The organism is Buttiauxella agrestis, assembly GCF_900446255.1.
Taxonomy (GTDB): domain Bacteria; phylum Pseudomonadota; class Gammaproteobacteria; order Enterobacterales; family Enterobacteriaceae; genus Buttiauxella; species Buttiauxella agrestis.
Map to the genome: position 1 here is coordinate 3,503,016 of NZ_UIGI01000001.1, position 57,671 is coordinate 3,560,686.

The 57,671-nt window shown below is 51.7% G+C and carries 51 protein-coding genes and 6 tRNA genes (2 of these 57 cut by a window edge); 36 read left to right on the top strand and 21 right to left on the bottom strand.

The annotated features are described in order from the left end of the window. A protein-coding gene (gene glpB, locus DY231_RS16615) for a glycerol-3-phosphate dehydrogenase subunit GlpB (protein ID WP_115630081.1) crosses the window boundary here: on the top strand, window positions 1-844 show its 3' portion. The gene continues 416 nt to the left of window position 1, outside the view; the window shows 844 of its 1,260 coding nt (coding positions 417-1,260); its start codon lies beyond the left edge, outside the window; the stop codon is at window positions 842-844. Continuing rightward, complete coding sequence (gene glpC, locus DY231_RS16620) at window positions 841-2,040, top strand: anaerobic glycerol-3-phosphate dehydrogenase subunit GlpC (RefSeq protein ID WP_172588702.1); 1,200 nt, start codon at window positions 841-843, stop codon at window positions 2,038-2,040. The genes glpB and glpC overlap by 4 nt, the downstream gene beginning before the upstream one ends. Window positions 2,041-2,043: 3 nt before the next feature. On the opposite strand, the gene DY231_RS16625 is transcribed toward glpC, so the two are convergent. The 4 genes from DY231_RS16625 to tctD form a co-directional block, all read right to left on the bottom strand. Then, window positions 2,044-3,240, bottom strand: coding sequence for a nicotinamide mononucleotide deamidase-related protein YfaY (locus tag DY231_RS16625; protein WP_115630083.1), 1,197 nt, complete (start codon window positions 3,238-3,240; stop codon window positions 2,044-2,046). 101 nt (window positions 3,241-3,341) lie between these two features. Continuing rightward, window positions 3,342-3,884 carry a YfaZ family outer membrane protein gene (locus DY231_RS16630; protein WP_115630085.1) on the bottom strand — a complete coding sequence of 181 codons (543 nt, stop codon included), beginning with the start codon at window positions 3,882-3,884 and terminating at the stop codon, window positions 3,342-3,344. A 164-nt stretch (window positions 3,885-4,048) separates the two neighbouring features. Continuing rightward, window positions 4,049-5,455, bottom strand: a complete 1,407-nt coding sequence (locus tag DY231_RS16635; protein WP_115630087.1) for a sensor histidine kinase — start codon at window positions 5,453-5,455, stop codon at window positions 4,049-4,051. Then, window positions 5,442-6,116 (bottom strand): transcriptional regulator TctD, encoded by a 675-nt coding sequence (gene tctD, locus DY231_RS16640; RefSeq protein WP_115630089.1) that lies wholly within the window; start codon window positions 6,114-6,116, stop codon window positions 5,442-5,444. The genes DY231_RS16635 and tctD overlap by 14 nt, the downstream gene beginning before the upstream one ends. 132 nt (window positions 6,117-6,248) lie before the next feature. On the opposite strand from tctD, the gene DY231_RS16645 reads away from it, so the two are divergent. The 3 genes from DY231_RS16645 (at window position 6,249) to DY231_RS16655 (ending at window position 9,338) form a co-directional block, all read left to right on the top strand. After that, window positions 6,249-7,229 carry a Bug family tripartite tricarboxylate transporter substrate binding protein gene (locus tag DY231_RS16645; RefSeq protein WP_115630091.1) on the top strand — a complete coding sequence of 327 codons (981 nt, stop codon included), beginning with the start codon at window positions 6,249-6,251 and terminating at the stop codon, window positions 7,227-7,229. A 12-nt stretch (window positions 7,230-7,241) separates the two neighbouring features. After that, a complete protein-coding gene (locus tag DY231_RS16650) occupies window positions 7,242-7,673 on the top strand; it encodes a tripartite tricarboxylate transporter TctB family protein (RefSeq protein ID WP_115630093.1) in 432 nt (143 codons plus the stop codon). Between the two features lie 147 nt (window positions 7,674-7,820). Then, window positions 7,821-9,338: a tripartite tricarboxylate transporter permease gene (locus DY231_RS16655; RefSeq protein ID WP_115630095.1), complete on the top strand. Its 1,518-nt coding sequence runs from the start codon at window positions 7,821-7,823 to the stop codon at window positions 9,336-9,338. A gap of 45 nt (window positions 9,339-9,383) precedes the next feature. Here the strand turns inward: DY231_RS16655 and menE are convergent, their stop codons facing one another. From menE to DY231_RS16695, 8 genes are all read right to left on the bottom strand, one after another. Then, window positions 9,384-10,748, bottom strand: coding sequence for an o-succinylbenzoate--CoA ligase (gene menE, locus DY231_RS16660; RefSeq protein WP_115630097.1), 1,365 nt, complete (start codon window positions 10,746-10,748; stop codon window positions 9,384-9,386). After that, window positions 10,745-11,710, bottom strand: coding sequence for an o-succinylbenzoate synthase (gene menC / locus DY231_RS16665; RefSeq protein ID WP_115630099.1), 966 nt, complete (start codon window positions 11,708-11,710; stop codon window positions 10,745-10,747). The genes menE and menC overlap by 4 nt, the downstream gene beginning before the upstream one ends. Beyond that, on the bottom strand, window positions 11,710-12,567 hold the full coding sequence (gene menB, locus DY231_RS16670; RefSeq protein WP_115630101.1) for a 1,4-dihydroxy-2-naphthoyl-CoA synthase: 858 nt from the start codon (window positions 12,565-12,567) through the stop codon (window positions 11,710-11,712). Before menB ends, menC begins: the two co-directional genes overlap by 1 nt. After that, entirely contained in the window at window positions 12,564-13,346 is a 783-nt protein-coding gene (gene menH, locus DY231_RS16675; RefSeq protein ID WP_115630103.1) for a 2-succinyl-6-hydroxy-2,4-cyclohexadiene-1-carboxylate synthase, read from the bottom strand. The genes menB and menH overlap by 4 nt, the downstream gene beginning before the upstream one ends. After that, a complete protein-coding gene (gene menD / locus DY231_RS16680; RefSeq protein WP_115630105.1) occupies window positions 13,343-15,013 on the bottom strand; it encodes a 2-succinyl-5-enolpyruvyl-6-hydroxy-3-cyclohexene-1-carboxylic-acid synthase in 1,671 nt (556 codons plus the stop codon). Before menD ends, menH begins: the two co-directional genes overlap by 4 nt. An 80-nt stretch (window positions 15,014-15,093) precedes the next feature. Beyond that, window positions 15,094-16,395 (bottom strand): isochorismate synthase MenF, encoded by a 1,302-nt coding sequence (menF, locus tag DY231_RS16685; protein ID WP_115630107.1) that lies wholly within the window; start codon window positions 16,393-16,395, stop codon window positions 15,094-15,096. 165 nt (window positions 16,396-16,560) lie between these two features. Continuing rightward, window positions 16,561-16,860, bottom strand: coding sequence for a stress response protein ElaB (gene elaB / locus DY231_RS16690; RefSeq protein ID WP_115630109.1), 300 nt, complete (start codon window positions 16,858-16,860; stop codon window positions 16,561-16,563). 165 nt (window positions 16,861-17,025) lie between these two features. Further along, entirely contained in the window at window positions 17,026-17,232 is a 207-nt protein-coding gene (locus DY231_RS16695; protein WP_034494057.1) for a YbfA family protein, read from the bottom strand. 307 nt (window positions 17,233-17,539) lie between these two features. On the opposite strand from DY231_RS16695, the gene kdpF reads away from it, so the two are divergent. From kdpF to kdpE, 6 genes are all read left to right on the top strand, one after another. Continuing rightward, the gene (kdpF, locus tag DY231_RS16700; RefSeq protein ID WP_081908377.1) at window positions 17,540-17,629 is read left to right on the top strand and encodes a K(+)-transporting ATPase subunit F; all 90 of its coding nucleotides are present in this window, start codon (window positions 17,540-17,542) and stop codon (window positions 17,627-17,629) included. Further along, complete coding sequence (gene kdpA / locus DY231_RS16705; RefSeq protein WP_115630111.1) at window positions 17,629-19,317, top strand: potassium-transporting ATPase subunit KdpA; 1,689 nt, start codon at window positions 17,629-17,631, stop codon at window positions 19,315-19,317. The genes kdpF and kdpA overlap by 1 nt, the downstream gene beginning before the upstream one ends. 13 nt (window positions 19,318-19,330) lie before the next feature. After that, window positions 19,331-21,379 (top strand): potassium-transporting ATPase subunit KdpB, encoded by a 2,049-nt coding sequence (gene kdpB, locus DY231_RS16710; RefSeq protein WP_115630113.1) that lies wholly within the window; start codon window positions 19,331-19,333, stop codon window positions 21,377-21,379. A 12-nt stretch (window positions 21,380-21,391) separates the two neighbouring features. Further along, window positions 21,392-21,967: a potassium-transporting ATPase subunit KdpC gene (gene kdpC, locus DY231_RS16715; RefSeq protein ID WP_115630115.1), complete on the top strand. Its 576-nt coding sequence runs from the start codon at window positions 21,392-21,394 to the stop codon at window positions 21,965-21,967. Between the two features lie 85 nt (window positions 21,968-22,052). Further along, on the top strand, window positions 22,053-24,740 hold the full coding sequence (gene kdpD, locus DY231_RS16720; RefSeq protein WP_115630117.1) for a two-component system sensor histidine kinase KdpD: 2,688 nt from the start codon (window positions 22,053-22,055) through the stop codon (window positions 24,738-24,740). Further along, window positions 24,737-25,414, top strand: a complete 678-nt coding sequence (gene kdpE, locus DY231_RS16725) for a two-component system response regulator KdpE (protein WP_115630119.1) — start codon at window positions 24,737-24,739, stop codon at window positions 25,412-25,414. The genes kdpD and kdpE overlap by 4 nt, the downstream gene beginning before the upstream one ends. Before the next feature lie 49 nt (window positions 25,415-25,463). Here the strand turns inward: kdpE and pgm are convergent, their stop codons facing one another. Together pgm and seqA are read right to left on the bottom strand one after the other, a co-directional pair. Beyond that, complete coding sequence (gene pgm, locus DY231_RS16730) at window positions 25,464-27,107, bottom strand: phosphoglucomutase (alpha-D-glucose-1,6-bisphosphate-dependent) (RefSeq protein WP_115630121.1); 1,644 nt, start codon at window positions 27,105-27,107, stop codon at window positions 25,464-25,466. A gap of 25 nt (window positions 27,108-27,132) precedes the next feature. Further along, window positions 27,133-27,681, bottom strand: a complete 549-nt coding sequence (seqA, locus tag DY231_RS16735; protein WP_115630123.1) for a replication initiation negative regulator SeqA — start codon at window positions 27,679-27,681, stop codon at window positions 27,133-27,135. A 201-nt stretch (window positions 27,682-27,882) separates the two neighbouring features. On the opposite strand from seqA, the gene ybfF reads away from it, so the two are divergent. The 4 genes from ybfF (at window position 27,883) to fur (ending at window position 30,493) form a co-directional block, all read left to right on the top strand. Beyond that, the gene (gene ybfF, locus DY231_RS16740) at window positions 27,883-28,659 is read left to right on the top strand and encodes an esterase (protein WP_115630125.1); all 777 of its coding nucleotides are present in this window, start codon (window positions 27,883-27,885) and stop codon (window positions 28,657-28,659) included. A gap of 135 nt (window positions 28,660-28,794) precedes the next feature. Beyond that, window positions 28,795-29,076, top strand: a complete 282-nt coding sequence (gene ybfE / locus DY231_RS16745) for a LexA regulated protein (protein ID WP_034494044.1) — start codon at window positions 28,795-28,797, stop codon at window positions 29,074-29,076. A gap of 151 nt (window positions 29,077-29,227) precedes the next feature. Next, the gene (gene fldA / locus DY231_RS16750; RefSeq protein WP_034494043.1) at window positions 29,228-29,758 is read left to right on the top strand and encodes a flavodoxin FldA; all 531 of its coding nucleotides are present in this window, start codon (window positions 29,228-29,230) and stop codon (window positions 29,756-29,758) included. 282 nt (window positions 29,759-30,040) lie between these two features. Beyond that, on the top strand, window positions 30,041-30,493 hold the full coding sequence (gene fur, locus DY231_RS16755; protein ID WP_115630127.1) for a ferric iron uptake transcriptional regulator: 453 nt from the start codon (window positions 30,041-30,043) through the stop codon (window positions 30,491-30,493). A gap of 89 nt (window positions 30,494-30,582) precedes the next feature. On the opposite strand, the gene chiQ is transcribed toward fur, so the two are convergent. The 4 genes from chiQ to nagE form a co-directional block, all read right to left on the bottom strand. Then, entirely contained in the window at window positions 30,583-30,915 is a 333-nt protein-coding gene (chiQ, locus tag DY231_RS16760; RefSeq protein ID WP_115630129.1) for a ChiQ/YbfN family lipoprotein, read from the bottom strand. Window positions 30,916-30,963: 48 nt separating this feature from the next. Beyond that, window positions 30,964-32,361: a chitoporin ChiP gene (gene chiP, locus DY231_RS16765; protein WP_115630131.1), complete on the bottom strand. Its 1,398-nt coding sequence runs from the start codon at window positions 32,359-32,361 to the stop codon at window positions 30,964-30,966. Window positions 32,362-32,833: 472 nt separating this feature from the next. Next, window positions 32,834-34,501, bottom strand: a complete 1,668-nt coding sequence (gene glnS / locus DY231_RS16770) for a glutamine--tRNA ligase (RefSeq protein WP_115630133.1) — start codon at window positions 34,499-34,501, stop codon at window positions 32,834-32,836. Window positions 34,502-34,679: 178 nt separating this feature from the next. Beyond that, window positions 34,680-36,704 (bottom strand): N-acetylglucosamine-specific PTS transporter subunit IIBC, encoded by a 2,025-nt coding sequence (gene nagE / locus DY231_RS16775; RefSeq protein ID WP_115630135.1) that lies wholly within the window; start codon window positions 36,702-36,704, stop codon window positions 34,680-34,682. 333 nt (window positions 36,705-37,037) lie between these two features. Here nagE and nagB point away from each other — a divergent pair, with 333 nt between their 5' ends. The 11 genes from nagB to DY231_RS16830 all read left to right on the top strand — a co-directional run bounded on the left by nagB (window position 37,038) and on the right by DY231_RS16830 (window position 43,843). Continuing rightward, window positions 37,038-37,838 (top strand): glucosamine-6-phosphate deaminase, encoded by an 801-nt coding sequence (nagB, locus tag DY231_RS16780; protein ID WP_034494036.1) that lies wholly within the window; start codon window positions 37,038-37,040, stop codon window positions 37,836-37,838. Between the two features lie 25 nt (window positions 37,839-37,863). Next, the gene (gene nagA / locus DY231_RS16785; protein ID WP_115630137.1) at window positions 37,864-39,012 is read left to right on the top strand and encodes an N-acetylglucosamine-6-phosphate deacetylase; all 1,149 of its coding nucleotides are present in this window, start codon (window positions 37,864-37,866) and stop codon (window positions 39,010-39,012) included. A gap of 7 nt (window positions 39,013-39,019) precedes the next feature. Then, entirely contained in the window at window positions 39,020-40,240 is a 1,221-nt protein-coding gene (gene nagC, locus DY231_RS16790) for a DNA-binding transcriptional regulator NagC (RefSeq protein ID WP_115630139.1), read from the top strand. Between the two features lie 75 nt (window positions 40,241-40,315). Then, window positions 40,316-41,068: an HAD-IIA family hydrolase gene (locus tag DY231_RS16795; protein WP_034494033.1), complete on the top strand. Its 753-nt coding sequence runs from the start codon at window positions 40,316-40,318 to the stop codon at window positions 41,066-41,068. Between the two features lie 277 nt (window positions 41,069-41,345). Next, window positions 41,346-43,010, top strand: coding sequence for an asparagine synthase B (asnB, locus tag DY231_RS16800; protein ID WP_115630141.1), 1,665 nt, complete (start codon window positions 41,346-41,348; stop codon window positions 43,008-43,010). A 250-nt stretch (window positions 43,011-43,260) separates the two neighbouring features. Continuing rightward, window positions 43,261-43,337 (top strand) — tRNA-Met (locus DY231_RS16805). Window positions 43,338-43,353: 16 nt separating this feature from the next. Beyond that, window positions 43,354-43,438, top strand: a tRNA-Leu gene (locus DY231_RS16810). 19 nt (window positions 43,439-43,457) lie between these two features. After that, window positions 43,458-43,532 (top strand) — tRNA-Gln (locus DY231_RS16815). Between the two features lie 54 nt (window positions 43,533-43,586). Continuing rightward, window positions 43,587-43,661, top strand: a tRNA-Gln gene (locus DY231_RS16820). Between the two features lie 24 nt (window positions 43,662-43,685). Continuing rightward, window positions 43,686-43,762: transfer RNA gene (locus tag DY231_RS16825), tRNA-Met, on the top strand. A 6-nt stretch (window positions 43,763-43,768) separates the two neighbouring features. Beyond that, window positions 43,769-43,843 (top strand) — tRNA-Gln (locus DY231_RS16830). 102 nt (window positions 43,844-43,945) lie between these two features. Here DY231_RS16830 and ubiF read toward each other — a convergent pair. After that, window positions 43,946-45,121, bottom strand: a complete 1,176-nt coding sequence (gene ubiF, locus DY231_RS16835; RefSeq protein ID WP_115630143.1) for a 3-demethoxyubiquinol 3-hydroxylase — start codon at window positions 45,119-45,121, stop codon at window positions 43,946-43,948. A gap of 135 nt (window positions 45,122-45,256) precedes the next feature. Here ubiF and miaB point away from each other — a divergent pair, with 135 nt between their 5' ends. From miaB to DY231_RS16880, 9 genes are all read left to right on the top strand, one after another. Beyond that, window positions 45,257-46,684, top strand: a complete 1,428-nt coding sequence (gene miaB / locus DY231_RS16840; RefSeq protein WP_115630145.1) for a tRNA (N6-isopentenyl adenosine(37)-C2)-methylthiotransferase MiaB — start codon at window positions 45,257-45,259, stop codon at window positions 46,682-46,684. A 208-nt stretch (window positions 46,685-46,892) separates the two neighbouring features. Next, window positions 46,893-47,954 (top strand): PhoH family protein, encoded by a 1,062-nt coding sequence (locus DY231_RS16845; RefSeq protein WP_115630147.1) that lies wholly within the window; start codon window positions 46,893-46,895, stop codon window positions 47,952-47,954. Next, window positions 47,951-48,418: an rRNA maturation RNase YbeY gene (gene ybeY, locus DY231_RS16850; protein WP_115630149.1), complete on the top strand. Its 468-nt coding sequence runs from the start codon at window positions 47,951-47,953 to the stop codon at window positions 48,416-48,418. Before DY231_RS16845 ends, ybeY begins: the two co-directional genes overlap by 4 nt. 101 nt (window positions 48,419-48,519) lie before the next feature. Continuing rightward, window positions 48,520-49,398, top strand: coding sequence for a CNNM family magnesium/cobalt transport protein CorC (gene corC / locus DY231_RS16855; protein ID WP_115630150.1), 879 nt, complete (start codon window positions 48,520-48,522; stop codon window positions 49,396-49,398). A 7-nt stretch (window positions 49,399-49,405) separates the two neighbouring features. Continuing rightward, complete coding sequence (lnt, locus tag DY231_RS16860; RefSeq protein WP_115630152.1) at window positions 49,406-50,947, top strand: apolipoprotein N-acyltransferase; 1,542 nt, start codon at window positions 49,406-49,408, stop codon at window positions 50,945-50,947. A gap of 358 nt (window positions 50,948-51,305) precedes the next feature. After that, entirely contained in the window at window positions 51,306-52,217 is a 912-nt protein-coding gene (locus tag DY231_RS16865; RefSeq protein ID WP_172588703.1) for an amino acid ABC transporter substrate-binding protein, read from the top strand. A gap of 201 nt (window positions 52,218-52,418) precedes the next feature. After that, window positions 52,419-53,159, top strand: a complete 741-nt coding sequence (locus tag DY231_RS16870) for an amino acid ABC transporter permease (protein ID WP_115630154.1) — start codon at window positions 52,419-52,421, stop codon at window positions 53,157-53,159. 2 nt (window positions 53,160-53,161) lie between these two features. Further along, entirely contained in the window at window positions 53,162-53,836 is a 675-nt protein-coding gene (gltK, locus tag DY231_RS16875; RefSeq protein ID WP_034494015.1) for a glutamate/aspartate ABC transporter permease GltK, read from the top strand. Then, window positions 53,836-54,561: an amino acid ABC transporter ATP-binding protein gene (locus DY231_RS16880; RefSeq protein WP_034494013.1), complete on the top strand. Its 726-nt coding sequence runs from the start codon at window positions 53,836-53,838 to the stop codon at window positions 54,559-54,561. Before gltK ends, DY231_RS16880 begins: the two co-directional genes overlap by 1 nt. A 57-nt stretch (window positions 54,562-54,618) precedes the next feature. Here the strand turns inward: DY231_RS16880 and dctP are convergent, their stop codons facing one another. Both dctP and DY231_RS16890 read right to left on the bottom strand, forming a co-directional pair. Continuing rightward, on the bottom strand, window positions 54,619-55,665 hold the full coding sequence (gene dctP, locus DY231_RS16885) for a TRAP transporter substrate-binding protein DctP (RefSeq protein WP_115630156.1): 1,047 nt from the start codon (window positions 55,663-55,665) through the stop codon (window positions 54,619-54,621). A 27-nt stretch (window positions 55,666-55,692) separates the two neighbouring features. Next, the gene (locus tag DY231_RS16890; RefSeq protein ID WP_034494009.1) at window positions 55,693-56,175 is read right to left on the bottom strand and encodes a zinc ribbon-containing protein; all 483 of its coding nucleotides are present in this window, start codon (window positions 56,173-56,175) and stop codon (window positions 55,693-55,695) included. A 250-nt stretch (window positions 56,176-56,425) separates the two neighbouring features. Here DY231_RS16890 and leuS point away from each other — a divergent pair, with 250 nt between their 5' ends. Beyond that, window positions 56,426-57,671: the 5' end (the start) of a leucine--tRNA ligase gene (leuS, locus tag DY231_RS16895; RefSeq protein ID WP_115630158.1), read on the top strand. The gene runs 1,337 nt beyond the window's last position; 1,246 of the gene's 2,583 nt are visible here — the first part of the coding sequence; the start codon lies at window positions 56,426-56,428; the stop codon falls past the right edge of the window.

Here is a 57,671-nt window from a genome sequence, read left to right on the forward strand (position 1 = left end):
TACAGTGGTCGGGATTGCCGGTTTTCTTGATTTCCAGCCTGAACTGGTCGCCGGTTCGCTTGCGGATAATAATATTGAGGTTCAAGTAGCCGAGCTGACGCTTCCAGCCTTAGACACGCTGCGTAACAACCCCAGCGAATTTCGCGCCGCCAACATCGCCCGCGTATTGGATATGTCGGAGCAGCAGCGCCTGTTTATTGAGGAGCTTAAAATGCTGGCGAACAACACCGACGCCCTCTTCCTTCCGGCCTGTCTGGGAAGCGAAAACTCACTCGCCTGGCAGAATATCAGCCGCCAGTTATCCTGCCCGCTGCGCCTGCTGCCCACCCTTCCGCCGTCAGTGCTCGGCATGCGCATGTCCCAACAATTGCGCCGCCGTTTCCAGCAGTTGGGCGGGATTATCATGCCGGGTGATGCCGTCGTGAACACGGAAGTGGAAAACCATAACGTCACCGCACTTTTCACCCGCAATCACGGCGAAGTCCCCCTGCGAGCCAGGCATGTTGTGCTCGCCAGCGGCAGCTTTTTCAGTAATGGCCTGCAAGCGAAATTTGACGGTATCCGCGAAGCTATTTTTGGTCTTGATGTTCGTGCCCCGGCGCAGCGTGAAGGCTGGAGCAAAGAGGATTTTTTCAGCCCGCAACCTTATTTGCAGGCGGGCGTTATCGTTGATGAACACTTTCACCCTTCTCGTGACGGGCAGCGCATCGAAAATCTGTTTGCTATCGGCTCGGTGCTCGCGGGCTTCGACCCCATCGAACAAGGATGCGGCGCAGGTGTTTCAATGATGGGCGCACTGCATGTCGCCCGGCAAATTCTTGAGATTCAGGGGAGAAACCAATGAATCTGCTTGATGAAAAGAGTTTCGAAAATTGTATTAAATGCACCGTTTGCACCACCGTTTGCCCGGTGAGCCGGGTCAATCCTGATTATCCTGGTCCAAAGCAATCCGGGCCAGATGGCGAACGCCTGCGGCTGAAAGATGCAGCGCTTTACGATGATGCGTTGAAATATTGCACCAACTGCAAACGTTGCGAAGTGGCCTGTCCGTCTGATGTGAAAATTGGCGATATTATCCAACGCGCTAAAGCTCGCTACGGTAAATCCAGATTCAATCTAAGAGATGCCATTCTCAGCCATACCGATTTAATGGGCACGCTCTCGACGCCGTTTTCACCGCTGGTCAACACCGCGACGTCGCTCAAACCAGTGCGCAATTTGCTCGATAAAACGCTCGGCATTGACGGTCATCGCGAATTGCCCAAATACTCTTCCGGCACGTTTCGCAGCTGGTATCGCAAACAAGCCGCCGCTCAAAAAGCTTTTGCGGAACAGGTCGCGTTTTTCCACGGCTGTTACGTTAATTACAATCACTCCGATCTCGGCAAAGATTTAGTCCGCGTGATGAACGCCATGGGGTTTGGCGTGCAATTGCTGGAGCGGGAAAAATGCTGTGGCGTGCCATTAATTGCTAACGGTTTTATCGACAAAGCCAAAAAACAGGCCGCGATAAACGCAGCCTCTCTGGAGAAAGCGGTGATTGAGCAAGGGCTTCCGGTGATTGCCACATCGTCTACCTGCACGTTTACTTTACGCGACGAATACCCGCAGGTACTGGACATCGACACTCGCCCGATGCGCGACCATATAGAACTGGCGACACGTTTTATCTGGAAGCAGCTGGAAAGCGGGAAAGAGCTAAAGCTTAAAGCATTGCCGTTACGAATTGCTTATCACACGCCATGCCATATGGAGAAAATGGGTTGGTCGTTATATACGCTCGATTTATTACGCCGTCTGCCGGGTGTGGAACTGATAATACTGGAGTCTCAATGCTGCGGGATTGCCGGAACCTATGGATTTAAAAAGGAAAACTATAATACGTCGCAAAGCATCGGAGCGCCGTTATTCCAGCAAATAGAAGAAAGTGGGGTCGATTTAGTCGTGACGGATTGCGAAACCTGTAAATGGCAGATTGAGATGTCTACCCGTAAAAAATGCGAGCACCCGATTACGCTTCTGGCGCGGGCGCTCGCTTAGCTTTTAGATTTCTAGTGAGTCGACAACGTTAACCCAGCCATGCTCGGCGGCAACATCCTGCCCATTGAGCCAGCGGCGCAGCATGTTTAACGCCATCATCGCGCAGACTTCCTGGCGGATGCGCAGGGCGTGGCGGGTCACGCTGAACTTCACTTGCAGACCGTAAGTGCCTTTTGGCGTATGCAGGGCGAAATTCAGATGCTCATCATCGAGGCACCCGACCACCAGCGCCACCGCACTCCCCGCTTGCAGCGCGAAGGCCTTTGCACGCTCAGTGATTTGCATCAGGGTTTCAGGGCGCGCGGAAAGCACTTCACTGTTACCCAGCGGCGCTTGTGCGCTGGAGAGTTGCAAACACAGCAGCCCGGCGGTGAATTGCTCGCTGACCGCAACGTTGAGCGATGCTTCGCGCAGACGTTGCGCCAACTGCGCAGGTAAACCCTCAGTCCCTTCAAAAATGGTGCTTTCACCCGCCACGCGCTGAACTTCAGGCCAGACGGCTTCCATTGCTGCGCGCTGCGTGGCAGGGCCGGTCAGTTTTAGCTCGATAATTGGCATGGATGAGCGATAGCCCATCACAGCCCCTTCCGGCAACGGGATCGGTTCAAGGCTTTGCGCCAGTTCGCTTTCAGAGCGCCCAAACGTCGTCAGACGCAGGCAAACTGGAGGTTCAGGCAGAACAAAGCGTTCGCGCAAGCGCGGCATGATTTGTTGCTCGACCATCACTTTAAATTCAGAAGGCACACCAGGAGTGAAAAACATCAGGCAGCGGTTGAGTTGCAGCGCAAAGCCACACGCGGTGCCGACCGGGTTATCCACCATTTCGCTGGTTGCAGGAATCAGCGCTTGTTTGCGATTGCTCGGTGCCATTTCACGCCCACGCTCGGCAAAGAAACGCTCCATTTGCGCAAGCCATTCCTGATGCATCACCAGTTCCACACCTGCGGCAGTGGCGGCGGCAAGCGCACTGAGATCGTCGCTGGTTGGCCCAAGCCCACCGTTCACAATCAGAATATCGGCCTGCTCGCTGCGCTCTTTAAGCACTGCAATGAGATCGTCAAGACTGTCACCCACCGTGTTACGGCGCGACATCGGTAAACCCTGGTTAAAAAAGTAATCAGCAAGCCAGGCTGCGTTGGTATCAATAATTTGACCATGCAGCACTTCGTCGCCGGTAGACAGCATTTCCACTTTTATCATTGTTAAACTCCGCGGGAAGGGAACGAATTACTATAACTCAAGCGGATGAAGATCGGCGGGAAATGAGTAAGCCGCAGCAGAGCTGCTGCGGCCTGGATAAATCAAAAACCGGCGGAAACGCCGACGTACGGGCCGTCTGCGATGGCGTTATCACGGTTGCCATCTTTGCCATCAACGCCAATATAGCGATAACCGGCTTCTACGGTAATTGGACGTATAATGGTCCAGCGTGCGCCAGCGCTAGCTTCTTGATAATCTTTTACGCCGCTTGAGAGAGAGTCTGGAGAGTAGTAGTAATCACCGAACACGGAGAAGCTGTCGAAGATTTTCCAGCTCAAACCGCCGCCGACGGCAACGGCGTAACCTTCATCGCCATCTTTTGGATTCAGATATACCGCACGACCACCCACGGTACCCATAAATGGGCCCAATGGAACATTCAGACCCAGACCTAAACCTGCGGTATCACCGTCGTCATCGTTATGGGCGTAGTTGCCGTTCATCGTCAGGCCTGCTGAATCCTGACCAAAGCCAACTGCCACGTTGGTGTATTTTTCACCCGCCTGGCCACTGATGCTAATCGCGCTTGCTGATGCTGAAACGAGAGCCAGACCGGCAACAGTTGCTATTAATAATTTGTTCATGCTTTCAATCCTAAGCAGTAAAAAGGGATGTCCCTGAAAAGAGGCCGATTTTACAGCCAGTATTGATGTAATCAATGTGTTAGAAATGCTTTTTGTCTTTCGTTTGTAAGAAAATGAAAATGAAAGGCCAGGGCGAGAGTCACTGGATTTGCCCCCGCCTGTTGTTAAACCGCAGCCAGTTTAACTCTCACCAGCAATCCACCCGATTCTGCACGCAATAACTCAGGTCTCGTCCGGTGATAACGCGCAATATCATTCACCAGTGCCAGTCCAATTCCCGCCCCATTTTGTGCAGCACTATTATCTAAACGATGGAACGGCATTAGCGCATGGCGAACCAGCCCGCTCTCAATGCCTGGGCCGCTATCCTCAATTTCCAGCCAGGCACATTGCGTTTCATCACGAGTCACCCGAATCGTGACCACGCCATTTTCCGGCGTATATTTCAGCGCGTTATCCAGCAGGTTAATGCATAGCTCAGCCAGCAAAACAGGCTCGCCCGTTATCCATACCTCGTCTAACCCTTCATAACCCAGATCGATATTTTTACTTCTCGCCTGCGCCATGCTCGAGAAACAGCACGCCTGGGCGATTTTCACCAAATCTACCGGCTCCATGGCCTGCCCCTCTGTCTGGTCGAGGCGGCTTAAACGTGAAAGCTGTAATAAGCGTTCGGTTAAATGAATGGTGCTATCGAGGGTGGTTTGCATCGCGACCAGGCTTTCACGCCACTGCATCGGATCAGGGCTACTGAGCGCCACGGCAGCCTGGGTTTTTAACACGGTTAATGGCGTTCGCAACTGGTGAGAAGCATCGGCGCTGAACCGCGATTGCCGGGCCAGCACGCCGCGCAGGCTTTCGATGTAGCGGTTAAATGAAACAATCAATAAGCGGGTTTCAGACCAGGGCAATAAATCGGGCAATGGTGTTAAATCGCCTGGGTCACGGCGCACCATCTGCACGGAAAGCTGGCGCATCGGTTTGAGCACGCGTCGTAATAATAGCCAGGCAAGCGTTAACGTCAGTAACACCAGGCCGCCCTGAGTGAGCGTGGCCGAAGCCAATAAACGCACCGCCAGGTAGTGCCGCGATTGAACGGTTTCGGCGACGATAATTTGCGCCATGCCGTTTACTCCCCCCTCGTTAACCGGCTGGAGCAGACGCGCAACGCGCAGCGTTTGCCCGCGATACGTCGCGTCATAAAACCACGCCAGCGCAGGGTAAAGCTCAGTGCCCGGCGTGTTTTCAGGCATGTCGGGTAAATCGTCATAACCCGAAATCACTTTGCCCTGCGTGTCGGTGACTTTGTAATAGAGCCGGTCATTCATATTGCGCTCGAAGCTGTCGAGCACCACCCAGGGCACCTCCACGTCAAGCTTTCCATCATGCACAACCAACTTCTCTGCAACGGTGCGGGTCGAGGCCAGCAAAGTGCGGTCGTAGGCTTGTGTCGCGGCATTCATCGCGCTCAGATAACTGCTGACCGCAGAAAAACCCCACAAAATAAACAGCGGTAAACCGAGAAAAAGCAGCAATTGTCCGAATAACGATTGCGGCTTAATGGTTTGCATCGCTGCACTCCAGCACGTAGCCAAGCCCGCGTAGCGTGGTGATTTGCACATTACTGCTGGCCAATTTTTTGCGTAGCCGATGAATATATAGCTCGATACTTTCCGGGTTGGCTTCATCGCTCAAACTAAACACCTGTTCAAACAGTTGCTGTTTGGGAACGGGGCGCGTGCGGCGGTACATCAGTACCGTCAAAATAGCGTGTTCACGCGGGGTTAACGCCAGCGGTTTATTCTTCAGCAGAAAATAGCCGTCATCATGTAAACCGAGCTGCCCCAGTTGCTGCTGCTCATGGATTTGTCCTTCGCTGCGCCGCACCAGCGCCCGCAGTCGCGCATCCAGTTCCTCTAATTCAAACGGTTTCGGCAAATAATCGTCGGCTCCGGTATTCAGCCCTTTCACACGGTCACTCACCGCGCTGTGCGCCGTCAGCAACAGTACCGGCAGCGTCTGCCCGCGCTTGCGCAAACGCTGTAATACCTCAAGACCATCCATTCTCGGCATCCCGATATCCATCACCGCGACCGCATAACGTTCGTTTTGTAATAGATGGTCGGCTGCCTGCCCGTCAAAAACGCAATCCACCGCAAAGCCCGCTTGTATCAGGGCTTTCTCCAGCCAGTGAGCCAGCTCACGGTTATCTTCCGCCAGTAAGAGACGCATATCACATCCTGTAAAGTTTCGGCACGCATGAAAGGTAAATGAAAGGTTAATGACTTAACAATCACGCAACTGAGCTACTGCAAGGCGGCTCACATAATGAGAAACATCTACCGGTTTAACGTGAGGATGAAAATGAAACGAACCCTACTCTCTGCCCTTACCGCTTCAGCTTTGTTGTTAACTGCTTTTAATACGCTGGCAGCAGAAGTCCCATCCCGCACCGAATGTATCGCTCCGGCCAAGCCCGGCGGCGGTTTTGACCTGACCTGCAAACTGATTCAGGTCAGCCTGCAAGAAACCGGCGTGCTGGAAAAACCGATGCGCGTGACTTACATGCCCGGCGGCGTTGGGGCGGTTGCCTATAACGCGATTGTTGCCCAGCGCCCTGCCGAAGCAGGAACGGTGGTCGCATTTTCCGGTGGTTCTCTGCTGAACCTGTCGCAAGGTAAGTTTGGCCGTTATGGCGTCGATGACGTGCGCTGGCTGGCAAGTGTTGGCACCGATTACGGCATGATTGCGGTGCGGGCTGACTCGCCGTGGAAAGATTTGAAATCGCTGCTCGCGGCGATGGAGAAAGATCCTAACAGCGTGGTGATTGGTGCGGGTGCATCTATCGGCAGCCAGGACTGGATGAAAACCGCGCTACTGGCGCAAAAAGCCCATGTCGATCCTCACAAGATGCGTTACGTCGCCTTTGAAGGCGGCGGCGAGCCGGTTACAGCCTTGATGGGCAACCATGTGCAAGCGGTATCGGGCGATTTGAGCGAAATGGTACCGTATCTCAATGGTGACAAACTGCGCGTGCTGGCGGTGTTCTCTGAAGAGCGTCTGCCCGGCCAACTGGCAAAAATCCCTACCGCAAAAGAGCAAGGTTTTGACCTGGTATGGCCGATTATTCGTGGCTTCTACGTCGGACCGAAGGTGACTGATGCGGAATACCAGTGGTGGGTCGAAACCTTTAACAAGCTCCAGCAAACCGAAGATTTCAAAAAGCAACGTGACTTGCGCGGCCTGTTCGAGTTCAACATGAGCGGCAAAGAACTGGATGACTACGTGAAGAAACAGGTGACGGGTTATCGCGAACAAGCCAAAGCGTTTGGGCTTGCTAAATAACCGGAGGCGATGATGAGCGATCGTATTTTTGCCGGGATCTGGATTGTTCTGTGTATTGGCGGCCTGTTTGTCGGCTGGCAAATTCAGAGCGAATACAGCTATGAACCCGTCGGGCCACGCCCGTTTCCTTTAGCCATTCTCGGCTTGATGCTGATGTGCGCGGTGTTGCTGATTTTGCGCCATCCCGATGTCGTGGAGTGGCCGCATCGCCGGACGTTGCAGCGCCTGCTGATCATGATTATTAGCCTGGCAATCTACGCCTGGGCATTTGAATGGCTCGGCTTCCCACTGGCAACGACGCTCCTCACCGCCAGTTTCGGTTTACTGTTTGGTGCAACGATTCCGGCGGCATTAATTTCTGGCGTAGTGATGGGTGGAGTGTTGTTTTACTCCTTTGACCGCCTGCTGGATGTGACCCTTCCTCTCGGCGTTTGGCTGAACTGACCTACGATCTAGCCCCTTTAGATTTCGAGGTGCAGGAAGGCGGTAAACTCAGGTATCCCCAGGAGCTTACTAAAGTAAGTGACTGGGGTGCGTGAGTGGAGCCAACGCATCTGCAACTTGAAAGATGACGGGGCGAACGGAGTACTTATGGATACCTGGTTTTATTTATCGCAAGGTTTTGCCGTTGCTCTGACGCCGGAAAACCTGATGATTGCCCTGATTGGCTGCTTTGTTGGCACCATCGTCGGGCTGCTACCTGGCCTCGGCCCAATTAACGGCGTAGCGATTTTGCTGCCGCTGGCGTTCGCTCTGAAATTACCGCCGGAGTCCGCACTGATTCTACTGGCTACGGTCTACATTGGATGCGAATACGGAGGGCGTATCTCATCAATACTGCTTAACGTGCCGGGGGATGCGGCTGCCATCATGACCGCGCTCGATGGCTACCCGATGGCAAAAGAAGGTCGCGGTGGCGTGGCGTTATCCATTTCTGCGGTGAGTTCGTTTATCGGTTCATTGCTGGCCATTACCGGCATCATCCTTTTTGCTCCAGCACTGGCGCAGTGGTCGCTGGCATTTGGCCCTGCGGAATACTTTGCCTTAATGGTTTTTGCCATTGCCTGCCTTGGCAGCATGATGGCACAAAATCCGCTGAAGTCGTTCCTTGCAGCGTTGATTGGTCTGGGTCTTGCCACCGTCGGAGTGGATGCCAACACCGGGGTATATCGCTTCACATTTGATAGCGTTCACCTCTCCGACGGTGTGCAATTTATTGTGGTGGTTATTGGCCTGTTCTCGGTTTCAGAAATCCTGTTAATGCTCGAAAGCACCAGCAGCGGGCAGGTTCTGGTCCGCAAAACCGGGCGCATGATGTTTAACATGAAGGAAGCCGCACAATGCACGGGAGCAACGCTGCGATCTTCGGTTATCGGGTTCTTCGTCGGCATTCTGCCGGGCGCGGGAGCCACCATCGCCAGTGCCATTGCCTATATGACCGAGAAGAAAATCAGCGGTAATAGCGAAACCTTTGGTAAAGGCGATATTCGCGGCGTGGCCGCGCCGGAAGCGGCAAACAATGCTTCGGCCTGCGGTTCGTTTATCCCGATGTTAACGCTGGGTGTTCCAGGTTCCGGCACCACGGCAGTGATGATGGGCGCGCTGACGCTTTATAACATCACGCCAGGCCCGGCCATGTTTACCGAGCAACCGGATATCGTTTGGGGATTGATTGCGTCATTGCTGATTGCCAACGTGATGCTGCTGATTATGAACATTCCGCTCATCGGCTTCTTTACTAAGATGTTGAGCATTCCGCTGTGGTTCCTGGTGCCTGCAATTGCTGCCGTTTCTGCGGTAGGCGTTTATGCGGTTCACAGCACCACTTTCGACTTGCTGTTGATGGTCGGGCTGGGTGTGCTGGGTTATATCCTGCGTAAGATGCACTTCCCGATGTCGCCGCTGATTCTGGGTTTTGTTCTCGGGGAAATGCTCGAGCAAAACCTGCGTCGCGCGCTGTCTATCAGCAACGGCGGGTTGAGCATTCTGTGGGAAAGTGGCGTGGCGAAAAGCCTGTTGATTATGGCGATTGTGGTTATCGTTGTGCCGCCGGTTCTGCGTTTGATTCGCCGCCAGCGTAATAAATCAGTTTTAGAGTCAGGTTTGTAGGTCGGGCAAGCGCAGCGCCCCCGACATTAAATCAGGCGGGTGGGTCTAAATTTTAGCCACCCGCTTTACCCACAACGTTAATTGCAAACGCGAAATCTTAATCCCACCCTGCTTCATCTCATCGGGCAAACGCAGCCAACGCACGGGCTGCTGAAAACGCGCCACTTTGCCCTGTAGCCATTCGGTCAGCAGCGATATATCAAAATCTTCTTCGGCTTCAACGACCGCCACCGGGCGCTGGCCGAATTCGGCATCATCAACCGGGACGACAAACGCCAGGCTGACTGCCGGGTGCTGCGCGATAACGCTTTCAATTTCTTCCGGCTGGATCCCTTCCCCGCCGCTGAAAAACAGGTTGTCGAGACGGCCAATAATCGTCAGCCGACGGCCATGTAAAACGCCACGATCGCGGGTGGCAAACCATCCTTCAGCGTTCACCAGCGGCTGCACAACACCTGATTTCCAGTAACCTGAAGCCAGGCTGCTGGCACGAATCCACACTTCGTCATCAACGACTTTAACTTCGCGACCCGGCAATGCTTCGCCAACATCCGGCAACCCGTCAGCGCGTTTAGCGCACACCGTTGATGCCAGCTCTGTTAAGCCATAACCGCACCAGCAATTGATCCCTTTTTCCTGTGCCGCCTGGGTGAGTTCAACGGGAATAGCCGCCCCGCCCAGCAACACTTCGCGCAACGCCAGGGGAGATGAGCGTTCCAGCAAACGCCAGAGTTGGGTCGGCACCAGCGAGGCGTGAGTGCAGCCTTGCAGCGCTTCATCTAACGGCTGTAAATCACGCACCACCAGGCAACCGCCCGCCAATAACCAGCGCCACAAAATGCCCTGCCCGGAAACATGGAACAGCGGCAACGAAAGCAACCAGCTATCGCTCGCACCATAGTTCATTACCGCTAACACCCCAGCGGCGCTGGCAAGATGCGCCGCAACGGTATGCACCGCGGCTTTTGGCAAACCCGTGGAGCCAGAGGTCAGCGTCATCGAGGCAAATCGCGAGGGCTGCCACTCGGCATGATAACCCTCGCCTTCCACCAGCGTTAACGCATTGATATGCGCAACGCTAAGCGGCGAGCCGAAAGTAAGCGCATGGCTAATGGTCAGCTCAGGAAGTAATTGCTCGAGTAATGAATCCGGTAATTGCGGATTGAGCGGTAAAACGCGCGCCCCGCATTGTAATAATGCGAGAAACGCCAGCACCATTTCCGGGGAGTTTTTCGAGCGCAGCACGACGCCTTGATCCGCACGTACACCTTGCTGCTGGAAACCGCCTGCCAGCCGATCAACACGCTGGCACAACTCGCGCCAGGTCAGGCTTTCATGGCCTAACGTCAGCGCGAGTTGACTACCGTGAATTTGCGCCCAGTGTTGCCACGGAAAATCTTGAAAACTCATAACACTCGCTCAAGGGATTCCAGTGACCAGCACGGAAGCGGGCTATTTGGCCATTCGCGCACTAACTGCGCCTGCATCAACGACAGCGTATCCAGGCCGGGTAAAGTTTGCGGCGTTAACCACGCGGCAATTCTCGCCAGTTGTGTCAGGCCGAGGCTTGATTCAATCGACGAGCTAATGACCGCCGTCAACCCCAGCGCATGGGCCTGCTCGACCTGTTGACGAACTTTCGCCAGGCTGCCGGTTAAAGTGGGCTTGATAACGACTGCACTCAGCCCCGGTTCGGCGGCAAATTCAAAATCAGGTTCACGCAGGCTTTCATCCCAGGCGATGGCGATACCCGTTTCACGAGCAAATTCGCGCGACTGCTCGCGTGTTTTGCACGGTTCTTCGATAAACGCGATCCGCGGGCGGAAATCCGGGTTCACATATTTGGCGAACTGCTGCGCTTTGAGCGGTGTCCATCCACGGTTGGCATCAAGACGCAAACGCAAATCAGGCATCGCTTCGAGCAACAAATTGACCACCATGCCATCGCGCACAGCTTCGTACAGACCCACTTTCACCTTGGCGATTTTCTCGCCGGGAATAGCGGCAAGCATGGCAAACAGTTCGTCTGGGTCGCCGGTACACAACGGCGCGGCGCGGTAATCCGCCTGCTGTGGCAATTCACCGCTGATTTCCGCCAGCGCAAAACTCAGACCAAATGCCACCGACGGCATTTCGGGCAATTCGTCGTTGTGGCCCGTTTGCCAGGTCTGTAGCCAGGCCTGCGCCACGTTTTGCGCCTCTTCGAGCGTTTCTGCGCTAAAACCCGGCAACGGCGAAATCTCACCGCAGCCTTGTTTGTCGCCGTCTGTCAGGCGCAGCAGTAGACCGTCACGCGTTTTCAGGCGCCGATCACGCAGCACCACACCCGCATCCATCGGCACCTGAAAGCGCCACAATTCGACGCGACGCATTACGGATTCCGTTTAAATTTGCTGAAGTCCGGCTGGCGTTTTTGGTTGAACGCGTTGCGGCCTTCCTGACCCTCTTCGGTCATGTAGAACAGCATAGTGGCGTTACCCGCCAGTTCTTGCAGACCCGCCTGACCATCGCAATCGGCATTCAGTGCAGCCTTCAGGCAACGCAGCGCCATTGGGCTGTTTTGCAACATTTCACGACACCAGCGTACGGTCTCTTTTTCCAGGTCGGCATTCGGCACCACGGTGTTGACCAGGCCCATATCCAGCGCTTCTTTCGCGTCGTACTGGCGGCACAGGAACCAAATTTCACGGGCTTTTTTCTGGCCGACGATACGCGCCATGTAAGAAGCACCCCAACCGCCGTCGAACGAACCGACTTTCGGGCCAGTCTGGCCGAAGACCGCGTTTTCAGCGGCAATCGTCAGGTCACACATCATGTGCAGCACGTGACCGCCACCGATGGAGTAGCCAGCAACCATCGCCACAACCGGTTTTGGACAGGTACGAATCTGGCGCTGGAAATCGAGCACGTTCAGGTGGTGAGTGCCGCTTGCGTCCTGATAGCCGCCGTAATCACCACGCACTTTCTGGTCGCCACCTGCGCAGAAGGCTTTTTCGCCTTCACCGGTCAGAATGATGGTGCCAATATTGTCGTCATAACGGGCATCAGCCAGCGCATTGATCATCTCTTTGACGGTCAGCGGGCGGAATGCGTTGCGGACTTCCGGGCGGTTGATGGTGATTTTCGCAATGCCATCGGCAGACTTGTGATAACGGATATCGGTGTAACCTTCCGAGCAATCCTGCCATTCAATCGGGGCATAAAGCATTTGTTCATCTGGATAAATCATGGTGTTTCCTCGCCAGGTTTTCGCAATAAGTTGAGCAGGCAAACACTGAATGCGGCTGGATTTTCCCGGTGCGCATTGTGGCCTGCGGCAGTAATAAGATGTGGTGTCAGGCCTGAGCTTTGCGCCACGGCGCGGAACTTTTCGTCCCACTCACCACAGATGTAGTAAAAAGGCTGCGGCAATTGTTGTAGCGCGGCCTGCAAATTGGGCTGATTTCCTAATGACGTGGCTTCAAGCATAGCAGCGAGACTTAACGCATTATTCTGGCTGCGAACAGCAATGAGTTCGCGACGCTGCTCATCATTGAGCGACTGAAATACCGGCTGTTGATACCAGTCTGCAAGCACGTCATTTAGGGGTTCGGTACGCAATCGCTGCGCCCAACGCTGGTCGCTGGATTGCCTTTCAGCACGCGCATTTTCATCCGCAAGGCCGGGGTGGCTCCCTTCAACAATCAAACCCTGCAAACCCGCATTTTCACCGTGACAGGCGTGGTAAATCCCCACTCGCCCGCCGAGTGAATAACCGATCAGCCAGTATTTTAGTATGTTGTAACTAAGCAAGGTTTTACGCAGTAATTCGTCAACCTGTTGGAAACTTTCGGCCTTAATATCCGCCGATTTTCCGTGACCGGGTAAGTCGATGTGCAGTTGCGGCCAGTCGGTGAAGTTGTCACTGAGAGATTGCCACTCTTGCTGGCAGCCTAAAAAACCGTGCAACCAAACCAGGCATGGCAAATTTGCATTGCGCCCTTCACGAAAAACCGCATGTAAAATCATGCCTGGCTGACCTGCGCCAGCAAATGCTGCAACGTTTGTGCACCGTCGGTTTCACCCACCGTCAGCTCGATAACTGTCGCGTGCGGCGTGCGCCAGGCATGGTCGACGGCGGTTTGTAATTCGTCCCAGCTCGCCGGGTTATGGTAACTGAGACTGAACATTGCCGCGGCGTGGGAAAAATTGACGTTTTGCGGCATGCAGTAGAAGCGCTCGCGCTCAGCGGCAGGCGTGGGCAACAATGAGAAGATTTGCCCGCCGTTATTATTCACAATCAGCAGCACAAACGGCGCGGAGACTTCACGTAAAAGTGCCAGCGAGTTCATGTCGTAAAGCGCTGAAAGGTCGCCCACAATGGCCAGCGTCGAGCGTGCCGTCGCGCGTTGCACCCCCGCCGCCGTTGAGAGCAAACCATCAATACCGCTTGCGCCACGGTTGCTGTAAACCGGATAACCCGCAGGCAATTGCGCGAAAGAATCCACCAGGCGAACAATCAGGCTATTGCCGACAAACAGTTGCCCGGCATCCGGTAACAATTCAGGCAGACGCGCGGCGACTTGCGCTTCGCCAAATTCAGTCGTGCCTTTCTTCACCGCCTGCTGCGCGATTTTTGCCAGCGTGGTTAATTTCTCATCCCATGCCACGCGTTTCTCAGCCGGATGCAGCTCCAGCCACTCGCTAATATCACACGATAGGCGGCGGCCACGATGGTTTGCCGCGTCGAGTCGGCCGGGTAGATTATCCACCAGCCAGTATTCTTCAGGCTCACAGGTCGCTTGCCATTGCAGAACGCGTTTTCCGGTCAGGCTGCTGCCGAACTGGATAATAATTTGTGCTTCGGCAAGTTCATTCACCGCCTGGCTGTTGCTTAACCATAAATCCGCACAGGGCAACGGTTGACCCGTTTGCGAGAGCACATCGCCAATCAGCGGCCAGCCGAGCATTTTTGCCCATGCGGCAACGTGTTTTCCTTCTTCGGCATTCAAACGGCCAGCTACGACCACGCCGCGTTTTTGTCGCCAGAAAAACCAGTCGCGTTGTTTCACCGCTTCTTGTGCGGAGCCGGTGCGCAGCCAGGGTTTATCACTTTGCCACCAGTCGCCCAGCGCCTGTTGCCAGCTCATGCCGGTTTCATCAGGTTCGCCATATAACGGTTCGGCAAAGGGACAATTGATGTGAACGGCACCGCCCGTTTGCTGGCCGAGTGCGTGATCTATCGTCGAAACCAACCAGCGAGCGGGAATATCCTGCGTTGGACGCGGTAAGTTAATCGAATCAGTAGGATGGGAGCTAAAAATTCCAGGCTGGCGAATGGCCTGATTAGCACCGCAATCAATAAGCTCGGGCGGGCGATCGGCGGTGAGAACCACCAGTTTTTCACCCGTCAAACCGGCTTCAATAATGGCCGGATAGAGGTTTGCAACTGCCGTGCCGGAGGTCACAATGATGGCGACAGGAGCCTGACTGGCTTTTGCCAGGCCTAATGCCAGATGCCCTAAACCCCGCTCATCAAAGTGCGTATGGCAAATAAAAGCCCGGTTTTCGGCCGCGCCAAGCGTCAGCGGCGTAGAACGCGAACCCGGAGCGATGCACACATGGCGCACGCCGTGGCGAGTTAGCGCTTCAAGAATTACCGTAGCCCAACGGCGGTTAAACGAGCTTATCGACATAGTTCAGTCCTGAGTCAATTTTGCTGACTCATTATAATTATTGTTGAGATGAATATTTTGATGTGGGTCGGTAATAGCATTTAGAACGTTGTTTTCGTCAATAGCGTTCGTAATCCAGCCGCTTTATTTTCTATTTCCTGCCATTCTTCCGCGGCGTCTGAACCCGCGACAATGCCCGCTCCGGCGTATAACCGCACCATGTTATTGGTGACTTTTGCCGAGCGTAAGGCGACACAGAATTCCGCCTGGCGTTGCGATATATACCCGGCGGATCCTGCATACCATTCACGTTCAAACGGTTCGTATTGGGTAATGAATTGATGCGCCACATCCCGAGGCAAACCTGCAACGGCGGCGGTGGGTTGCAGCAAAGCCAGGCATTGCGCATCGTCAGGCTTCGCAAGTTCCGTCCAGATGCAGCGACGCAAATGCTGCACCTTTCGCAGTCGCACAATTTGCGGGGGCAGAACATCAATCGCGCCCACGGATTTTTGCAGGCGCTGGCAAATATCTTCCACAACCAGCATGTTTTCACGCTGATTTTTATCGTCTTTTAACAGCCATTGCCCGAGTGACCAGGCACGATGTTCATCCGGATGGTTAGAGACGGTTCCCGCTAATGCTTCGGTGCGTAATGCGCAATCGATTCGCCGCCATAGCCGCTCCGGGCTTGAGCCGAGGAACGCATGGCTGGCATCAAATACCATCAGAAAATGATAGCAGTTCAGGTTTACCCGCCGACTCGCCGCCATAAAACCCGCCGCAGAAACTGCCGCGGTAAATTGCAAATCGGTGACTCTGGCCAGCACCACTTTATCGAGTTCGTGCTGTTCTATCGCCGTCGTCGCTCGCTCGATAAGCTGATGCCATTCAGGCTGGGTCGGAATGTGTTGTTCGCCCACGCAGTTTAAACGTTGCGAAGGCAGCAGTTTGGCAGGCAACAGTTGTTCGAGGAAGTGTCGCGCCTCACGCGCATCATCTTGTAAGGAAGTTTCACTATACAAATGAAGATAAAGATAAGCGCTGCCACCCATGCGTCGCCACTCAAGACGTGGGAGGAATAAACAGCTTGTCGTGGGCGAAAACGCATTTACGCCAGTGATACGAAGTGTGGGCTGGTCGGCATAATCGTTGAGAAATGCGCTGGCGGTGTCTAAGGTTTCGAAGTTTCGCAACGCGCCAAGTGCCGCGATTTCATCATCGCCACTGCGCTGTTGCCAGTAAAATTGGGGATACAGACGTTGGCTGGTCAGCCACGCAAGAGCATCTGAGGCATCACTCAGACTTATAGCAACGGAGAGTTGTTCTAAGCCCGGCGCATCCGCAAATTCTGCGTTCAATGCAAGCTGTAACTGTTGCAGCGCGACGACAACTGAATTCACGTTTACCTCACCTTCCCTGAAAACCCCTGATTATACGTGGTCATGGCGGCAAAAAAAAATCCCACCCAATGGGTAAGATTTTTCTGCTGGCACTTGACGCAATTATTATACCCCAGTTGCTGCAAAAGCAGCCAACGCCCCTGCAATTTGAAGGGCGAAGGGTATCTAGCGCCTGGCTAATAAAAGCCCTAGTACCAGGCCTGCCGCCGCCCCCACACCCACTCCTTGCCATGGTTTTTCATGGACATAATCATCAGCGCGATAAACAGCTTTTTTTGCACGATAGTAGTAATTATCTGAAGCATTACTCACCCGCGCTTTGACCTCACTGAGCGCCTGTTCGGCTCGTTCTTTCAACTCAATGTATTTTTGGTCTGCCGGATCACCTGAGGAACGCAGCACTTCTTCTAACGTTTCACTCAGCAAAGTTAAATCATCATCAAGACGAGATTCATACGGTTGCATCACTGTTCTCCGTGTTTAAAAAATGCTCGTCCGCTAACTATAGACAATGCTAGTGCTTTTCGCTCAGTGATTCGCTAAACCTGGATGTGCAATGCCGACGTCGACTTATCTTCAGGCATAAAAAAACCGCCAACAAGGTGGCGGTTTCTTCTCATTTCGGCAAACTCAGTAAAAATCACCGGATGCGGCTTCGGCTTGCGCCATCCAGACCGGTTTTTCACTGGTTTTAGACCATACGCGATGCAGGTAGCTGTAAAAGCGGGAACGATCTTTCCAGAACAGCATCACTGGCAACGCCAGGACACCTGCCAGAACCACGAAAGTGCGACGCAGGAAGACCTGATGCAGTGGATAGTCTTTGTATAAGCTCATAATTCCTCCCTTAAATTGTGACCGGTAGCAAACACCGGGAAAATAGAACTTGTCATCTGGCTAAAATAGTATCGCATTGCCTGAAAGTTTACTACTCCTCCGACCACTTAAAATCACTTTTTGCCACTAATTTACAATTTCGCCTGTAATTAAGTTACAAAAAGGTTAAATAAATACTAACCATTAGTTAATTAATGGCTTCTGTGATTTTTATACTTTTTTTACACCCTGCCCTGCGACTTTTACGACATCTTTGCACTGAAACTTTCACACTCATTCCAATTCCTTATAACTACCGAGGTGGATTGTGAGTGCAGGTCTGATAGCCGGTGTGGTGCTGGTCTTTATGCTGTTGGGATATTTAATTTATGCCCTGATCAATGCGGAGGCGTTCTGATGGCCGCTTCCGCATTTTTACTGATTGGCAGTTTCCTGTTGGTGCTTTTTGCCCTGGCAAAACCTCTGGGGAGCGTGCTGACGCGCTTCATCGATGGCGAGCCGCTGCCTGTTCTGGGGACAATGGACTCGCTGTTCATAAAACTGCTGGGAGCCGACGCCAGCCAGGAGATGAGCTGGAAGCGGTATCTGGCAGCGATCCTTGCCTTTAACGTTTTTGGTCTGGTGCTGCTGTTCGTCATTTTGCTAACGCAAGGGAGTTTGCCGCTTAACCCGCAGCAATTGCCTGGGCTTTCCTGGCATCTGGCGTTAAACACCGCCGTCAGTTTTGTCTCTAACACTAACTGGCAGTCCTACAGCGGTGAAACCACGCTGAGCTATTTCAGCCAGATGGTCGGTTTGACGGTGCAAAACTTCTTATCTGCGGCCACCGGTATTGCCGTGGTATTTGCGCTGATCCGCGCATTTTCCCGTCAAAGCACTCACACGCTCGGTAACGCCTGGGTCGATTTGACTCGCATCACGCTTTACATTTTGCTGCCGATTTCACTGCTGATTGCGCTGTTCTTTATCAGCCAGGGCACATTGCAAAACGTCGCGGCATATCAGCCTTTCACCTCGCTTGAAGGCGTGCAGCACGTGTTGCCGATGGGCCCGGTCGCTTCGCAAGAGGCTATCAAAATGCTCGGCACCAACGGCGGCGGGTTCTTTAATGCCAACTCTTCGCACCCGTTCGAGAACCCAACCGCCCTGACCAACTTTGTGCAGATGCTGGCGATCTTCTTGATCCCCACCGCGCTGTGTTTTGCCTTTGGCGAAGCCGTCAGCGACAAACGCCAGGGACGCGCGATTTTATGGGCGATGGCGGTAATTTTTGTCATTTGCGTTGTGGTGGTGATGTGGGCCGAAACTAGCGGGAATACGCATTTCACACTGCTCGGCGCGGACAGCAATATCAACATGGAAGGCAAAGAAAGCCGCTTCGGGATATTGGTCAGTAGCCTGTTTTCTGTGATTACCACCGCCGCTTCCTGTGGCGCCGTTAACGCGATGCATGATTCCTTCACCGCACTTGGCGGCATGATCCCAATGTGGCTGATGCAAATAGGTGAAGTGGTGTTCGGCGGCGTCGGCTCCGGGCTGTACGGCATGTTGTTGTTCGTCTTACTGACAGTGTTTATCGCCGGGTTGATGATTGGCCGCACGCCTGAATATCTCGGTAAAAAAATTGACGTTGCCGAGATGAAAATGACCGCCATGGCAATACTGGTTACGCCGACTTTAGTGCTGCTTGGCACCGCACTGGCGATGATGACCGACGCCGGTCGCGCGGGAATGCTCAACCCCGGCATTCATGGCTTTAGCGAAGTGTTGTATGCCGTCTCGTCTGCGGCCAATAACAACGGCAGCGCATTTGCCGGTCTAAGCGCCAATACCCCTTTCTGGAACGTTCTGCTGGCAGTGTGCATGTGGTTCGGCCGCTTTGCTGTGATTATCCCGGTGCTGGCTATTGCAGGCTCGCTGGTCACTAAAAAGTCGCAGGCCGCAGGCATCGGCACCTTACCCACCCACGGCCCGCTGTTTATCGGCTTGCTGATTGGCACAGTGCTGTTAGTCGGTGCGCTGACCTTTATTCCCGCCCTCGCTTTAGGCCCGGTTGCGGAACACCTTTCCTTAGTGAATATGTGATTAAGAGGCTTCCATGAGTCGCAAGCAACAGGCGCTATTTGAACCATCGCTGATTCGTCAGGCGCTGATAGATTCCTTTAAAAAGCTCACACCACAAGTGCAATGGCGCAACCCGGTGATGTTTATTGTTTGGGTCGGTAGCGTGATGACCACTGCTCTGGCGATTGCCATGTTCAGTGGAAAACTTCCCGGTGATGCGCCATTCACCGCCGCCATTAGCGTATGGCTTTGGTTTACGGTGCTGTTCGCAAACTTCGCCGAAGCGCTGGCTGAAGGCCGTAGCAAGGCCCAGGCTAATAGCCTGAAAGGGGTGAAGAAAACCAGTTTTGCGCGCAAGTTACGCGCCCCGCATCACGACGCGCAGATGGACCATGTGCCTGCCGCCGATTTACGCAAAGGCGATATCGTGCTGGTTGAAGCGGGCGATATTATCCCGTGTGATGGCGAGGTGCTGGAAGGCGGCGCATCGGTGGATGAAAGCGCGATTACCGGTGAATCCGCGCCGGTGATTCGTGAGTCAGGCGGTGACTTTGCCTCCGTGACTGGCGGGACGCGCATTCTTTCCGACTGGCTGGTGATTCAGTGCAGTGTGAACCCTGGCGAAACCTTCCTCGACCGCATGATAGCGATGGTGGAAAGCGCCCAGCGCCGTAAAACGCCGAACGAAATCGCGCTGACGATTTTACTGGTCGCACTTACCATCGTCTTCTTACTGGCAACGGCAACGCTTTGGCCATTCTCGCAATATGGCGGCGTGGCGGTGAGCGTCACGGTGCTGATTGCCCTGCTGGTTTGCCTGATACCGACCACGATTGGCGGACTGCTTTCGGCCATTGGCGTGGCGGGCATGAGCCGTATGTTGGGTGCAAACGTGATTGCCACCAGCGGGCGTGCCGTAGAAGCGGCTGGCGACGTAGATGTTTTGCTGCTGGATAAAACCGGCACCATTACGCTTGGCAACCGCCAGGCTTCAGATTTCCTTCCGGCTCCCGGTATTGATGAAAAAACATTGGCCGATGCGGCACAGCTTTCGTCGCTTGCCGATGAAACACCTGAGGGCCGCAGCATTGTGGTGCTGGCAAAACAGCGCTTTAACCTGCGCGAACGTGATGTGCAAAACCTGCATGCCACATTTGTGCCCTTCACCGCGCAGACCCGGATGAGCGGCATCGATATTCAGGATCGCATGATTCGCAAAGGTTCTGTCGATGCTATTCGTCGCCACGTTGAAGCCAATGGCGGTCATTTCCCGCCGCAGGTGGATACTCTCGTCGAAGGTGTTGCACGCACTGGTGGCACGCCACTGGTTGTCGCGGAAGGCGCCAACGTACTCGGTGTGATTGCCCTGAAAGATATTGTCAAAGGTGGCATTAAAGAGCGCTTTGCGCAGTTACGCCAGATGGGGATTAAAACCGTGATGATAACCGGGGATAACCGTCTGACTGCTGCTGCGATTGCCGCCGAAGCGGGTGTCGATGATTTTCTCGCGGAAGCGACACCGGAAGCCAAACTGGCACTGATTCGCCAGTATCAGGCGGAAGGCCGTTTAGTGGCGATGACCGGCGACGGCACCAACGATGCCCCGGCGCTGGCGCAGGCAGACGTGGCGGTGGCGATGAACTCCGGCACTCAGGCGGCGAAAGAAGCCGGCAACATGGTGGACCTGGACTCCAACCCAACCAAATTGATTGAAGTGGTGCATATCGGCAAACAGATGCTGATGACCCGTGGCTCGCTGACCACATTCAGTATCGCCAACGACGTGGCGAAGTATTTCGCAATTATTCCCGCCGCGTTTGCCGCGACTTACCCGCAGCTCAATGCGCTGAACGTGATGCACCTGCACTCCCCGACTTCGGCGATTTTAAGCGCGGTGATTTTCAACGCCCTGATCATCATCTTTTTGATTCCACTGGCATTGCGTGGCGTGAGTTACAAACCGCTGAGCGCCGCAGCCATGTTGCGCCGCAATCTGTGGATTTACGGGCTCGGCGGTTTAATTGTGCCGTTTATTGGCATCAAAGCTATCGACCTGGTGCTGACCGTTTGTGGCCTGGTTTAAGAGGAAAAACAAATGACTATTTTACGTCCCGCTATACTGTTACTGATTTTGCTGACCCTGATTACAGGCGGACTTTACCCGCTTTTGACCACTCTTTTAGGCCAGTGGTGGTTCCATGAGCAGGCCAATGGTTCATTGATTATTCAGGCCAACGAAGTACGCGGCTCCAGCCTGATTGGGCAAAACTTCACCGAAGCCAAGTATTTACAAGGTCGCCCTTCTGCAACCGCAGAAACACCTTATAATCCAATGGCCTCCGGCGGCAGTAATTTGGCAGGAAGCAATCCAGAGTTAGATAAACAAATTACCGAACGTATCGCGGCATTAAGACAGGAAAATCCGCAAGCCAACCCGGCGGTTCCCGTTGAGCTGGTTACTGCGTCGGCCAGTGGCCTGGACGGGCAAATTTCACCAGAAGCCGCCGCCTGGCAAATTCCGCGTATCGCTAACGCGCGCGGTTTGCCCGTTCAACAAGTGGCACGTCTGGTAGCAGAAAATACCACTCACCCACTGGTGGGTTTTATCGGTAAACCGGTGGTGAATGTGTTGCTGTTTAACCTGGCGCTGGATGCTCTCCAGGCACCTTAAGAGAAAACTGTCGGATGACGCTGCGCTTATCCGCCCTGCCCGGCCGCGAGCAAGCGCCAGCGTCATCCACCAAAAAGGATTTGATATGTCTCAGGAACCGCTGCGCCCTAATCCGGATAAATTGCTGGAGCAGGTCAACCGCCCATCGCGCGGCAAGCTAAAGATTTTCTTCGGCGCGTGTGCAGGCGTGGGGAAAACTTACGCCATGCTTCAGGAAGCGCAGCGGCTGCGAGGACAAGGGTTAAATATCCTGATTGGCGTGGTAGAAACTCACGGCCGCCAGGAAACTGCCGCGCTGCTGAACGGGCTGAATATTCTGCCTGCAAAACGGATACACCACCGTGGGCGCTGGGTTCAGGAGTTTGATCTCGACGCGGCGCTGGCACGTAACCCGGCGCTGATCCTGATGGACGAACTGGCGCATAGCAATGCGCCCGGTTCGCGCCACCCTAAGCGTTGGCAAGATGTGGAAGAGTTGCTCGACGCCGGGATTGATGTGTTCACCACCGTCAACGTGCAGCATCTTGAAAGCCTGAACGATATTGTTGGTGGCGTGACGGGAATTCAGGTGCGCGAAACGGTACCCGACCCGATTTTTGACGCCGCCGATGAAATCGTGCTGGTCGATTTGCCGCCGGATGATTTGCGCCAGCGCCTGCACGAAGGGAAAGTGTATATCTCAGGCCAGGCCGAACGCGCCATCGAACACTTCTTCCGTAAAGGGAATTTGATTGCGCTGCGCGAACTGGCCCTGCGCCGCACCGCCGACCGCGTTGATGATCAAATGCGTGCCTGGCGCGATAACCAGGGCGAAGAAAAAGTCTGGCACACGCGAGATGCCATTTTGCTGTGTATCGGCCACAGTTCCGGCAATGAAAAACTGGTGCGCACCGCCGCGCGCCTGGCGGCAAAACTAGGCAGCGTCTGGCACGCCGTTTACGTCGAAACCCCGCAGCTTCACCGGTTACCTGAACATCAACGTCGCGCGATTTTGGCCTCGCTTCGCCTCGCTCAAGAGTTGGGGGCTGAAACCACCACGCTTGCCGATCCGGCAGAAGATAAAGCGATTTTGCGCTACGCACGCGAGCATAATCTCGGCAAGATTATTATTGGCAGACGCACAACACGACGCTTCTGGAACCGGGAATCCTTTGCCGATCGTTTAGCCCGCCGTGCGCCAGACCTTGATCTGGTGATTGTCGCCCTTGACGATAAACCCTCTGCTGTCTCTCCTTCGGCTCAAGACACCCGCAGTTTTAGCGAAAAATGGCGTGCGCAATTGCGCGGATGTGGTGTCGCCGTCGCCCTTTGCGCGGTGACGACGTTTATCGCGAATCAATGGCTGATGGGTTTTGATGCCGCTAACCTGGTGATGCTTTATTTGCTGGGTGTGGTGATTGTGGCGCTGTTTTATGGCCGCTGGCCGTCGGTTCTGGCGACAGTTATCAGCGTGCTGAGCTTCGATTTATTCTTTATTGCGCCTCACGGCACACTAGCGGTTTCTGATATCCAGTACCTGTTGACGTTCGCCGTTATGCTGACCGTTGGCCTGGTTATCGGGAATCTCACGGCGGGCGTGCGCTATCAGGCACGCATCGCCCGTTATCGCGAGCAGCGTACGCGCCATCTTTACGAGATGTCTAAAGCCCTTGCCGCAGAACGTACGCCGCAAGATATTGCCGCGACCAGCGAGCTATTTATCAAAAACAGTTTTCACGCCCGCGCCCAGCTTTTACTGCCTGACGAGAAGGGTGTGTTAGTGCGTGCCAATGGGCAGAGTGAACCGCAAAACTGGGACGAAGCGATTGCCCGCTGGAGCTTTGACAAAGGCCAGCCCGCAGGTGCTGGGACCGATACTTTACCCGGCGTGCCGTATCAAATTCTGCCGCTGAAAACGCCGGAAAAAACACTCGGCTTGCTCATCGTCGAACCCAATAATTTACGCCAGTTGATGATTCCTGAGCAGCAGCGACTGCTGGAAACTTTCACTTTGCTGACGGCGACGGCGCTGGAAAGATTTTTGCTGACCGCAAGTGAAGAACAAGCCCGGCTTTCGAGCGAACGCGAGCAAATTCGTAACTCACTGCTCGCCGCCCTTTCGCACGATTTGCGTACACCTCTAACAGTGTTATTTGGACAGGCGGAAATCCTGACTCTGGATCTGGCCTCTGAAGGCTCTAAACATGCGCCACAAGCCAACGATATACGCCAGCATGTGCTCAATACCACGCGTCTGGTCAACAATTTGCTGGATATGGCGCGGATTCAGTCCGGTGGATTTAATCTGCGCAAAGAGTGGTTAACGCTGGAAGAGGTGGTCGGCAGCGCGTTAAAAATGCTGGAGCCAGGGCTGGGTGGGCGACATATTGATTTGGACTTACCGGATCCTCTGCTATTGATTCATGTTGATGGCCCGCTCTTTGAACGGGTGCTGATAAACCTGCTTGAGAATGCGGCAAAATACGCAGGCTACCAGGCCAAAATTGGCATTCGCGCGCAAGCTCTGGCTGATAAGCTGGACGTTGAAGTCTGGGACAGCGGGCCGGGTATTCCTGTTGGCCAGGAACAAAAGATTTTTGATAAATTCTCCAGGGGTAACAAAGAGTCGGCAATCCCTGGCGTAGGTTTAGGGCTGGCAATTTGCCAGGCGATTGTTGAAGTCCACGACGGAAAAATTATTGCGGCTAATCGGGTGGAAGGCGGAGCCAGTTTTCATGTTATTTTACCCCTTCCCCCGCCGCCAGAACTTGCTGAGATGAATGAGACGCTGTGATATCCGTTCTGATAGTTGAAGACGAAAAAGAGATCCGCCGTTTCTTGCGCACCGCGCTGGAGGCGGAATCGTTACGCGTCCACGAAGCCGAAACGCTGCAACGCGGTTTGCTTGAGGCCGCGACCCGCAAGCCTGATTTAGTGATTCTCGACCTCGGTTTGCCCGATGGCGATGGCATTGATTTTATCCGTGATTTCCGCCAGTGGAGCCAGACGCCGATTGTAGTGCTTTCCGCGCGTAGCGATGAGCAAGTAAAGATTGACGCGCTGGATGCCGGAGCCGATGACTATCTCAGCAAACCGTTTGGGATTGGCGAGCTGCAAGCGCGACTGCGTGTCGTCTTACGTCGCCATGCAAGCCTTGCGCAGCCCGATCCGGTTTATCAGTTTTCAAATATCAGCGTTGATCTCGCCAACCGTCGCATTACCCGGGATGGTGCCGAAATCCACCTCACACCGATCGAGTTTCGCCTGCTTGCCACCCTGCTCAATAACCATGGAAAAGTGCTGACACAACGCCAGTTGCTCAATCAGGTTTGGGGGCCAAATGCCGTGGAACACAGCCACTATTTGCGCATTTATATGGGACATTTACGCCAGAAGCTGGAAAGCGATCCGGCGCGCCCGGCGCATCTGTTGACCGAAACCGGGATCGGTTATCGGTTTATGTTGTAGATTCTACAAACAAAAAAAGCGCCTTTCGGCGCCTTTTCAGTTCTACGAATTACTTCGCGTTTTTCAGCACTTCGCTGACAATCTCTACCGCTTCTTTTTCAATTTGCAGACGGTGTTCTGCACCTAAGAAGCTTTCGCAATAGATTTTGTAGGCATCTTCAGTACCAGACGGACGGGCTGCAAACCAGCCGTTGTCGGTCATCACTTTCAAACCGCCAATGGATGCGCCGTTACCCGGTGCTGCCGTTAAGCGTGCGGTAATCGGGTCGCCCGCGAGGGTGTTTGCACTCACCATTTCTGGTGAAAGTTTGGAAAGTGCGGCTTTTTGCGCGGAAGTCGCAGAAGCTTGCAGACGGTTATAACTTGGCGCACCAAAGCGCGCAGCCAGTTCGTCATAATGCTGCTGCGGGTTTTTGCCAGTTACGGCAGTAATTTCTGCGGCCAGCAGGCACATGATGATGCCGTCTTTGTCGGTAGACCACGGTGTGCCGTCGAAACGCAGGAACGATGCCCCGGCGCTCTCTTCGCCGCCAAAACCAAAGCTGCCATCAAACAGACCATCAACAAACCATTTGAAACCAACCGGTACTTCTACCAGTTTACGGCCTAAATCGTTGACCACGCGGTCAATCATTGCTGAAGAAACCAGCGTTTTACCGACCGCAACATCTTTGCCCCATTGTGGGCGATGCTGGAACAGGTAGTTAATCGCAACTGCAAGATAGTGGTTCGGGTTCATCAGGCCAGCAGGCGTGACGATACCGTGGCGGTCGTAATCCGGGTCGTTAGCAAATGCCAGATCGAATTTGTCACGCAGTGCCAGCAAACCCGCCATTGCGCATTCGGAAGAGCAATCCATGCGGATAGCGCCATCTTTATCCAGATGCATAAAGCGGAAGGTTTGATCGACATGATCGTTAACAATCGTCAGATCCAGATTGTAGTGTTTCGCGATGCGCTGCCAGTATTCGATACCGGAACCGCCGAGCGGATCAACACCCAATTTCAGACCCGATTTCTGGATGGCGGCCATATCAACGATATCCACCAGCCCTTCAATAAACGGCTGCACCAGATCTTGTTCTTGTACGTGACCGCTTGCCCAGGCTTTATCCAGAGAGATGCGTTTTACATCTTTCAGACCCGCTGCCAACAATGCGTTGGCGCGATCTTCAACGACTTTAGTGACGTTGGTATCAGCTGGCCCACCATTTGGCGGATTGTATTTGATACCACCATCATCCGGCGGGTTATGCGAAGGCGTGATGACGATGCCATCGGCCTGCGCGCCACCGTTTTTGTTATGCGTCAGAATTGCATGCGAGATGGCAGGCGTTGGCGTGTAGCCGTTTGCCTGCTGCACAATGACATCCACACCATTTGCAGCCAACACTTCGAGCACGGAGATAAACGCAGGTTCAGATAACGCGTGGGTATCTTTGCCAACGTAGCACGGCCCGGTAATGCCATTTTTTGCACGATCTTCAGCAATTGCCTGAGCAATCGCCAGAATGTGAGGTTCATTGAAACTATGACGTGCCGCACTACCACGGTGGCCGGACGTTCCGAACTTCACCGCGTGTTCGCTATTCCCCACTTCAGGCTTCAGCACGTAATACTGGGCCGTCAGTTGGGCTACGTTAATCAAATCGCTCTGTTGTGCCGGTTGTCCTGCACGAGGGTGGTTAGCCATTGGCCTTTCCTTCTGACGCGAGGTGTTAAATTGTGCCGCAAACCTTTTCAATCAATTCCGCCGGGAATTGCATTGATTGCATGATGTGTTCGATCATGCTGCATTTACGGCCTGTATTGGTATTGGTGATAACCCAGTATGGCGTACCAGGAACATGCTTAGGTTTGGTCTGGTTGCCATTTTGCAGCAGCGTTTGCTCGTTACCTGCAAAGTAGACACGGGTGCGACCGTGCAGCGACTCGGTCGCTTCACCAAAAGCATGAGCATCTAAGGTATACAAAGTCGAAAGCACCATCATGAAACGGTTAACGGCTTTCTTTTGCTCCGCATATTCATCGGACAGCAGCAATTCACGCACCGCACGAACACGATCGCGTGCTTTGTTTACGGGTTTGGCTTCCGGGGCAGGTGCGGCAGTTGCCGCCGTCTGGCCGGTCGTTGCAGGTGTAGCAGGAGTTTGACCGGCGGTAAATTTCAGCATGCGCCGTAAAATATCGGACGCGCTTTCACCAATGTGCTGCGTGTGGCTGGCAATATAGCGATAGAGCTCGTCATCAACTTCAATTGTTTTCATCTTAATCCAGTGCGATATCTTTTCTGAATACAAGTTGTTGGGATTATAAGGACAAATCCCAACCTCGGGTAGAGCCAAACTTTTGTCACGCCACAAAGTCAGACTAAACTGGAAATTTGCGGCACCGCAGTGGAAAGCCGACTGTGGCAGAATGCCGTTATGATACCCTAACCTCACGAAGTAAAAAAAAAGAACTTTGCCATGAAATTGAATGCTCGCCTGCAAACTGCGCAACAATTGACTAGTAATTCCCCCATCGTCCTTATTCACGGTCTTTTTGGTAGCCTTGATAACCTCGGCGTACTGGCCCGCTCACTGGGGCAGGATCATCCGTTGCTGCAAATTGATCTCCGCAATCATGGGTTATCGCCGCGTAGCGAAGAAATGAACTACTCTGCGATGGCGCAGGATGTTGTCGAAACGCTTGATGAATATGGCATTAAGAAAGCCATTATTATCGGCCATTCCATGGGCGGGAAAGTGGCAATGGCGTTAACCGCCGTCGCCCCAGAACGTATCGATAAATTGGTGCTGATTGATATCGCCCCGGTGGATTATCAAGTGCGCCGCCACGATGAGATTTTCGAAGCGATCAATGCAGTGAGCCGCGCAAACGTGAAAACTCGCCAGCAAGCCGCCGTGATTATGCGCGAGCATCTTAATGAAGAAGGCGTGATTCAGTTTTTGCTGAAATCCTTTTCTGACGGCGAATGGAAATTCAACGTGCCGGTGCTGTGGGAGCAATATGAGAATATTGTCGGATGGAAAAACATCCCTGCCTGGAACGAACCGGCGCTGTTTATTCGCGGGGGAGCATCTCCTTATGTTGACGAATCTCACCGCGAACAGCTGCTTTCGCAGTTCCCACAGGCCCGTGCGCATGTGGTTGCCGGTGCTGGCCACTGGGTTCACGCCGAAAAACCTGATGCTGTTTTGCGCGCAATTCATCGTTTTATCGGTGAATCCGCAGCAAACTGATTAAAAACAAACCGACTGGCCGCAAGTTGCGGCTAACGCGTTGGCGCGCAAGCCATGCTGATGTATGATTGCGCGCTAAATTGCGCCAGAGCACCCCGCTCAGTGCCACCTGAATTCCCTGTCAGTAGTCTAATCATGGCAAAAGAACAAACGGACCGTACTACATTAGATCTGTTCGCGGACGAGCGTCGCCCGGGGCGACCAAAAACAAATCCGCTAACGCGTGATGAGCAATTGCGTATCAACAAACGCAATCAACTCAAGCGCGATAAGGTACGCGGCCTGAAGCGAGTGGAGCTAAAGCTCAATAATGACGCGGTAGATGCTCTCAACCAACTGGCTGAAGCGCGCAATATCAGCCGTAGCGAGCTGATTGAAGAGATACTACTCGCGCAACTGAAGCAGCATCTCAGTTAGTTTTAGTGCTATGTCCTGGTATGCAATGTTGCAGTCTGTGCACACCGGGGCGATAGCAGTTTCCGCACCACGAAGTGTTCTGCTATGATTGCCCTATCTGTGGCCAAATAGCAGCCACCATACCATTAAGTATCAAGAGGTTATTTTACTCATGGCAATCGTAGGCATTTTTTTCGGCAGCGACACTGGTAACACCGAAAATATCGCGAAAATGATTCAAAAACAGCTCGGTAAAGAAGTTGCTGAGGTGCATGACATTGCTAAGAGCAGCAAAGAAGACCTGGAAGGCTTCGATATTCTGCTTCTCGGCATCCCAACGTGGTATTACGGTGAAGCACAATGCGACTGGGATGATTTCTTCCCGACGCTGGAAGAAGTTGATTTCAATGGCAAACTGGTTGCTCTGTTCGGCTGTGGCGACCAGGAAGATTACGCGGAATACTTCTGTGACGCGTTAGGCACTATCCGCGACATCATTGAGCCACGCGGTGCAGCTATCGTCGGCCACTGGCCAACTGCGGGCTACCATTTCGAAGCCTCTAAAGGTCTGGCTGACGACGATCATTTTGTCGGTCTGGCTATCGACGAAGATCGTCAACCAGAACTGACGGCTGAACGCGTTCAGAAATGGGTCAAACAAGTTTCTGACGAGCTGAACCTGGCTGATATCATCAACGCCTGATGCCAGATGTGACGCAACTATTGGGTTGCGTCACATTGATAGATATTATCGATTAAAATAATCGCTACAAATTTTTAACTTTTCAGTTTGTCCCTGTACAATGAACTCCTGATCAAAAAGCTAGCAAGGCAAACAAATCGCGACTCAGCCGCCATTTTTTAGCTTGATTATGCATAATACTTGCGGTTCCCATTTAGAAGTGGCAGTTCTATAATGAGACGCATTCATCTTAACGCTCACCCTGAGTCCGAGCGAATCGTTAAGCAACAGGACAATTTCCGCATGACTGACAATAATACCGCATTAAAGAAGGCCGGCTTGAAAGTCACGCTTCCGCGATTAAAAATCCTTGAAGTGTTGCAAGGGCCGGTGAACCACCACGTCAGTGCGGAAGACCTCTATAAACGTCTGATTGATATGGGCGAAGAGATTGGTCTCGCCACCGTTTATCGTGTACTAAACCAGTTTGATGATGCAGGCATTGTGACTCGTCATAATTTCGAAGGCGGCAAATCCGTGTTCGAACTGACGCAGCAGCATCACCATGACCATCTGATCTGTCTGGATTGCGGCAAGGTTATTGAATTCAGTGATGATTCAATCGAAGCCCGCCAGCGCGAAATCGCATCACGTCATGGCATTCGTCTGACTAACCACAGCCTGTACCTTTACGGTCACTGCGCTGAAGGTGATTGCCGTACTGATGAAAACGCACACGAAATCAGCGAAAGGTAATCCGTATATTCTGCCTTCTGATTCAGAAGCCAGGCATAAAAAAACCGGTGAGGAAGCTCACCGGTTTTTTTATTGCTTACGCGCAGCCATTATTTGTTGTTAGCGCGAATCTCTTGCCAGATTTTGTCGCATTTGGCTTTTACCGCCTGGTCATTACCCGTGCGGGTCGCCTGAATGCAGTTCTGGTAATCCAGGGTACGCACCGTTTCTTTCTTCGCGAAATCCTGATGCTCTTTTTCCTGACCTAAAACATTTAACACACTCTGGCAGGCCTGGATTTTATCCGGGTTGCCTTCTGCGGTGTTAATACAAGCGCTATACGCTTGTTTCAATTTAGTATCTTCCGGAGCCGTTTTAGGTTGTTGCTGCGCACACGCACTCAAACCTAACGCCATCACCGTAATCAGAACTAGCTTTTTCATGTTTGATATCCTTAAGAAAACCGGGCGTGTTTAGCGCCCGGAATCACATCAGAAGATGGTGAATGGTGCGATAACAATAAATTTCACGTCACGCTCATCCTGGAAGATGTTGCCGTAACCACCGCCCCAGCTTGGGATGTCGGAATGGTTGTCGTATTGAGTGAAGTGCAGTTTGAACAGAGTGCCTTTCGCACGACCATCCTGAACGGTGTACAACGCATCAAGGCTGTACGCAGATTCTTTCAGGCGGTTATCCGCATCGTAGTAACCGTCTGTCGTTGGTTTGGAGCTTGGTTTAGCATCCCATGCGTAAACATAAGAAGCACCCACTGCCCAACCCGCAAGATTCCAGTTGCTCAGGTCATACATCGCGCCTGCAAATACCGCTTTTTCACCGTTGGCGTTGAAGTCAGAGCGGTTATCCCACCACACATCAAGACGACCGTTGGAAGAGGCGTAAGTTGGCGTCATACGCTGCAAGAAGTAGCCCTGTTGGCCATCGGCCTTAACCACGGTTCCTTCAAGGCGCAAATCAACCTGGCCGACTCTGTATCCGAGAGTCAATGCCTGCAACCATGCGGTTCCGTCGTACAGATCGTTCACGCTGCCGTCGGAAACTTTGTCACGCGTGCCGTAGAACTGGTAGCTGGTGGTTAACGGGCTGCCCGCGATATCAAATTTGTAGCTCGCCTTGGTGAAATACTGATCAACATAACCTTCAGCCTGACCAAATGCGGCCTCAAGAATCAGGTTATTTTTGAAGTCATATTTCGCACCAAGTGAATGTAAGTAATCGACTTTGGTGTTCTTATCGTTCTGATAGAACTTGTCCATTTCCAGGTGCCACGGAGCTTTATACTCGTTGGTCCACATGTAGGAGAAGCTCAGAGCACCAGAATCGCCATAGTCAAAGTTTGCACCGGCTTCTGCGCCCTGGTAAGTACCTGGCATGAAGCTCCAGTGTGGTGCTAACAGAGTTTGACCGGTTGGCTGAATGTAACCACCACGCGCCCATACCGGGCCGTATTTGAATTTAGCCGCTGCTTTATAAAGGCTGATGCCGCTCTTATCGCCGGAATAATCTTCGTCGTAAGCTTTGTTAGAAGAGGAGAATGCGATTTCATTTGGGTGACCGCTGTTAGCGTTTTCTGCCATTTCGATAGCAGTAAAGGCCGCAATGTCCAGACCAAACATGTCAGCGGCATAACCTGACTGGAAGTCCAGGTTTGCGTTCCAGGTGGAGTGCGCAAGGTTAGTTTCGTATTTACCCGTTGTGACGTCTTTACGGTCACGCTCACGCTGCCAGTAATAAACACCACCGGTCAGTGTTGAATCATCAACAAAACCTGCTGCTGTTGCCTGAGGGATGACTACTAATCCTGAAAGAGCCGTAACACCTGCGATTGCAAGCGCAAGCGCACTACGTTTGCCACTAAACGTACGCATAGAAAATTCCTCTTTGACGAATAAATAATCGCTGGACGTTAAAAGACGTCATATAGCGAAAAAAGTAAAAATGCCTAACGGCTAAAGCGGTTATGAATATTTGCCCGCATTACTGCTTTCTTAAGACTATTTTTCGCGACGCGAATTATCAACGACTTTGTAAGAGTTCATTCCGATATTATGACAGAGAGCACATAATTTATGAGTATTTGTAACAAATAGCGACTCAAGAGTTTTATCTTGATAATTGAAATTATTAACACACAAAACTCTATATGAGAGCGCTCACATAATTAAACAAAGAATTTTAAATGTTCCGATATTGACCGTGAATATTTTGCAGGAAGGAGTGTAAATAACATTAATTCGCAACGCGAATGTGAAGAAATGTTTAACCAGATGATTCTAAAGCGAAAAAAAAACGCCGCGATTTGCGGCGTTTTGTCACATATTGACCATGTAACCTAAGGGTTTATTCGCCCATTTTGGCCCAGGTATCACGTAGCCCGACGGTACGGTTAAATACCAGTTTGTCAGCCGTTGTATAACGGCTATCCAGGCAGAAATAACCTTCGCGCTCAAACTGATACGCTTTGCTGATTTCGGCATTTTTCAGACTTGGCTCGACAAAACCTTGCTTGATGACCAGAGACTCTGGGTTAATTGTTGCCAGGAAATCTTCAGCAGCACCTGGGTTCGCCACGCTGAACAAACGGTCGTAAAGACGGATTTCAACCGGCAATGCATGTTCGGCACTGACCCAATGAATAACACCTTTCACTTTACGGCCATCCGCCGGGTCTTTGCTTAATGTGTCCGGATCGTAGGAGCAATGCAGCACGGTCATGTTCCCTGCTTCATCTTTCTCAACACGATCGGCTTTAATCACATACGCATTACGCAGACGAACTTCTTTGCCCAGCACCAGACGCTTGTACTGTTTGTTGGCTTCTTCACGGAAGTCAGCGCGGTCGATGTAGATTTCACGGCTAAACGGCACCTGACGGCTACCCATCTCTGGTTTGTTAGGATGGTTAGGCATCGTGACCATTTCAACTTCGCCCTGCGGGAAGTTTTCAATGATAACTTTTACCGGATCAAGAACAGCCATCGCACGCGGCGCGTTCTCGTTCAGGTCGTCACGGATACAAGATTCCAGGGCAGCCATTTCAACGGTGTTGTCTTGCTTGGTCACACCAATGCGCTTACAGAATTCACGAATAGATGCAGCGGTGTAACCACGACGACGCAGACCCGAGATGGTCGGCATACGTGGGTCATCCCAACCCTCTACAACCTTCTCAGTCACCAGCAGGTTCAGCTTACGCTTGGACATGATGGAGTATTCGAGATTCAGGCGCGAGAACTCGTACTGACGCGGGTGCGCAGGAATAGTGATGTTATCCAACACCCAGTCGTACAGGCGACGGTTGTCCTGGAATTCCAGCGTACACAGGGAGTGCGTAATGCCTTCCAGCGCATCGGAGATGCAGTGGGTGAAGTCGTACATCGGATAGATGCACCACTTGTTGCCGGTCTGGTGATGGTCGGCAAACTTGATACGGTAAATAACCGGATCGCGCATGACGATGAACGGCGAAGCCATGTCGATTTTCGCGCGCAGGCACGCAGTCCCTTCAGCAAACTCACCGTTACGCATTTTCTCAAACAGCGCGAGGTTTTCTTCAACGGTGCGGTCGCGATATGGGCTGTTTTTGCCAGGAGAGGTCAATGAGCCGCGATATTCACGGATTTGTTCCGGAGTCAGTTCATCGACATACGCCAGACCTTTATTGATCAATTCAACCGCGTAGTTAAACAGCTGGTCGAAATAATCAGAGGAATAACGGATGTTGCCGGACCACTGGAAACCGAGCCATTCAACATCGTGCTTAATGGAATCAACGTATTCGATGTCTTCTTTTACCGGGTTGGTGTCATCGAAACGCAGGTTGCACTGGCCTTGATAATCTTGCGCGATACCAAAATTCAGGCAGATGGATTTTGCATGGCCGATATGCAGATAGCCGTTTGGCTCTGGCGGGAAACGGGTGCAAATGCTGGTGTGCTTACCATTGGCCAAATCTTCATCAATAATCTGGCGAATAAAGTTAGTTGGGCGGGCTTCGGCCTCACTCATCGCGGGTTCCTCTGTGCAAAAACTTTAGTTATCCGCCCATGATCTTATAAGCAAGCGTCGGAAACAACCTTTTGTTGAATAAATAAGGGGATTGGGAAGGGTCGGCAGGAGCAATAAAAAAGCGGCTGGAGAAAAAACTCTCCAGCCGCTAAAGGCACAATCTATGACTCAGGAGCGATTATTTGCCTTTAATTTCATACAGAGGCGTTTGGCCTGCAACGACGGAACCTTGCGCCTGGATAACCAGACCGCTGTAGTCGTCGATGTTGCTGCAAACAACCGGGCTAATCATGGAGCGAGCATTGGCGTTCAGGAAATCAAGATCCATTTCCAGAATCGGCTGGCCTGCAACCACTTCAGCACCCTCTTCTACCAGACGAGTAAAGCCTTGTCCGTTCAGCGCGACGGTATCAATGCCCATATGGACAACGATCTCAGCACCCTTTTCGGTTTCAAGACAGAACGCATGGTTCGTATTGAAGATTTTTACGATAGTACCGGCAGCTGGCGCGACAACTGTTTTCTCAGTTGGCTTAACAGCAATACCATCACCTACCGCTTTGCTGGCGAATGCTTCATCAGGAACCTGCTCCAGCGCGACCACATCACCCGTTACTGGTGATACCAGTGCCGCGATAGTGACAGCGTTTGGTACAGCCTGTGGTTTTGCAGCAGCGACTGGCGCAGCGGTCGCAACAGCGGCAACCGGAGCAGCAGCAACGTCGCCTACTGTTTTCATTGCGTTAGCAATTTTCTCAGCCACAAAGCCGACGATGATTTGCACGCTGGTTTTGTTCAGACGGATAACACCGGTTGCACCCAGGCGTTTAGCCAGAGATTCGTTCACCAGTGAAGAGTCTTTCACGTTCAGGCGCAGACGAGTGATACACGCATCGATACCTGTCAGGTTTGCTGAACCACCTACAGCCGCAATGTACTGACGAGCCAGCTCAGAAACATCCTGATTGGTGTTGGTGCTGACATTCACGTCCTGACCATCAGCTTCATCACCTGCAACAGCCAGTTCACGACCTGGAGTCAACAGATTGAATTTGTTGATAGTAAAGCGGAATACAACGTAGTAAATCACGAAGAACACAAGGCCTTGCGGAATCAGCATGTACCAGTGAGTTGCCAGTGGGTTACGGGAAGAAAGCACCATATCCACCAGACCCGCACTGAAGCCGAAACCTGCAATCCAATGCATGCTTGCTGCGATGAAGACGGAAATACCGGTCAGCACTGCGTGAATCAGATACAGAACTGGAGCCACGAACATGAAGGAGAATTCCAACGGTTCAGTGATACCAGTAAAGAAGGCAGCAAACGCACCTGCCATCATGATACCCAATACTTTGGCTTTATTTTCAGGACGCGCGCAGTGGTAAATTGCCAGTGCAGCACCAGGAAGACCGAACATCATGATTGGGAAGAAACCAGCCTGGTAACGACCAGTAATACCAACAATACCCGTACCTTCAGCGATAGATTTAGCACCGCCAAGGAACTTAGGAATGTCGTTGATACCGGCAACATCGAACCAGAACACGGAGTTCAGGGCGTGGTGCAGACCCACTGGAATCAGTAAACGGTTAAAGAACGCATACACACCTGCGCCGATAGAACCCATTTTCTGGATGTGCTCACCGAAGTTCACCAGGCCACTAAACACTACCGGCCAGATAAACATCATGATGAAGGCAACCGCGATCATCACAAAGGAAGTGATGATCGGCACCAGGCGACGTCCGCTGAAGAAGGACAACGCTTTCGGCAGCTCGACGCTGCTAAAGCGGTTGTACAACTCGGCAGAAATAATCCCGACCAGAATACCGACAAATTGGTTTTGGATTTTAGAGAACGCAAACGGCACCTGATCTAACGGAATATGTTTGATCATGGAAACAGCGGCTGGAGAGCAGAGCGTTGTCAAAACCAGGAAACCGACAAAGCCGGTTAGTGCAGCAGCACCATCTTTATCTTTAGACATACCGTAAGCCACACCAATGGCAAACAGCACACCCATGTTATCAATAATTGCAGCACCAGATTTGATGAACAACGCAGCTAATGCGCTATCACCACCCCAGCTAACCGGGTCAATCCAGTAACCAACACCCATTAATATGGCTGCGGCTGGTAGCGTGGCTACCGGCACCATCAGCGCACGGCCAACCTTTTGCATATAACCTAGAATACTCACGTCAATTCCCCCTATGAGACCCCGTTAAGGCTCGTTCAAAGCAGTTTTATTATTGTTTAACAAACCTTGAAAGCATGGCGAAGATTCACCAACCTTCTGAGTGTGTGAAAAATTAATTCGTATCGCAAATTAAACACCCTTTTTTTGTGATTAAAATCACCAAATATTGTTATTGCACTCCCCTTTGGCTAGCTATCGACTAAAACTTATTTTATCATCCGAAAAATCAAGACAGATTGATCCCGTCATCGCAGGTTTGAAACTGAGTTACCCTTTAAGGGTTCGGATAATCAATTTGGCTAATATCGTTTTTATTAACTTATGAGGTGAATGATGAGACTGATTCCCCTGGCTACCCCAGCTCAAGTTGGCAAATGGGCAGCGCGCCATATCGTTAAACGTATCAATGCGTTTAACCCAACCGCAGATCGTCCTTTCCTGCTGGGCCTGCCAACTGGCGGTACGCCTCTTGAAGCGTATAAAGCGCTGGTAGAGATGCACAAAGCGGGCCAGGTTAGCTTTAAAAACGTCGTCACCTTTAACATGGATGAATACGTTGGCCTGCCAAAAGAGCATCCAGAAAGCTACCACACCTTTATGCACCGCAACTTCTTTGACCACGTTGATATCCCAGCAGAAAACATCAACCTGCTGAATGGCAACGCCGAAGATGTTGACGCAGAATGCCGTCGTTATGAAGAGAAAATTCGTTCATACGGTAAAATTCACCTGTTCATGGGTGGTGTGGGCAACGACGGTCATATCGCATTCAACGAGCCTGCTTCTTCTCTGGCATCTCGTACCCGTATCAAAACCCTGACTCATGACACGCGTGTAGCAAACTCCCGTTTCTTTGATGGTGATGTTTCTCAAGTTCCAAAATATGCACTAACCGTTGGCGTGGGTACTCTGCTCGACGCTGAAGAAGTGATGATTTTGGTTCTGGGCCATTTGAAAGCGCAAGCGCTGCAAGCGGCTGTGGAAGGTAACGTGAATCACATGTGGACCATTAGCTGTCTGCAACTGCACCCTAAAGCAGTGGTTGTTTGTGATGAGCCATCCACGATGGAACTCAAAGTGAAAACGCTGAAGTACTTCAATGAACTTGAAGCAGAAAATATCAAAGATCTTTAAGTAATAGTCATAACCGGGGGTAACTATGTTTGCATTAACTCACGGTCGGATTCATACCGGCCATGAAATTCTTGATGATCACGCGATTGTTATCGCGAACGGCCTGATTGAACGCGTTTGCCCGCGCTCAGATCTCCCAGCGGGTATAGAGACTCGTGATGTGGGTGGTGCAATCATCGCCCCCGGTTTTATTGATGTGCAATTGAATGGCTGTGGTGGTGTGCAGTTCAACGATTCCGCTGATGCGGTGACGGTTGAAACGCTGGAAATCATGCAGAAAGCCAATGAGCGTTCTGGCTGTACCAGCTACCTGCCAACACTCATCACCAGCAGTGATGACCTGATGAAGCAAGGCGTGAGAGTCATGCGCGAATACCTGGCGAAGTACCAGAACCAGGCGCTCGGTCTGCATCTTGAAGGCCCATGGCTGAACATGGTGAAAAAAGGCACGCACAACCCAAGTTTCGTGCGTAAACCAGATGCAGAACTGGTCGATTTCCTCTGCGAGAATGCAGACGTCATCACCAAAGTGACTCTGGCACCAGAAATGGTTGCGCCAGAAGTCATCAGTAAACTGGTTGCATCCGGCATTATCGTTTCCGCCGGGCACTCCAATGCGACGGTTAAAGAAGCCAAAGTCGGTTTCCGTGCAGGTATCACCTTCGCAACCCATCTTTTCAACGCCATGCCGTACATTACTGGCCGCGAACCCGGGCTTGCAGGTGCAATTTTTGATGAGCCAGATGTTTACTGCGGTATCATTGCCGATGGTTTACATGTGGATTATGCGAACATCCGTACTGCGAAAAAGGTCAAAGGCGACAAGCTGTGCCTGGTGACTGATGCCACCGCTCCGGCGGGCGCAAATATAGATGAGTTCATTTTCGCAGGAAAAACAATATACTACCGTGATGGTTTATGTGTAGATGAGAACGGCACTCTGAGCGGTTCGGCCCTGACGATGATTGAAGGGGTACGTAACCTGGTCGAGCATGCTGGCATCGCCTTAGATGAAGTCTTGCGGATGGCCACGCTCTACCCTGCCCGCGCGATGGGTGTAGACCAGCAATTAGGGACTATTGAAGCTGGGAAAGTCGCGAATCTGACGACCTTTACCCGCGATTTTAAAATCACCAAGACCTTTGTTAATGGTAACGAGGTCGTAACTGAGTAATTAAGGCATGACGACTGGCGGACAGGCTCAAATTGGTAATGTCGATCTGGTAAAACAGCTGAATAGCGCGGCGGTATATCGCCTGATTGACCAACATGGGCCAATCTCTCGTATTCAGATTGCCGAGCAGAGCCAGCTTGCGCCGGCCAGCGTCACAAAAATTACTCGCCAGTTAATTGAGCGCGGATTGATCAAAGAAGTGGATCAACAGGCTTCCACCGGGGGCCGCCGCGCTATCTCCATTATCACCGAAACCCGCAATTTCAATGCGATTGGCGTGCGCCTTGGCCGCCATGATGCCACCATCACACTGTTTGATCTCAGCGCAAAACCGCTGGCCGAAGAGCATTACGCTCTGCCAGAACGCACCCAGGAAACACTCGAACACGCGCTGCTGAACGCCATTTCTCAGTTTATCGAAATATATCAGCGCAAAATGCGTGAGCTGATTGCGATCTCCGTGATTCTGCCGGGTTTGGTTGACCCTGAAAGTGGTGTGATTCGCTATATGCCGCATATTCAGGTCAATAACTGGTCGCTGGTCGATAGCCTAGAGAAACAGTTCAAAGTCACCTGTTATGTCGGGCACGATATCCGTAGCCTGGCCCTTGCAGAGCACTACTTTGGTGCAACTCACGACTGCGATGACTCCATTTTGGTGCGTGTTCACCGTGGTACGGGTGCCGGTATTCTTTCAAACGGTCGCATTTTTATTGGCCGTAACGGTAACGTTGGCGAAATTGGTCACATCCAGGTCGATCCTTTAGGTGAACGTTGCCACTGCGGGAACTTTGGCTGCCTCGAAACCATTGCCGCCAATGCCGCTATTGAACATCGCGTGCGACATTTGCTTGAACAAGGCTATAACAGCCGCCTGACGCTTGAAGAGTGTGATATTACGGCAATTTGTAAAGCCGCGAATAAAGGCGATGCCCTGGCATGCGAAGTGATTGAACATGTTGGCCGTCATCTGGGCAAAGCCATTTCTATTGCGATTAACCTGTTCAACCCGCAGAAAATCGTGATTGCCGGGGAAATCATTGAAGCCGAAAAAGTGCTTCTCCCTGCGATTGAAGGCTGCATTAATACGCAGGTGTTGAAAGCCTTCCGCAAAAACCTGCCTGTCGTGTGCTCAAAATTGGATGACCGTTCAGCCATTGGCGCCTTTGCGCTGGTAAAACGCTCAATGCTCAATGGCGTGTTGCTTCAGCGGTTGCTGGAGAGTTAACCCAGTCGCTGTGCTTTTTGCGCTATAGTTACGCCTTCCTGAAATGTGAGCCAGAAATTTGAGCCAGAGTAATCAATGACCATTCAGAATGTAATTTGTGATATTGACGGCGTGCTGATGCACGACAACGTTGCCGTACCCGGTGCGAATGAATTCCTGGGCCGCATCATGGAAAAGGGTATGCCGCTCGTCCTGCTGACGAATTATCCTTCGCAAACAGGGCAGGATCTGGCAAACCGTTTTGCTTCTGCCGGTATTGATGTCCCGGATAGCGTTTTTTATACCTCAGCAATGGCAACTGCCGATTTCTTGCGTCGCCAGGAAGGGAAAAAAGCCTACGTGGTAGGTGAAGGCGCATTGATTCATGAGCTGTATAAAGCAGGCTTCACTATCACTGACATCAACCCAGACTTTGTTATTGTTGGCGAGACACGTTCCTATAACTGGGAAATGATGCACAAAGCCGCTTATTTTGTGGCGAATGGCGCTCGCTTTATTGCGACTAACCCCGACACCCATGGCCGTGGTTATTATCCGGCTTGTGGTGCGTTGTGCGCCGGTATCGAGAAAATTTCCGGCCGCAAACCGTTCTGCGTGGGCAAGCCAAGCCCATGGATCATTCGCGCTGCCCTCAATAAAATGCAGGCGCATTCGGAACATACCGTGATTGTTGGCGATAACCTGCGTACCGATATTCTTGCTGGCTTCCAGGCTGGCCTGGAAACCATTCTGGTGCTTTCGGGTGTTTCAACATTGAACGACATTGATGCCATGCCGTTCCGCCCTTCCTGGATTTACCCGTCGGTTGCAGAAGTCGATATCATCTAATTAATGATTCGCCCGGTTTTCGCCGGGCGTTTTGCCGATTCAACACTCTTTTCTCTTCTCTCTGAATGCCTGCCTGGCGATTTCATTAAAAATTGTCGATCCGCTAATAATTGTGCTTATTTCATCATCATTTTTCAGTAATCAACAATCGCCATTGAACTATTTATCCCTTAAAGACTAAAGGGCTTGCATTCCCGTCAATGATTGCGCATTTTCATATTCATGCAATGCAACAAAACAATTTAATGGCTCAAAGAAGCATTACGGAGAGAGTTCTATGTGTTCAATTTTTGGTGTTCTGGATATCAAGACCGATGCGGTCGAATTGCGTAAGAAAGCGCTCGAGTTATCACGCCTGATGCGCCACCGTGGGCCAGACTGGTCCGGTGTTTATGCACATGAAAAAGCCATCCTTTCTCACGAACGTCTCTCTATTGTTGATGTAAACGCAGGCGCTCAGCCGCTTTACAATAAAGCAAAAACTCACGCATTAGCGGTTAACGGCGAAATCTACAACCATCAGGCCCTGCGCGCAGAATACGGCGACCGTTACGAATTCCAGACCGGTTCTGACTGCGAAGTTATCCTGGCGCTTTATCAGGAGAAAGGCCCAGAGTTTCTGGATGACCTGCAAGGCATGTTTGCTTTCGTTCTGTATGACGAAGTGCAGGACGCTTACCTGATTGGCCGTGACCATATCGGCATCATCCCGCTGTATATGGGCCATGACGAACACGGCAACATGTATGTGGCTTCTGAAATGAAGGCGCTGGTGCCGGTTTGTCGTACCATCAAAGAATTCCCGGCAGGTAGCTACCTGTGGAGCAAAGACGGTGAAATCCGCAGTTATTACCAGCGTGACTGGTTTGAATATGATGCGGTAAAAGACAACGTTACTGACAAAAACGAATTGCGTCAGGCGCTGGAAGATTCCGTCAAAAGCCATCTGATGTCTGACGTACCGTACGGCGTACTGCTGTCTGGTGGTCTGGATTCATCTGTTATCTCCGCTATCACCAAGAAATTTGCTGCCCGCCGTGTAGAGGATGAAGAACGCTCTGAAGCCTGGTGGCCGCAACTGCACTCCTTTGCAGTGGGTCTGGTCGGTTCGCCTGATCTGATAGCCGCGCAAGAAGTGGCAAACCATCTGGGTACTGTTCACCACGAAATTCATTTCACAGTACAAGAAGGCCTGGATGCGATTCGTGATGTTATCTATCACATCGAAACTTATGATGTGACCACAATCCGCGCCTCCACCCCAATGTATTTGATGTCCCGTAAAATCAAAGCAATGGGCATTAAAATGGTGCTGTCTGGTGAAGGTTCTGACGAAGTGTTTGGCGGTTACCTGTACTTCCATAAAGCGCCAAACGACAAAGAGCTGCACGAAGAAACCGTACGTAAACTGCAATCGCTGCATATGTTCGACTGCGCTCGTGCTAACAAAGCGATGTCTGCCTGGGGCGTGGAAGCTCGCGTACCGTTCCTGGATAAGAAATTCCTCGATGTCGCGATGCGCATCAACCCGAAAGACAAAATGTGCGGCAATGGCAAAATGGAAAAACATATCCTGCGTGAATGTTTTGAATCCTATCTGCCAGCAAGCGTTGCATGGCGTCAGAAAGAGCAATTCTCTGATGGCGTAGGTTACAGCTGGATCGACACGTTAAAAGAAGTGGCTGCGGCTCAGGTCACCGATCAACAACTGGAAACCGCAAGCTATCGTTTCCCGTACAACACGCCAGGTTCTAAAGAAGCGTATTTGTATCGTGAAATCTTTGAAGAATTATTCCCGCTGCCAAGTGCTGCCCATTGCGTTCCTGGCGGCCCATCTGTTGCCTGTTCTTCTGCTAAGGCCATTGAATGGGATGAAGCCTTCAAAACAATGAATGATCCATCAGGCCGTGCGGTGGGTGTTCACCAGTCAGCTTACAAATAAGCGAACAAAATTAATGACACGGGCCTGCGGGCCCGTTTTTGTTTCAGCAAGATTCCTCACTGCTTATCCGGGCTTTTCCCTCAGATAAAACCACGAAATAACCGATAATTGACGAATATTGCATCAAGCTGTTCGTAAGCTAATCAAACAGACAATTTACGCCAATTTTCGGGAAAAAATTGTTGACGCTAGAAGGCCAACTACGCATAATGCGCCCCGCAACGCCGATAAGGTTACGCAGAAAAAAGAAGGCTACTTAGCTCAGCTGGTTAGAGCACATCACTCATAATGATGGGGTCACAGGTTCGATTCCCGTAGTAGCCACCATTATTCTTTTTTTAGCGCGGGAGTGGCGAAATTGGTAGACGCACCAGATTTAGGTTCTGGCGCCGCAAGGTGTGCGAGTTCAAGTCTCGCCTCCCGCACCATTTTAAAGCGTTGCACGGATGGGGTATCGCCAAGCGGTAAGGCACCGGTTTTTGATACCGGCATTCCCTGGTTCGAATCCAGGTACCCCAGCCACTTTTTTGACATAGCAGTTTTCGACATAGCACGTTAGTTTTGTGCGCCCTAAGTTGGGGTATCGCCAAGCGGTAAGGCACCGGTTTTTGATACCGGCATTCCCTGGTTCGAATCCAGGTACCCCAGCCAGTCGAAGAAAAAGTTCTAAAATTAGGCTACTTAGCTCAGCTGGTTAGAGCACATCACTCATAATGATGGGGTCACAGGTTCGATTCCCGTAGTAGCCACCATATTTTTGGGGTATCGCCAAGCGGTAAGGCTCTGGTTTCTGATACCAGCATTCCGAGGTTCGAATCCTCGTACCCCAGCCAAAAATGAAAAGCTCGCTTCGGCGAGCTTTTTGCTTTTCTGCGTTTGGTAAAATTAATGTCGGATGTCGCTCAAGCTAATCCGACCAGGGTAAATTTACTGACTCATAATCCTAATGCATACTTCAACGCCTGGCGTTTAAGTAACCCTCCTCGTTCAGCCGCCATCAACCCTAAGTTTCGAATCACCCGTAATGGCACTAATGTATTGCTGAACCCCGCGTAAAACAGATCCATACCGCTTTGCATCAGGAAATTATCTGCCTGCCTACGTGTCTGGTAGCGTTTTAATACGCGCGCTTGCGCCCAGTTTTCGCCATAACTACGCGCATTAATCATCACATCAAGTAATGCTTCCACATCGCGATAACCGAGATTCACACCCTGCCCGGCCAACGGATGAATGGTATGAGCAGCATCGCCAATCAGTGCCAGACCTTGCTGCGTATACTGCAATGCATGGCGGCGCGTCAGCGGGAATGCGCCACAGGCAACCGGAGTAACTTTTCCTAAACGTTGAGGGAAGCTCATTTCAATCGCTTTTTGCAATTGCGACATCGTCATATTCCGCAACTGGCGAATTCGTGCCGGTGAGTCGTACCACACTAGCGAAGCCCAATGATCAAATAACGGTAAAAACGCATGCGGCCCGCTCGGCGTAAAATGCTGCCAGGTGCTGTCGCCTGGAGATTGCTCGCACTTCACGGTAATCAACATGCAAGACTGCCGATATTCCCAGGCATGAATACCGATTCCCGCCCAGTGCCGAACCTGCGAATTCGCGCCATCTGCGCCAATCACCATCGGCACCGTCAAAGTCTGTTCATCAGCAAACTGTAGCGTCCACTGCCCTGCCTCGCCGTGCATACCGGTCAGTTGCGCCGGACAGAATAATGAGACGTTAGAATGTGCCTCCAGCGCCTGCCACAATGCAAGTTGCAGCACCGAGTTCTCAACCATATAGCCAAGTTCCGGCAACCCAAGTTCCTGCGCCTTAAAGCTCACATGAGCGCTTTCCCATTCCCAGGTTTCGAGCTGGCGATAAGCATGGCTACGCATTGAACGAATCGCATCCCAAACGCCAAGGGATTTCAACAACCCGACCGACGCACTACTGATAGCCGAAATACGCACATCGGGTTGGCTTGTTGCGTCAAAGGCTGCCGGAGCCTGATGCTCAATCACCGCTACCCGGAAACCATTTTGCGCGAGACCAAGGGCGGCGGCCGCACCGACCATGCCTCCGCCGACTATCGCGACGTCAATTGACTGGTTCAACATGATGATTTTGTCCTTAAATTGTCTATGCTGATTCTACCGGATTTTTACGCAAGTTTCGTAGGCTGGTCACATCAAGGCCAAAGCATTACAATACGCCGCCTGAATTCCTGGCTTTAACTGAGCAATGGCAAGTCGATGACAAAAAAACTCCATATCAAAACCTGGGGCTGTCAGATGAACGAATACGATTCATCGAAGATGGCCGATCTGCTGAATAGCACACATGGCTATACGCTTACGGATAACCCAAAAGAAGCTGACGTATTGCTGCTCAATACCTGCTCTATCCGCGAAAAAGCCCAGGAAAAAGTGTTCCATCTGCTTGGCCGTTGGAAACTCTTAAAGCGCAAAAATCCCAATATCATTATTGGCGTTGGCGGCTGCGTTGCTTCCCAGGAAGGCAAGCTGATTCGTAGCCGTGCGCACTATGTTGATATCGTTTTCGGGCCGCAGACGCTGCACCGCCTGCCGGAAATGATCAATAAAGTGAGCGGCAACCGCAGCCCAATTGTTGATGTTAGCTTCCCGGAAATCGAGAAGTTTGACCGCCTGCCAGAACCCAAAGCGGACGGCCCAACAGCATTCGTTTCTATTATGGAAGGCTGCAACAAGTATTGTACTTACTGCGTGGTGCCTTACACGCGCGGTGAGGAAGTGAACCGCCCATGTGATGATGTGCTGTTTGAAATCGCGCAGCTCGCCGCACAAGGTGTACGTGAAGTTAACTTACTCGGCCAGAATGTGAATGCTTATCGTGGCCCATCTTTCGATGGCGGCATCTGTTCCTTCGCTGAATTGTTGCGCCTGGTGGCTGCAATTGACGGTATTGACCGCATTCGTTTTACCACCAGCCATCCAATTGAATTTACTGACGATATAATCGAAGTTTATCGTGATACGCCTGAGTTGGTGAGCTTCCTGCACCTGCCTATTCAATGCGGCTCCGATCGCGTATTAAATCTGATGGGGCGTACCCATACAGCACTGGAATACAAATCGATTATCCGCAAGCTGCGGGCTGTTCGTCCTGACATCCAGATCAGCTCTGACTTTATCGTCGGCTTCCCTGGCGAAACCCAGCAGGACTTCGAGCAGACCATGAAAGTCATTGGCGATGTAAATTTTGACGTGAGCTACAGCTTCGTCTTTTCTTCCCGCCCGGGCACACCAGCCGCCGATATGGTGGATGACGTGCCAGAAAAAGAAAAATTGCAGCGCCTCTATATTCTGCAAGAGCGTATCAACCAACAGGCCATAGAATATAGCCGTAAGATGGTTGGCACCATTCAGCGTGTCCTTGTAGAAGGCACCTCACGCAGAAACTTTATGGAGCTGACCGGACGTTCCGAACACAACCGTGGCGTGAACTTTGCGGGCACCCCGGACATGGTCGGTAAATTTGTTGATGTGGAAATCACTGAGGTTGCGACGAACAACTCCCTACGCGGAAAAGTCGTACGCACCGAAGATGAGATGGGGCTGCGTATTGCGCAATCTCCAGAGTCAGTGATTGCGCGCACACGTAAAGAGAACGAAATCGGCGTCGGGATTTATCAGCCATAATTCCACTCAATGCCCGAGGGTTCGCTAACGCCGTGAACCCATGGGCATTTTCATTTTTTGCACTTGTGTTGCACTTGCATTCGGAAGCATCCACCCAAATATCGAAAAGCAGGCTTGCGCCATCTGCCCTCGCCGTAAATAATCTTTTTATGGCCTGCACTCTTGCAGCGACACCTTCAACTGGCCCTGTGCGACCCCGAGGATAAGTTTGAATATCGAAACACGTGAAATTACGCTAGAACCCGCAGACAATGCGCGTCTGCTAAGCCTGTGTGGCCCATTTGATGACAACATCAAGCAGCTTGAACGTCGGCTGGGGATCGAGATCAACCGTCGTGACTATCAATTCAAGCTCACGGGCCGCCCGATTCTGGTGAACGCAGCCGCAGATATTTTGCGCAATCTGTACGTTGATACTGCGCCAATGCGTGGCGAAATTCAGGACATCACACCTGAGCAAATTCACCTTGCCATAAAAGAAATTCGCGTTCTGGAACAGTCTGCGGAAAGTGTTCCTGATTACGGTAAAGCGGTAAATATCAAAACCAAACGTGGTGTTATCAAGCCGCGTACGCCGAACCAGGCGCAATACATCGCGAACATTCTGGACCACGACATCACTTTCGGCGTTGGCCCTGCGGGGACGGGTAAAACTTACCTCGCGGTTGCAGCCGCTGTGGATGCGCTGGAACGTCAGGATATTCGCCGTATTTTGCTGACCCGTCCAGCGGTTGAAGCCGGTGAAAAACTTGGTTTCCTACCGGGTGATTTAAGCCAGAAAGTTGACCCTTATTTACGCCCGTTATATGACGCTTTGTTTGAAATGCTCGGCTTTGAGCGCGTTGAGAAGCTCATAGAACGTAACGTGATTGAAGTCGCCCCGCTGGCTTATATGCGTGGCCGTACGCTCAACGACGCGTTCATCATTTTGGATGAAAGCCAGAACACCACCATCGAACAGATGAAGATGTTCCTGACGCGTATTGGTTTTAACTCCAAAGCGGTAATTACCGGCGACGTAACCCAAATCGACCTGCCAAAAAATCTGAAATCAGGCCTGCGCCACGCCATTGACGTGCTGGCCGAAGTCGATGAAATCAGCTTTAACTTCCTTAATAGTGAAGACGTTGTCCGCCACCCGGTTGTGGCACGTATTGTGAATGCCTATGAAGCGTGGGAAAACGCTGAACAGGTTCGTAAAGATGAACTCGCTGCAGTCCGCAAGCGAGAAGCGATGGCGATAAACGCCGCCGCCCAGGAGAGTAAATGAGTCAGGTGATTTTGGATTTACAGGTCGCATGTGAAGAAGCAAGCGGCTTACCAACGGAAGTACAATTTCAGACATGGCTTGATGCGGTCATTCCGCAATTCCAGGAAGAATCAGAAGTCACGATTCGCGTGGTTGACGACGCTGAAAGCCACGATCTGAACCTCACTTACCGTGGGAAAGATAAATCCACAAATGTGCTTTCATTCCCGTTTGAAGCCCCTCCAGGTATTGAACTTCCGTTACTGGGCGATCTGATTATTTGTCGTCAAGTCGTGGAGCAAGAAGCGAAAGAACAACAAAAACCGTTGGATGCGCATTGGGCGCATATGGTTATCCACGGCAGTCTGCATCTGCTTGGCTACGATCACATTGAAGATGAAGAAGCCGAAGAGATGGAATCCCTGGAAACAGAGATAATGCTTGCTCTTGGGTATGCTGATCCGTACATTGCCGAGAAAGAATAGTCTATGTAGGGATTAACCCTGCAAAGCAAATATCAACAGGCAGCGCATCACTAAACTGCCTGTTTATCAGTAACGAACATGAGGTAATAAAACCTAACGCCATGAGCGACGACAACTCACAAAACAGTGACACGCCTGCCAGTAAGAAGGGATTCTTTTCCCTGATTCTCAACCAGCTATTCCACGGTGAACCTAAAAACCGTGACGATCTGCTGACACTCATCCGTGATTCTGAGCAAAACGATCTTATCGATCAAGACACCCGCGACATGCTCGAAGGCGTCATGGATATCGCCGACCAACGCGTCCGCGACATCATGATCCCTCGCTCTCAAATGGTAACGCTCAAACACAACCAGACGCTGGACGAATGCCTCGATGTCATCATCGAATCCGCACACTCCCGCTTCCCGGTGATCAGTGAAGACAAAGATCATATCGAAGGGATTCTGATGGCTAAAGATCTGCTGCCGTTTATGCGCAGCGATACTGAGCCATTTAGCATGGAAAAAGTGTTACGACAGGCAGTTGTTGTGCCGGAAAGTAAGCGTGTTGACAGGATGCTCAAAGAGTTTCGTCAGCAGCGCTACCATATGGCGATAGTGATTGATGAGTTTGGCGGCGTCTCCGGGCTTGTCACCATCGAAGATATTCTCGAACTGATTGTCGGGGAAATCGAAGATGAGTATGACGACGAAGAAGACGGCGATTTCCGCCAGCTAAGCCGCCATACCTGGACGGTCCGCGCACTGGCATCAATCGAAGATTTCAACGACACCTTTGCTACCCATTTCAATGATGATGAAGTGGACACCATTGGTGGACTCGTTATGCAGGCCTTTGGCCACCTACCTGCTCGTGGCGAAACCATTGATATAGATGGTTATCAGTTCAAAGTCGCGATGGCAGATAGCCGCCGCGTGATTCAGGTTCATGTCAGAATTCCGGACGACTCGCCACAACCGAAACTGGAAGATTAATTCAAAGATGGCTATAGCCCTACTCCTTCAACGCCAGCGCGTGCGTCTGCTGCTGGCGCTGCTTTTTGGTGCCTGCGGAACGCTGGCTTTCTCCCCTTACGATTTTTGGCCTGCTGCGATAGTTTCTTTAGCAGGGCTTCAGGGGCTGACTCTTAATCGTCGTGCAATTCAAAGTGCGTGGATTGGTTTCTTCTGGGGACTGGGGCTATTTGGCTCAGGCATTAACTGGGTATACGTCAGTATCGCGCAGTTTGGCGGTATGCCAGGCCCGGTTAATATCTTCCTGGTGGTGCTGCTTGCGGCGTATTTGTCGTTATATACCGGTTTGTTTGGCGGATTTCTCAGTAAGCTTTGCCCAAAAACAACGTGGTGGCGCGTCGCCATTGCCGCTCCGATGTTATGGCAACTCACCGAGTTCCTGCGCGGTTGGGTGTTAACCGGCTTCCCGTGGTTGCAGTTTGGCTATAGCCAGATTGATGGCCCGCTGAAAGGCATCGCACCCATTCTGGGCGTCGAAAGCGTCACCTTCCTGCTGATGATTATTAGCGGCCTGCTGGTGTTTGCGCTGCACGAACGTAACTGGCGCCCGGCGGTGATTGCCGCTGCCCTGCTGCTGCTCCCATGGCCGTTGCGCTCAATTCAATGGTATCAACCACAAACTGAGCGCACTGTAGATGTCGCGATGGTTCAGGGCGATATTCCACAATCTCTGAAATGGGATGAAAACCAGCTACTGAATACGCTGAAAATTTATCTCGATAAAACTCAGCCACAGATGGGTAAATCCCAGCTGATTATCTGGCCTGAATCTGCCATTCCGGATCTCGAGATAAACCAGCAGCAATTCCTGACGATGATGGACGACCTGCTGCGCTCTAAGCACAGCTCATTGATCACCGGTATTGTTGATGCGCGTTTGAATAAGCAAAACCGCTACGATACCTACAACACCATCATCACGCTCGGCGAAGGGAATCAGTACAGCTACAACAGCGCTGACCGTTACAACAAGAATCACCTGGTGCCGTTTGGTGAGTTTGTTCCGCTGGAGTCAATCCTGCGCCCGCTGGCTCCATTCTTTGATTTGCCGATGTCGTCGTTCAGCCGTGGACCGTATTTACAGCCGCAGCTTTCATCCAACGGAATCAAGCTCACGCCAGCGATTTGCTATGAAATTATTCTTGGCGAACAGGTGCGCGATAACTTCCGCCCGGACACCGATTTCCTACTGACCATTTCAAACGATGCATGGTTTGGTAAGTCGATTGGCCCGTGGCAGCATTTCCAGATGGCGCGTATGCGTTCGCTGGAATTGGGTCGCCCACTGTTGCGCAGCACAAATAATGGTATTACTGCGGTCATTAACGCTAACGGCGACATTGATGCGATGATCCCGCAGTTTACTCGTCAGGTTCTGGAAGCGAAGGTCACGCCAACTCGTGGTATTACGCCATATGCACGCTTTGGCGACTGGCCGCTGTGGGGGCTGACGTTAATATTTGGCTTTGCCTCTGTTTTGCTGGCACTCCGTACCCGTCGTAAATCCTGATTCCGCATCACCTAAAAAGGCCAGCCATCGCTGGCCTTTTTCATTTCTGGCACAACCTTTGCAAATAATTATCCCTCAGAAGCCTACAAAATGCTGAGCCTGTGGCCTATGGACAGCACGAAGCATTGAGCTGCACCAAACAATGACATTACGAGCACCAAAGTAGTGCAACGGAATATTTTTGCCTTTAAACGGTGCGGCACGCTTCGCAAAAACAAACATCTGGATAGCAAAATCTTTACATTCAGCTAGGTTAGATGTTAACAAAAGAACAAGTTTCACCCTGTTTTAGTAACACACAACAACAAACAACACACATCAGGTATCAATGCCCTGTGGCATAAAAAAGGAGTTGGTAATGCAATTACGTAAACTAACCTCAGCGTTGCTGGTTTTAGGTTTAGGTGCAGGTATCGCACATGCCGAAGATGCTAAACCTGCGGCTCAACAAGGTACTCTTGAGAAAATCGCTGCTAACGGCGTTATTGTGGTCGGTCACCGTGAGTCTTCCGTTCCTTTCTCCTACTACGATAACCAACAGAAAGTGGTCGGCTATTCGCAGGATTACTCCAACGCTATCGTTGAAGCTGTGAAGAAAAAGCTCAACAAGCCTGACCTGCACGTTAAGTTGATCCCGATTACTTCTCAGAACCGTATTCCATTGCTGCAAAATGGCACCTTTGATTTTGAATGTGGTTCCACCACTAACAACCTCGAGCGCCAGAAACAAGCTTCCTTCTCTGACACTATCTTCGTCGTCGGTACGCGTTTGCTGGTTAAGAAAGGCGGCCCGATCAAAGACTTCGCTGACCTGAAAGGTAAAGCGGTCGTTGTGACTTCGGGTACCACTTCTGAAGTTCTGCTCAACAAGCTGAACGAAGAGAAGAAAATGGACATGCGCATTATCAGCGCCAAAGACCACGGTGACTCGTTCCGTACTCTGGAAAGCGGTCGCGCCGTTGCCTTTATGATGGACGATGCCCTGCTGGCGGGTGAACGTGCTAAAGCGAAGAAACAGGATAACTGGGAAATTCTTGGCACTCCGCAATCCCGCGAAGCCTACGGCTGTATGCTGCGTAAAGATGACCCAGAGTTTAAGAAGCTGATGGATGACACCATCGCTCAGGCACAGACTTCTGGTGAAGCGGCGAAATGGTTTGATAAGTGGTTTATGAATCCAATTCCACCGAAAAACATCAACATGAACTTTGCTCTGTCTGACGACATGAAAGCGCTGTTCAAAGAACCAAACGATAAAGCACTAAACTAACTAGAACCAGGGGCCGGGATGACCCAGCCCTCCCGATTGACGAACTGAAGCTCGGACAGACTATGCGTTGGATGGCCGTTCCCCATCCGGCGTGAAAGTACCCAAAAATTTCAGGCAACGACCTGAAATACGGGTACAAGCTTCTCATCAATCTTCGAGGGTAGCGCTAGTGCTACCCTCAATTTTTTCTCGGAGTACGTTATGTCTATAGACTGGAACTGGGGAATATTTCTACAGCCCGCCCCGTTCGGCAACACCACCTATTTGGGCTGGATCTGGAATGGCTTCCAGGTCACCGTCGCCCTGTCCATCTGTGCATGGATCATCGCCTTCCTCGTCGGATCATTATTCGGCATCTTGCGTACTGTCCCGAACAAATGGTTGTCGGGGATGGGCACGCTGTATGTTGAACTCTTCCGTAACGTGCCGCTTATCGTGCAGTTCTTTACCTGGTACTTAGTGGTGCCTGAGTTGCTGCCCGAAAATCTCGGCATGTGGTTTAAGTCTGAACTCGACCCGAATGTCCAATTCTTCCTGTCGTCCATGATTTGCCTTGGCTTGTTTACCGCCGCTCGTGTTTGCGAACAAGTTCGCGCCGCGATTCAATCGCTGCCACGCGGGCAGAAAAATGCCGCACTGGCGATGGGCCTCACGCTGCCGCAAGCCTATCGTTATGTTCTGTTACCGAATGCCTACCGCGTGATTGTGCCGCCAATGACGTCTGAAATGATGAACCTGGTGAAAAACTCGGCCATCGCTTCAACCATTGGCCTGGTCGACATGGCCGCTCAGGCGGGTAAATTGCTGGATTATTCCGCGCACGCCTATGAATCCTTTACGGCCATCACGCTGGCGTATGTACTGATTAACGCCGTGATTATGTTGGTGATGTATGTGGTTGAACGCAAAGTTCGCCTGCCTGGCAATATGGGAGGCAAATAATAATGTACGATTTTGACTGGACGTCCATTCTTCCCGCCATGCCTTACCTGATGCAGGGGCTGATCATCACCCTGAAAATCACGGTGACGGCGGTTATCTTCGGTATTGTGTGGGGAACGCTTCTCGCGGTGATGCGCCTGTCGCCGATTAAGCCAGTAGCCTGGTTTGCCAGTGCGTACGTCAACGTTTTCCGTTCTATTCCACTCGTCATGGTTCTGCTGTGGTTCTACCTGGTGGTGCCTGGATTCTTGCAGAAAGTATTGGGGCTTTCACCTCAAACCGACATTCGCTTAATTTCCGCGATGGTGGCGTTTTCTATGTTTGAAGCCGCTTACTATTCAGAGATTATCCGCGCGGGTATTCAGAGCGTTTCGCGTGGGCAGTCCAACGCCGCGCTGGCTTTGGGGATGACGCACTGGCAGTCAATGAAATTGATCATCCTGCCGCAAGCATTCCGCGCCATGGTGCCGTTGCTGTTAACTCAAGGCATCGTACTGTTCCAGGATACGTCGCTGGTTTATGTGTTGAGTCTGGCTGATTTCTTCCGTACCGCATCGACGATTGGCGAGCGCGACGGAACCCAGGTTGAAATGATCTTGTTCGCCGGTGCCGTGTATTTCGCAATCAGTTTGAGCGCTTCGCTTTTGGTCAGCTATTTGAAGAAAAGGACAGTGTAATGATCTCCCTGAAAAATGTTTCTAAATGGTATGGCCACTTTCAGGTGCTAACCGACTGCTCAACCGAAGTGAAAAAAGGCGAAGTCGTAGTGGTTTGCGGGCCTTCTGGCTCGGGTAAATCAACGCTGATTAAAACTGTGAATGGGCTGGAGCCTGTGCAGAAAGGCGAAATTGTGGTGAACGGCACCCAGGTGAATAATAAGAAAACCAATCTGGCTGAGTTACGCTCGCACGTCGGTATGGTGTTCCAACACTTTGAGCTGTTCCCGCATCTGTCGATTATTGAAAACCTGACGTTAGCGCAGGTGAAAGTGCTGAAGCGCAACAAAGATGAATCGCGTAAAAAAGGTCTGAAACTGCTGGAGCGCGTTGGGCTGACGGCTCATGCCGATAAGTTCCCGGCACAGCTGTCCGGCGGCCAGCAGCAGCGTGTGGCCATTGCGCGTGCGCTGTGTATGGACCCGGTAGCGATGCTGTTTGATGAACCGACCTCGGCACTTGACCCTGAGATGATCAACGAAGTGTTGGACGTTATGGTGGAGCTGGCACACGAAGGGATGACAATGATGGTGGTGACGCACGAGATGGGCTTTGCCCGTAAAGTGGCGAACCGCGTGATCTTTATGGATGAAGGGAAAATCGTCGAAGACTCTAACAAAGAGGATTTCTTCAATAATCCACAGTCCGAACGTGCGAAAGACTTCCTGGCGAAAATCCTGCACTAATAATATAAATGCCTGCACAACCCTTTTGTGATTGTGCAGGCATTGCGTAAAGCACCTTTATTTCATCGATTCTTTCAGTAGCACAGTGACTTTATCCATCGTCGGACCAGCCTCTTTCACGCCCTTGCTCTCTTGTTCTTTAACCCACTTTTCCTGCACTTGCTGGTATTGGGTTGCACTCTCCCAATGAGCGACTTCAGTTGAACTCAGTTGACGGATCTTCACGCCATTGTGAGCAAGTTCACTCACCATACTGTCAAAACTGCTGTCCATTACCGAGCCCAGGGTTTGATAAGCTTTGAACGCTGCTCGCTGAATCGCTTGTTTATCCTCGTCGGCAAGCTTGTTCCACGTATCTTTATTCATCACTAAAAGATAAACGTGCCCAAGCCACAGATCTTTAGAGATCAAAACATTTGGCGCCGTTTTATGGACGTTGAGTTCATATCCACTGTCTACGTTGACCATTAGCCCATCCAGGCTTCCGGCTTTAAGCGCCTCATAAATCTCCTCGCCCCACGGCATAGAGACAGGAATAGCACCCGTATTTTTCAGGAAATCCTGGTGCCAGAAGCTGGCCGAGCGCCACTTTTGACCGGTAATATCGTCGAGTTTATTCAGCGGTTTAGTGCTAAAGAATGCAACGGGATAGCCGGTTGCCAAAAACAGATTAACCACATTTTGCCGGGCAACTTCCGCCTGTAAGGCAGGAATGGTGTCGTACGCCTTGCGGAAAAATTCAACCTGATGAGCGCCCGTTGGCCCAACGGGGAAGCTTTTGAATATTTGCTGCAAGGGGAATTCTTTCGGCGTGTATTCAGGCACCACGATTGCCATATCAGCAATCTTCCCTTCTTTTACGACGCCCAAAGCATCATAGCTACGAGCCAGTTCACTGTTCCAGTGAGCGTCAACTTTCAGGCGGCCTTGGGATTCCTTCTCAATTTCGGCAAAAAACACATCTTTAATAAAGCTGGTGCGCATTCCACCCAGCGGTTCGTGATCGGAGTATTTGAGGATTTGAACTGCTGATACCGTCGTTGGCATCAGCAGCGTGGTGAGGAAAGCGGCCAGTATTTTTCTGGCCAGAAACGGACGTTGCATTGCGGTTCCTTCGCTGGTTCGTGAGAATTAAGGCTCGAATGGCCGACGGCTGAATTGGTTATGCCCACATTTCGGGCAAACGGGCAGCACATCGGGGGTATAAATCGCCAGATGGAAATGGCAGTTTTCGCAGACCAGGTTCCCCAATCCCACCACTTCACCGCTGTGATAAACACCGTGATGATTGAGATCCTGAAAAACTTCACGCCACTCAAGCTGCGTTTTGTCGGTGATATCAGCAAGTTCCTGCCACAGACTCTCTTTAATGACGCGCATAAAAACGCTGTCGGTAAATTCACCCTGGCTTTCATTGTAACTACGAGCAAATTCTTCTAAATCACGGCGTACTGCGCGCGTTACTTCATCAACTTCGGTACGAGTCAACTCCCCGGTTTCGTTCATGCGTTTACGCGCGCTGGCGACCAGTTCGTCAATATCGCGCTCTCCATTACGTAACCGTTCGGTGAGTGAGGCCACCAGTTCACGGTAAAATTGAGCAACCTTGTTCATCGTCTGCCTGCCTCCTTGAAGAGATTCCTGCGTTCAGTGTCGTGTAACCTACTCTAATAGTAGACCTTAATCGGCTGACACTTTGTTAGTTTGCCCACAAGCAAGGTAAATAACTGCAAATGAGAAATGCCCACACAGGCTGTCGAAAGGCTGTTTTGCCGCTGTCTTATCGGCTATGCTATGCCGATCTGAAATTAATAGTTAAAGCTACAACCTGTAGCTGTCTTTCATCACAGGACCACTGGCTGCCATGCAAGAGCAATATCGCCCGGAAGAGATAGAATCCAACGTACAGCTTCACTGGCAAGAGAAGCGTACTTTTGAAGTAACCGAAGACGAAGGCAAAGAGAAGTATTACTGCCTCTCGATGCTCCCCTATCCTTCTGGTCGACTACACATGGGCCACGTTCGTAACTACACCATCGGTGACGTTATCGCGCGTTATCAGCGCATGCTGGGCAAAAACGTTCTGCAGCCAATTGGCTGGGATGCGTTCGGTCTGCCTGCTGAAGGGGCGGCGGTAAAAAATAACACCGCACCTGCGCCGTGGACTTACGACAACATCAATTACATGAAGAACCAGCTCAAAACGCTGGGCTTTGGTTATGACTGGAGCCGCGAGCTGGCGACCTGTACCCCGGAATATTACCGTTGGGAACAGCAATTCTTTACTCAGCTGTACAACAAAGGCCTGGTTTACAAAAAAACCTCCGCGGTGAACTGGTGTCCGAATGACCAGACTGTTCTGGCAAACGAACAGGTTATCGACGGATGCTGCTGGCGTTGTGACTCCAAAGTTGAGCGCAAAGAAATCCCACAGTGGTTTATCAAAATCACTGCCTACGCAGACGAACTGTTAAACGATCTGGATACGCTGGACCATTGGCCTGATCAGGTCAAAACCATGCAACGTAACTGGATTGGCCGTTCTGAAGGCGTTGAAATTACTTTCGACGTTGAAAACAGTGCTGAAAAACTGACTGTTTACACCACGCGCCCGGACACCTTCATGGGTGTGACCTACCTGGCTGTGGCTGCGGGTCATCCAATCGCGCAACAAGCGGCGTTGAACAACCTTAAACTGGCTGAATTCGTTGATGAATGCCGTAACACCAAAGTTGCCGAAGCTGAAATGGCAACCATGGAGAAGAAAGGCGTAGCGACTGGCGTTAATGCCATTCACCCATTGACTGGCGAAGCTGTTCCAGTTTGGGTCGCTAACTTCGTCTTGATGGAATACGGCACAGGCGCGGTAATGGCTGTTCCAGGCCACGACCAGCGCGACTGGGAATTTGCGACCAAATACGGCCTGCAAATCAAACCGGTTATTCTGAATGCTGACGGCAGCGAGCCGGAGCTGACCGCTGCTGCAATGACCGAAAAAGGCGTGCTGTTCAACTCTGGCGAGTTTGACGGTCTGGACTTCCAGAGCGGCTTTAACGCAATTGCCGATAAACTGGCAGCTAAAGGTGTGGGTGAGCGTAAAGTTAACTATC

Bases quoted from the DNA above. Each gene is read 5' to 3' on its own strand.
- DY231_RS16880 (WP_034494013.1), top strand. From the start codon at position 53,836: ATGATCTCCCTGAAAAATGTTTCTAAATGGTATGGCCACTTTCAGGTG.
- DY231_RS16655 (WP_115630095.1), top strand. From the start codon at position 7,821: ATGGATACCTGGTTTTATTTATCGCAAGGTTTTGCCGTTGCTCTGACG.
- DY231_RS16865 (WP_172588703.1), top strand. From the start codon at position 51,306: ATGCAATTACGTAAACTAACCTCAGCGTTGCTGGTTTTAGGTTTAGGT.
- nagB (WP_034494036.1), top strand. From the start codon at position 37,038: ATGAGACTGATTCCCCTGGCTACCCCAGCTCAAGTTGGCAAATGGGCA.
- glnS (WP_115630133.1), bottom strand. From the start codon at position 34,501: ATGAGTGAGGCCGAAGCCCGCCCAACTAACTTTATTCGCCAGATTATT.
- DY231_RS16625 (WP_115630083.1), bottom strand. From the start codon at position 3,240: ATGATAAAAGTGGAAATGCTGTCTACCGGCGACGAAGTGCTGCATGGT.
- kdpD (WP_115630117.1), top strand. From the start codon at position 22,053: ATGTCTCAGGAACCGCTGCGCCCTAATCCGGATAAATTGCTGGAGCAG.
- fur (WP_115630127.1), top strand. From the start codon at position 30,041: ATGACTGACAATAATACCGCATTAAAGAAGGCCGGCTTGAAAGTCACG.
- menD (WP_115630105.1), bottom strand. From the start codon at position 15,013: ATGTCGATAAGCTCGTTTAACCGCCGTTGGGCTACGGTAATTCTTGAA.
- corC (WP_115630150.1), top strand. From the start codon at position 48,520: ATGAGCGACGACAACTCACAAAACAGTGACACGCCTGCCAGTAAGAAG.
- menH (WP_115630103.1), bottom strand. From the start codon at position 13,346: ATGATTTTACATGCGGTTTTTCGTGAAGGGCGCAATGCAAATTTGCCA.
- ybfF (WP_115630125.1), top strand. From the start codon at position 27,883: ATGAAATTGAATGCTCGCCTGCAAACTGCGCAACAATTGACTAGTAAT.
- DY231_RS16695 (WP_034494057.1), bottom strand. From the start codon at position 17,232: ATGAGCTTATACAAAGACTATCCACTGCATCAGGTCTTCCTGCGTCGC.
- nagA (WP_115630137.1), top strand. From the start codon at position 37,864: ATGTTTGCATTAACTCACGGTCGGATTCATACCGGCCATGAAATTCTT.
- gltK (WP_034494015.1), top strand. From the start codon at position 53,162: ATGTACGATTTTGACTGGACGTCCATTCTTCCCGCCATGCCTTACCTG.
- DY231_RS16630 (WP_115630085.1), bottom strand. From the start codon at position 3,884: ATGAACAAATTATTAATAGCAACTGTTGCCGGTCTGGCTCTCGTTTCA.
- chiQ (WP_115630129.1), bottom strand. From the start codon at position 30,915: ATGAAAAAGCTAGTTCTGATTACGGTGATGGCGTTAGGTTTGAGTGCG.
- chiP (WP_115630131.1), bottom strand. From the start codon at position 32,361: ATGCGTACGTTTAGTGGCAAACGTAGTGCGCTTGCGCTTGCAATCGCA.
- dctP (WP_115630156.1), bottom strand. From the start codon at position 55,665: ATGCAACGTCCGTTTCTGGCCAGAAAAATACTGGCCGCTTTCCTCACC.
- DY231_RS16650 (WP_115630093.1), top strand. From the start codon at position 7,242: ATGAGCGATCGTATTTTTGCCGGGATCTGGATTGTTCTGTGTATTGGC.
- tctD (WP_115630089.1), bottom strand. From the start codon at position 6,116: ATGCGTCTCTTACTGGCGGAAGATAACCGTGAGCTGGCTCACTGGCTG.
- DY231_RS16635 (WP_115630087.1), bottom strand. From the start codon at position 5,455: ATGCAAACCATTAAGCCGCAATCGTTATTCGGACAATTGCTGCTTTTT.
- glpC (WP_172588702.1), top strand. From the start codon at position 841: ATGAATCTGCTTGATGAAAAGAGTTTCGAAAATTGTATTAAATGCACC.
- menB (WP_115630101.1), bottom strand. From the start codon at position 12,567: ATGATTTATCCAGATGAACAAATGCTTTATGCCCCGATTGAATGGCAG.
- DY231_RS16890 (WP_034494009.1), bottom strand. From the start codon at position 56,175: ATGAACAAGGTTGCTCAATTTTACCGTGAACTGGTGGCCTCACTCACC.
- DY231_RS16870 (WP_115630154.1), top strand. From the start codon at position 52,419: ATGTCTATAGACTGGAACTGGGGAATATTTCTACAGCCCGCCCCGTTC.
- lnt (WP_115630152.1), top strand. From the start codon at position 49,406: ATGGCTATAGCCCTACTCCTTCAACGCCAGCGCGTGCGTCTGCTGCTG.
- ybfE (WP_034494044.1), top strand. From the start codon at position 28,795: ATGGCAAAAGAACAAACGGACCGTACTACATTAGATCTGTTCGCGGAC.
- ubiF (WP_115630143.1), bottom strand. From the start codon at position 45,121: ATGTTGAACCAGTCAATTGACGTCGCGATAGTCGGCGGAGGCATGGTC.
- seqA (WP_115630123.1), bottom strand. From the start codon at position 27,681: ATGAAAACAATTGAAGTTGATGACGAGCTCTATCGCTATATTGCCAGC.
- asnB (WP_115630141.1), top strand. From the start codon at position 41,346: ATGTGTTCAATTTTTGGTGTTCTGGATATCAAGACCGATGCGGTCGAA.
- pgm (WP_115630121.1), bottom strand. From the start codon at position 27,107: ATGGCTAACCACCCTCGTGCAGGACAACCGGCACAACAGAGCGATTTG.
- menC (WP_115630099.1), bottom strand. From the start codon at position 11,710: ATGCGTCGCGTCGAATTGTGGCGCTTTCAGGTGCCGATGGATGCGGGT.
- kdpC (WP_115630115.1), top strand. From the start codon at position 21,392: ATGACTATTTTACGTCCCGCTATACTGTTACTGATTTTGCTGACCCTG.
- elaB (WP_115630109.1), bottom strand. From the start codon at position 16,860: ATGCAACCGTATGAATCTCGTCTTGATGATGATTTAACTTTGCTGAGT.
- DY231_RS16795 (WP_034494033.1), top strand. From the start codon at position 40,316: ATGACCATTCAGAATGTAATTTGTGATATTGACGGCGTGCTGATGCAC.
- nagC (WP_115630139.1), top strand. From the start codon at position 39,020: ATGACGACTGGCGGACAGGCTCAAATTGGTAATGTCGATCTGGTAAAA.
- miaB (WP_115630145.1), top strand. From the start codon at position 45,257: ATGACAAAAAAACTCCATATCAAAACCTGGGGCTGTCAGATGAACGAA.
- fldA (WP_034494043.1), top strand. From the start codon at position 29,228: ATGGCAATCGTAGGCATTTTTTTCGGCAGCGACACTGGTAACACCGAA.
- kdpA (WP_115630111.1), top strand. From the start codon at position 17,629: ATGGCCGCTTCCGCATTTTTACTGATTGGCAGTTTCCTGTTGGTGCTT.
- kdpB (WP_115630113.1), top strand. From the start codon at position 19,331: ATGAGTCGCAAGCAACAGGCGCTATTTGAACCATCGCTGATTCGTCAG.
- menE (WP_115630097.1), bottom strand. From the start codon at position 10,748: ATGAGTTTTCAAGATTTTCCGTGGCAACACTGGGCGCAAATTCACGGT.
- DY231_RS16645 (WP_115630091.1), top strand. From the start codon at position 6,249: ATGAAACGAACCCTACTCTCTGCCCTTACCGCTTCAGCTTTGTTGTTA.
- ybeY (WP_115630149.1), top strand. From the start codon at position 47,951: ATGAGTCAGGTGATTTTGGATTTACAGGTCGCATGTGAAGAAGCAAGC.